This is a genomic window from Nocardiopsis tropica (assembly GCF_042660575.1).
In the GTDB taxonomy this organism is placed as follows: Bacteria; Actinomycetota; Actinomycetes; order Streptosporangiales; family Streptosporangiaceae; genus Nocardiopsis; species Nocardiopsis tropica.
The window spans coordinates 1-56,128 of record NZ_JBHSUF010000013.1; the positions used below are offsets into that span (position 1 = coordinate 1).

Sequence of the window (56,128 nt, forward strand, 5' to 3'; positions counted from 1 at the left end):
CCCTCAGGGTCCCCACCCCCCACGACCTCACCTACCTGCCCATGCGCTACGTCCCCTACAACGGCAGGGCCGTCGTCCCCCACTGGCTGCGCACCCCACCCGAGCGCCCCCGCATCGCCCTCACCCTCGGCACCAGCGCGGCCGAGTGGTACGGGGAGCACCAGCTCTCGCCCAAGGACGCGCTGGAGGGGCTGGCCGACCTGGACGCGGAGGTCGTCGCCACCCTGCCCGCCCACGAGCAGGACGCCCTCGGCCCCGTCCCCGCCAACACACGCCTGACCGAGTACGTGCCCCTGCACGCACTCGCCCCCACCTGCGCCGCGATGATCACCCACGGCGGACCCGGCACCGTCCTGACCGCCCTCACCGGCGGCACCCCCCAGCTCATGGCCCCCAACGTCAACATGTTCGACACCGTGCTGCTGTCGGGCCGGGTACGGGACCGGGGCGCCGCCCTCGTCCTGGAGCCCGACCGGGTCACCCCCGACGCCGTGGCCGCCGGGGTACGAGCGCTCCTGGACGACCCCCGCCACACCCGGGCCGCCGAGGCCCTGCGCCAGGAGATGGCCGCCATGCCCTCCCCCGCCGACCTCGCCCACACCCTCACCGACCGGCGCTGAACGGCGCCGACCCCGCACCGAACCCCGGGCCACGGGGCACCCCGCGGGTCGCGCGAGGCCGGACGGGGCCGGGGCTCCTCCGGCGTGCGGCGGGGCGCCCCCGAACCGCCGGCGGCGCCCCGCTCAGGTCGGCCCCAGGGCCCCCTCCCGCACCAGGTCGGCCAGGACGCGCGCCGTCTCGGCGGGGGAGGGCATGGCGGCCATCTCCTCGCGCAGCAGCCCCGCCGCCGCGGCGTGCCGGGGGTCCTCGACCAGGCGGCGCGCGGTGTCCCGCAGGCTCACGGCCCCGGCGTCCTCCGGCAGCACCACCAGCCCCGCCCCCTGGCGCTCCACCAGCCGCGACAGCAGGGGCGCGTCCAGCCGGGGCCCGGGCACGAGCAGTTGGGGCACCCCGTGGGACAGCCCCGAGCACAGGGTGCCGGGTCCGGAGTGCGTGATCATGGCCGCGCAGGTCGGCGCCAGGACGTGCAGGGGCGCGTAGCCCACCAGCCGCACGTTGTCGGGGAGCGGGCCGAGCCCGGCCTCCTCCTCCGGCGGCAGGGTCGCGACGATCTCCGCGTCCAGCTCCCCCAACCCCCGCAGGACCTCGCCCAGCGAGAACGTGTGCCCCCCGAACCACTCGGTCGTGCTGCTTCCCACGCTCAGCGCGATGCGGGGGCGTTCGGGCGGGGTGCGCAGCCAGTCGGGGACCACGGCCCTGCCGTTGTAGGGGACGTAGCGCAGGGGGAGGCGCCGGGCGCCGGTGGGCGCGGACAGGGTCAGGGAGTCGGGGAGGTAGTCCAGGGTGGCCTGTCCCCGGACGAGGTCCTCTGAGAACTCCACCCCGTAGCGGGCGGCGCGGTTCTCCAGCCAGGCGCGGACGGGGTCGTCGCGGTCGGCCTCGGGCTGCTCGCCCATGCGCTCCAGGTACTGCACCCGCATGGCGGCGAACAGGTCCAGGCTCCACAGGAACCGCACGTGGGGCGCACCGCACGCCTGCGCCGCGATCGCCCCCGCGAACGTGGTCGCCTCCCACACCACCAGGTCGGGCTTCCATGCGCGGCAGAACGACACCAGGTCGTCCAGCATCGGGTCGTTGACCATCCGCCACCACCAGGCCGCCGTGTCCCGCGCGCCCCACCGCAGCTCGTCCCACGACAGGTCGTCGTCCCAGGCCTCGCCGACGTCGAACAGCCCCGGGGCCTCTCCCTCACCCCACTGGGTCACCACCTCGAAGTGCTTCTTCAGGAGGTGGTCGCGTCCGACCGCGACCGCGGACAGCCCCGCCCGGGCCAGGAACCCCGTCAGTTCCGGCTGGCTGGCGACGCGGACCTCGTGTCCGGCGGCGCGCAGTGCCCACGCGAGGGACACCATGCCGATGAAGTGCGTCTTCTCCGCGTAGGAGGCGAGCAGTACACGCAAGGGGGCATCTCCGGACAGGAGTCGGAACCGCCGGAAGGCCGGTTCCGGGAGGGGCGGGCGGTGGGGTGCGGCGCGGCGGCGGGAGCAGGGGCTCCGGGCACGGCGGGACGCGGGTGTCGCGGGGTACGGTGCCCTTCGTCCGCGGGCGCCGGGGCGGCCTCTCCGCCGCCGGGCGCCGCCGGATCGCGAGCATAGCGGCGCGGGGTCCGCCCGGACGTGGAAGTCTTCTCCACGAGGCCCTTTCCGGATCCTTCCGGAGCGATAACGGCGGCATCCGGCGGCCGGCGCACCCGCACGAGTTCCGTTCGACCCCGAGTCCAGCTTTCTCTGCGAGACACCATGAAACAGGGGAGAGAATGCAGTACACACGCCTTGGCCGTACCGCGCTGGAGGTCAGCCGCCTCTGCCTGGGAACGCTGAATTTCGGCGTGAACACTCCGCGGGACGAGAGTTTCGCGATGATGGACAGCGCGCTCGAACACGGCGTCAACTTCTTCGACACCGCCAACCACTACGGGTGGCAGGTGCACAAGGGAATGACCGAGGAACTCATCGGCGAATGGTTCGACAAGGGCGAGGGGCGCCGCGACCGTTCCATTGTGGCGACCAAGGTCTTCAACCCCATGAGCGACTGGCCCAACGACCGCGGCCTCTCGGCCCGCCACATCATCGCCTCGTGCGAGGAGTCGCTGCGCAGGCTGCGCACGGACTGGATCGACCTCTTCCAGATGCACCACGTGGACCGCAACGCGCCGTGGGAGGAGGTCTGGCAGGCGATGGAGATCCTCGTCCACCAGGGCAAGGTGCGCTACGTGGGCTCCTCCAACTTCGCGGGCTGGCACCTGGCCTCCGCCCAGGAGGCCGCGAACCGGCGCAACTTCCTCGGCCTGGTCTCGGAGCAGTGCGCGTACAACCTGGTCACGCGCCACGTGGAGCTGGAGGTCCTGCCCGCGGCGGCGTCCTACGGCATCGGAATCCTGACCTGGTCGCCGCTGCACGGCGGCCTGCTGGGCGGCGCCATCCGCAAGCTCCGCGAGGGCACCGCCGTCAAGACGGCCAAGAGCCGGGCGATGGAGGTGCTGCGCGAGCGCGGGGACACGATCGCCGCCTACGAGGACCTCTGCGACTCCGTGGGCCGCGACCCGGCCGAGCTGTCGATCGCGTGGGTGCTCTCGCGCCCGGGGGTCAACTCGACCATCGTCGGACCGCGCACCCTGGGCCAGCTCGACGGTGCGATCCGGGCCCTGGAGACGGGGATCGACGCGGAGACCGCCGAACGGATCGACGCCCTGTTCCCCCCGGTGGGCAAGGGCGGTCCCGCGCCCGAGGCCTGGTCGTGGTGAGACCGGGGGCCCGGCGGGCCCCCGGTCCCCCTCACGCGGTCGTCCGCCGGCCGGTCCTCCGGACGCGGGCTCCGGGGCCCGCCCGCGTCCGGCGCCTCCCGCGTCTCAGGAGCCGGGCGGGGTGTCGGCGATCCGCACCACGGCACAGGAGAGCGTGACCCCCGAGCCCAGTCCGCCCAGGACCACGTGGTCCCCGGGGCGGACCCCGCCCTCGTCCAGCAGGTGGCGCAGCCCGATGAAGGGGTCGGCGGCCCCGATGTGGCCGATGGTCCGGCCGTGGCTCCACGTCGACTTCTCCATGGGGAGCTTGAGGACGTCCATCCAGCGGTGCTCCACCGCTCCCGGGCCCAGGTTGCTGAAGGTGGCGCGGGCGATGTCGCCGAAGCCCACCCCGGCCTCCGCGAGGGTGCGGCCGACCAGCAGCATCATCTTCTGCTGGAGGGTGAACCAGGCGAGGTCCACCTCCGGGTCCTCCTCCCCCTTCTCGGTGAGGGCGCGCCCCCGGGCGCGAAGGTCCAGTGCGGTGCCGGTCGTGGCCGCCGGGGGGAACTCGGGCTCCCCCGCCCGGTGCAGCTCCTCCAGCTCGGGGACGACCATCGAGCCCACCGAGAGCACCCGGGCCAGGCCGGGGGCCCGCCCCAGGAGGACCGCGCAGGCGCCGTCTCCCATCACGAAGGCTCCCGAGCGCCACCTGTCGACGTTCGGGGTGCTGAAGTTGTCGGCCGCGACGAGGAGGGCGGTGGCGCTCTCCGGGGCGCCGCGCAGGTGCGGCTCGGTCAGCTCCATCGCGGTGAACAGGGCATTGCACCCCTGGCGCAGCTCCCCCGCGATGACGTCGCCCCGGACGAGGTGGTGCTGGAGGTGGTACTGCGGGAACCAGACGTCGGGGCCCTGGTGCCAGATGTCCGTGTAGAGGAGGACGCGCGTGTCGTCGGGGTCGGCCCCCGCCTGGTCGTACGCCTCGCGGGCGCTGCGGAGCGCCATCTCCGGGGCGGGGAGCTCGCCCGCGACGGCGGCGCCGGCCATGTCGTGGACGGCCGCCTCCTCCGCCGTGGTGAGTCCCTCGGCCACGGCGGTCTCCACGCTCACCCGGGTCTCGGGGAGGTACACACCGAGGCCCCGGATCCATAGTTCTGGCGTCTGCAAGGCGAACCCTTCCCTGTGGGGTGCGACCTGGCGGTACGCCCCGTCTGTCATGCGAACCCCCCGTCCGTGACGCGGACGGGGCGGGTGGGGCCGGGCGGGCGGCGGACGGTCGGTCCGCCGCGCGGCCGGTCTCAGGCGTCCCGGTGCACCCACTCGCCGGACCTGGCCCGGGCCTCCTCCGCGAGGGCGTCGCGCACGGCCCGCACCTCGGCGGCGAGGGGGCGGTCCCGGTCCAGCGGCGGGGACAGCTCCGCGATCCGGGCCCACAGCCCCGTCTCCCCGGTCCTGCCGGTGAGCGCGGCGAGCTGGGCCAGGCCCACGCCGAGCGAGCCGACGACCAGCCACGCCAGGTCCAGGGCCTGGGCGAGGGAGTTCGCGCCGTTGAGCGCCATGGGCACGTGGTCCTGGTTCCCGTTGTTGCAGGGCAGGGCGGTGAGGGTGGCGGGGGTCACGAGTTGGCGGATCCGCGAGACGAACGAGGTGGCGCTGACCTGGACCCCGGCCAGGCCGCTCCCCGCCCCGGGCCGGGGGGTGAGCATCGGCGGGAGTCCGCCGTTGGTGTCCGAGCCGCAGAGCAGGGACAGCTGCCGGTCGGCCATGTAGGCCACCTGCTGGAGGGCCAGGCCGAGCTGGTCCGAGCACAGGCCCACGGGCATCGCGTGGAAGTTGCCGCCGTGCAGGACCTCTCCCTCGCTGCTGACGGGGTTGTCGGTGGTCCCCACCGCCTCGCGCAGCAGGATGCGCTCCGCGGCGGCGAGCTGGTCGAGCACCGCGCCGAGGATCTGCGGCGCGCACCTGAGGCTGTAGGGCTCCTGGAGGGGCCTGGCCTCGTCGCGCTCGGCTCCGGCGGGGATGCCGGACCTGATCCACGCGGCGGCGGCGGCCTGGCCGTTCTGTCCGCGGGCCTCCGCGATCCCCGCCGCGTACGCCTGGGGGTTGGCCCCCAGCAGGTCCACCATCCGGGCGGTCATCAGCGCCGACGCGCGGACCACGTCCTCGACCTGGCGGTGGTTGTCGACGGTGACGGCGAGGCTGACCCCGCTGCCGTTGACGAAGGACAGGGCCTCGCGTGCGTTCCACCGGACCGGGGACGCGCCCAGGCGGCCCAGGGCCTCGGCGGCGGGTCTGCGCGACCAGGCGCCGGAGTCCTCGCGCACCCAGGCCTCGCCCTGGCCCGCGAACGCCAGAGCCGCGCTGGCCAGGGGCTGGAGGTCCCCGCTCGCGCTCACCGTGCCCTCACGCGGGATGACGGGGGTGAAACCGCGGTTCCACAGCCCGACGAGCTCCTGCCAGAAGTCGACCGACACCGCGGAGTAGCCGCGGCGCATGCTCGTGAGCCGGAGGGCGACCACGAGTCGGCTGACCTCGGGCGACAGCGGCTCCCCCTGCGCGCTGCCGAGGTGGGCGATGAGCCCGTCCCCCTGCTCGCCCGCGGACTCCGAGGCGGGGAAGGCAACGAGCGGGCCGAAGCCGCGCGTGACCCCGTAGACGTCGGCGCCGTCGGCCAGGTGCTTGGCCATGGTCGTGGCGCTGGCCTGCATCCGCGAGAGGTCGTCGTCGGTCCAGCCGATGCTCGCGTCCCACGCGGCCCGGCGGACGACCTCGGCCAGGCTGGTCGGCGTTGGCGTCATCTGTCCACTCCTTCGGGGCGGGCGCGCGCGGACTGCACGCGCCGAAGTTTGCCTGTCTCGGAGCGGTCGATCCGCTCCACCGTCCGCACGCTGCGGGGACGGTACTCGATCCGGTCGAGTGCCCTCCGGAGCTCCTCCGCGTCGGGGGTCCCGGCCGACGCCGGGACGATCAGGAGGTCGAAGTGCTCCCCGGTCAGCGGGTCGAGCACCGGGACGCACGCCAGGTCCTCGCAGTCGAGGACGTCGACCAGCCTCTCCTCCATGAGGTCGAGGTCCAGGCGCCGCCCGTTGACGTTGACGAGCCGGGTCCGGCGTCCCGCGAACCCGAAGGTCCGGTCGCCGAGCCGGACCACGTGGTCGTCCATCCGGCACTCCGCGACCGGGGACCCCGTCCCGGGCCGCGCGATGCGGGGGCTGCGGACCACCAGGGGGGCCTCCGTCCCGGGGCGGTCCGGGCCGTGCCCGAACTCGACGTCGGAGAACAGGTGCCACGGCGGGTTGTGGGGGTTCCACTCGCGGTGGGCGACGCCGCCGGTCTCCGTGGATCCGAAGATCTCGGTCAGGCTCGCGCGGTCGCCCGCCGCGGAGAGCAGGTCGTTCGCGCTGCGCGGGACCACCGCCGTGCTGTGGACGAACGCGAGGCGTTCGGCCGCCTCGATCCAGTTCGTGCGGCCGAGGAGGATCCGGAAGGTCCAGGGGATCGCCATCACCGCCCAGCGGCGGTGGTCGGGGGGCGGCAGCTGGGCGAACTGGGGCACGTACCAGGCGGGCACGCCGAGGAGTGCGGGCACGAGCACGCTGGCGAGCATCCCGTAGAGGTGCCGCGGCGGCGCGAAGGACACGACCGCCTCGGGGCGGGCGTCCTCCAGCAGCGCGGCGAGCAGGCCCGCCTCCGACACGAGCTGCTCGCGGGTGCGGTGCCAGACGGTCGGACGGCCGGTACTTCCCGAGGTGGTGAACGCCGTCTCGGGGGGCAGCAGGCGGCCGAGGAGCTGTTCCGCCGGTTCGTCCAGCGCGTCCCAGCGCACCGTCCACGGCCGTTCCGAGAGTTCGGGCGCCGCGGGGAGCCGTGTGATGAGGTCGCCGGGGGAGAGCTCGTCAACCGACACGTGAGTCCTGATCCGATCGGGGGTCGGGTCCCGGGCGGGGGTCCGGGACGGGGGATACGGGTCCGCGCCGGCGTCGTCTGCTGTCCCGCCGGCGGGACGGGCGGGCCGGGCGCGGGGACGCCTCAGCCGCCGTCCTCCGCTTGGGAGAGGCGCTTCTTCAGCGGTTCCCACCACGCGCGGTTCTCCGTGTACCAGGCGACGGTGCGGGCCAACCCCTCCTCGAAGGAGACGGCGGGCCGGTAGCCCAGCCGCTCGGCGGCCTTGGTCCCGTCCACGGAGTAGCGGCGGTCGTGGCCCTTGCGGTCGGCGACGAAGCGGACCATCGAGGCGTCGTGCCCGAGCAGCTCCAGGAGCGCGTCGGTGACCTCCAGGTTCCGCTTCTCGACCGATCCGCCGATGTTGTAGACCTCGCCGGGCTCACCGTGCTCGGCCGCCAGGGCGAGGGCGTCGCAGTGGTCGTCCACGTGGACCCACTCGCGGACGTTGCCGCCGTCCCCGTAGACGGGCACCGGCGTCCCGTCCAGCAGGTTGGTCACGAAGAGCGGGATCATCTTCTCCGGGAACTGGAACGGCCCGTAGTTGTTGGCGCACCGGGTGACGCAGACCCGCATGCCGTAGGTCCGGTGGAAGGACCGCGCCAGGAGGTCGGAGGCGCTCTTGGAGGCCGAGTACGGGGAGTTGGGCTCCAGGGGGTCGGTCTCGACCCACGACCCCGAGCCGAGCGTCCCGTAGACCTCGTCCGTGGAGACCAGGACGAAGTTCTCCACGTTCTCGGCCAGGGCCGAGTCCAGCAGGTGGAAGGTGCCCATGACGTTGGTGCGGACGAAGCAGCCGGCGTCCGAGATCGAACGGTCCACGTGGGTCTCGGCGGCGCAGTGCACCACGAGGGACACCCCGCCCATGAGTTCGCGCACGAGCTGTTCGTCGCACACGTCACCCCGGACGAAGGTCAGGCGCGGGTCGTCGGCCACGGAGGCCAGGCTCTCCGTCGTGCCGGCGTAGGTCAGCTTGTCCAGGACCACGATCTCGGCGTCCGCGTACCGCGGATAGGAGCCGGCGAGGACACGTCTGACGAAATTGGAACCGATGAATCCGGCGCCACCGGTGACCAGGATCTTCATACACCCGCACCCTGCCACACCCCCGCCGCCCTGCGGGCGGCCTCCATGACGTACGCGCCATAGCGGGAATTGGGCATCTCTTCCCCGAGCCGATAGCACTCGTCCGCTCCGATGAAGCCCATGTGCAAGGCGATCTCCTCAAGACAGGCGACCCGGACACCGGTCCCCCGGGCCGTGGTGGAAACGTATCGGCTTCCCTCCAACAGGGATTCCTCGGTGCCGAGGTCGAGCCAGGTTATTTCGCTCCCCATGGTCACGAGTTCGGCCCGGCCCCTTTCCAGGTAGACGCGGTTGACATCGGTGATCTCCAGTTCGCCCCGCGCGGAGGGGACGATGCTCTCGGCGATGTCCACCACCTCCTGGTCGTAGAAGTAGAGGCCAGTGACCGCGCAGTCCGAGCGCGGGGCGGCCGGCTTCTCCTCCAGGCTCTCGAACCTGCCCATGTCCCCGAATCCCGCGACCGCGTACTGCCGGGGGTCGCTCACCCTGGATCCGAAGAGCGTGCACCCGGACGTCGAGGTCGCGGCCCGGTCGAGCAGTCCGCCGAAGCCCTCGCCGTGAAAGATGTTGTCCCCCAGGACGAGGGCGCTACGGCTCCCCCGGATGTGGTCCCGGCCGATGAGCAGCGCCTCGGCGATCCCCTTGGGCTCGGGCTGGGTCGCGTACCGGATCTCGATCCCCAGCGAACTCCCGGTGCCGAGCACCTGGCGGATGAGGGGAAGGCTCTCGGGATTGGTGATCAGGAGGATCTCGCGGATTCCAGCCGTCATCAGCACGGAGATCGGGTAGTAGAACATCGGCTTGTCGTAAACCGGGAAAAGGTGTTTGGAAATACTTCGGGCAGCGGGAAACAGGCGGCTGCCAGTGCCACCCGCCAACACAATACCTTTCATGGTGACTCCCAGAGAGGTCCGAACATCGATATTGCCGGGCAAGTACGGCGCGAACATACCGCTGCGCTACGCCCACCGGCCTGGATCCAGCACCGGTGCTAGGCTCCCAGAACCTCTTCCGAAGGGATCGACACAACCGTACCGCCACGCCGGCTCGGAAGAGGAGAACAGGTTCGGAGTGCAACACCCGCAATGAACATGCAGCGGGCCGGGCTTGTCAAGGAGCGGTGTCGGCTTTCACCGATCGGACCATCGAAATCCCGGAAGTGGGGAACACCTTGCGAATCGTCGTCGCGGCATACGCGGACAAGGCTTATTTCTTTGGCATGGTGCCGACGGCGTGGGCGCTGCGTGCCGCCGGACACGAGGTGCGGATCGCCACCCAGCCCTCCATGACCGAGGCGGCCGCCGAGACGGGCCTGACCGTGGTTCCGGTCGGGGGCGACCACACCCTCGCCGAGGTCGTGGCCCACGGGCGCGAGGAGCCGGGCGAGTCCATCTTCGACCTCTCCGAGGAGCGCCCGGAGCGGCTGGGCGAGGAGAGCCTGCGCGACGCCTACGAGGACCATGTCACCTGGTGGTGGAGACTCGTCAACGAGCCGATGGCGGAGGACCTCGTGGCGTTCTGCCGCGAGTGGAAGCCGGACCTGGTCCTGTGGGAGCCGAGCACCTACTCCGGGGCGATCGCCGCCGAGGCGTGCGGCGCGGCCCACGGGCGGTTCCTGTGGAGCGTCGACCTCTTCGCGCGCCTGCGCGGCCTCTACCGGGCGGCCGACCCCGACCCGGCCGTACCCGACGCGCTCACCGCCTGGCTCACCGAGGCCGCGGCCGCGTTCGGCGTGGACTTCTCCGAGGACCTCGTCCTGGGCCAGTTCTCCGTGCACCAGCTCCCCGAGGCGCTGCGGCTGCGGGAGCTGGAGACCGGGACGCACCTGAGCGTGCGCCCGGTGCCCTACGGCGGGAGCGCGGTCCTGCCGGCGTGGGCCCGCGAGGAGCCCGAGGGCCGGCGCGTGCTCGTCGACTGGGGTTCCTGGAGCAAGTCCCCGGAGGGCGCCGCCTCGTTCGTCGACGTGGTCGACGCGCTGATGGAGCTGGGGGCCGAGCCGGTCGTGCTCTCCCCGCGCTCCTGGGAGGACGCGCTGCCGGCGCTCCCGCCGGAGGTCCGGGTCGCCGACACGGCGGCCGCCCACCTGCTGATGGGGTCGTGCTCGCTGCTGGTGCACGGCGGGGGCTTCGACTCGTACTGCAACGCCCTGGTGGAGGGGCTCCCGCAGTTCGTCGTGCTCAACGCCGACCAGTTCGACGGGGGCCTGATCACGCGCGCGCTCCAGGACCGGGGCGCCCTGCGCTCGGTGTCCCTCGCCTCGGCCCTGTCCGAGGGGGTCGACCAGCACCTGGCCGCCGTCCTCGACGGTCCCGGGGTGAGGGAGGCGGCCGAGCGGATGCGTGACGAGACCCTGTCCGCCCCCGCCCCGGACCAGCTGGTCCCGGCCCTGGAGCGGATCGCCGCACTCCGGGGCGCCGGCGGGGCCTGAGGGGTCGGACCGGTCAGCGCCGGTCGGCGAGGCCGGTGAGGGTGTGGGCGAGGTCGGCGGGTGTGGGCATGGCGGCGATGTCGTGTCGCAGGGTGTGGGCGGCGCGGGTGAAGGACGGGTCGCGCAGGAGGGCGCCGACGCCGTCGGCGACGGCCTCGGGGGTGACGCGGTCGGGGGGCAGGAGCAGGGCGGCGCCCCGGTCCCGCACCAGGCCGGACAGCACCGGGATGTCGAACATCCGGGGGTGCGGCGCCAGGAGTTGCGGGATCCCGCTGCTCAGCGCGGTCAGGACGGTGCCGGGGCCGCCGTGGGTGACCATGGCGGCGCAGGTGGGGGCGAGTGCGTGCAGGGGCACGTACTCGACCAGACGCGTGTTGGCGGGGACGGCGCCGAGCTTGGCCTGCTCGTGGGCGGGCAGGGTCGCCACGACCTCCACGTCCAGGTCCGCCAGCCCCTCCAGGAGGGTGCCCACGTCGACCGTGTAGCCGCCCAGCCTCAGGCTCGCGCTCGTGCCGAGGCTGAGCCCGACGCGGGGGCGTTCCGGCGGGGTGCGCAGCCAGTCGGGGACCACGGCCCTGCCGTTGTAGGGCACATAGCGCACGGGCAGGTAGTCCAGGTGGGAGGGCGTGTCCACCCTCAGGGAGGCGGGGACCTGCTCGATGGTGGCCTGGCCGTGGACCAGCTCCTCGGAGAACTCCACCCCGTACCGGGCGGCGCGCGCCCCCAGCCAGGCGGCCAGGGGGTCCTCCCGGTCTGTCTCGGGCTGTTCGGCCATCCGCCCCAGGAACCGCGCCCGGACCCGGGCGAACAGGTCCACGCTCCACAGGTGCCGCACGTGCGCGGCGCCGCACAGCTCGGCGGCGAGGGGGGCCGCGTACGTCGACGGCTCCCACACGACGAGGTCGGGTCCCCACTCCCGGCAGAACGCCACCAGGTCGTCCAGCATGGGGTCGTTCACCATCCGCCACCACCAGGTGACCACCTTGCCGTAGCCCTCGCGCAGGTGGTCCCAGGTGAGGACCTCGTCCCGGTCCTCCGCCATGTCGAAGTCCAGATGCCGGTCGGCCAGCCCGTTCCGGCTGACCCTGGCGAAGTGGTGGTCCCTGCCGACGGGGACGAAGGGCAGTCCCGCCTCTGCGGCCACGGACCGCAGGTGCGGCTGGCTCGCCACCCTCACCTCGTGCCCGGCCGCCCTCAGTGCCCACGCCAGGGGCACCGTCCCCAGGAAGTGGGTCCTCTCCGCCTGCGTCGCGATCAGCACCCTCATCGCGGCCGCCGCCCCGCGCCCCCGTGCCGGACGGCGCTCACGCCGACCCGGTCCCCGCCGCCGCGCGTACGTAGACGGCGCCGGCCGCGTCCCACTCCTCCCGGTAGACGGCGAAGATCCGCACGGAGCGCAGCCTCTCCCCGTCGCGCAGGTACTCGGTCAGGGTGCCCTCCCGGGGCGTCGGCGTCCCCGTCGCGCGCAGGCCCGGGAGCCCGCTGTCGACCACCCAGAAGTAGACCTTGCGGATGTTCCACATCGAGAAGGCGTAGTTGACGGCCAGGGCGTGGGCGTCCGTCACGCCCTCCTCCCCGAGCAGTGCCGTGTCCAGGGCGAGGGCGCACTTCACGTAGCGCCCGTTCGGGTTGAGGGAGTGCAGGGAGGCGTACCCGCAGACCCGGCCGGACGCCGGGGCCTCCACGAAGAACTGGGCGGCCACGCCGTCGAACTGCCGGGGCCAGAGCGAGGTGAAGACGTCGCGGCTCGGCATCCCGGCCAGACCGAGCCCGGAGAGCTCGTCGTGGACCGCCTCCCCGAACCTCTCGCCGGTGGACGCGAGTCTGGCCGACCGCGTCTCCAGATGGGGGAAAACGATCTCGTGCACAACTTCTCCCGACACTTCTGGGCAGAGCAGAGAAAAGCGCTGTGAAGATTGGCATCTCCACAGCGCGTCAAAACAATCAGCTACAACCGAAGTAGCTGATGCCGCTGTTCAGCAGAACGGCCTCGTCGAGGACGGTGTCCATCTCCTGAAGAGACAGGACGTCGGTGTGAACCATGTCTGGGCTCCTTTCCTGTGCGCAGTCGGATACTGGCGGTTCAGAACCTAGGGCAATTCCTCCGGTGCGACAAGAAGCCCGCGACCCGGCTCCCGGCGGCCGTCCCCTCCCCCGGCCGGCCGCCGACGCGGGGAGCCTCCCGCACCCCGTTCCGCCGACGGCACACGTGCTGTCCCGCCGGCGGGACGCCGGGGCCGGCGCCCCGAGCCGCCCTCCGGGCCCCGACCTGGCTCGGCCCCGGATCCCGGCCGGACACGGGCGGGCGGGGATCCCCGGTCCCGGCCCGGCCGTCGGGCACGGCCCCTAGAGTGTCGCGCCATGCTCACACCGCACCTCGAGACCCCGCGCGTCAGATTCAGCCCCATCGCGCCGGAGAACGTCACGAAACTCTACGACCTCCTGACGGAACTGGGCCTGGAAAGCCTTCCCTCACGCGACGCCTTCTCCGAGTCCTACCACTCGGTGGCCAAGCGATTCGTCGACGTATTCGAGATCCAGCTCCGGCGCACGGGCGAGGTCCTCGGTTTCGGGTCGATCCGCGAGCACGACCCGGCCGGTCATGTGAAACTGGGGATCTTCATGCGCGCCGACCGCCTTCCCGTGGGCGTGGGCGCCGAATCCATGATGCTGCTCGTCAACCACGCCTTCGCGAATTGGGATTACCTCAGGAAAGTGTACGTTCTGACCACGGACGCGAGCCTGGGGCAATTCGGGTCGGCACTCCTGGCCACCCCCCGGGAGGCGTCACTCCCCCGACACGTCTACTTCCAGGGCCGACTGTGGGACCTGCACTTCTACTCGGTGTCCCGGGGCGCCTGGACCGCCAACGGCGCTCCCATCCTCGACAGGATCGCGCGCGGGCCCAGGTCCAGGGCCGCCGCCGGGGGCTCCCGGCCCGAGTGAGCCGCGCCCGCGCGGCCGAGCCCGTACCGCCACGCCTCCCGGAGGGAAGCCCATGCTCGACCTGTTCGAGATGTACACGCTCGCGGACCCGCTGTTCTTCGAGGAGCCGAGCCGCCTGGCGGACGGCTCCCGCCACGCCCTCGTGGTCCCGGCGGAGTTCTCCGTGAGCGCGCTGGAGCCCCCGACGGGCTGGAAGCGCACACGGAGCGGTCTCTGGCAGGTCGTCGCCCCCGAGGACCCCTCGCTGCCCGAGCAGGGGTGGAAGATCCACGTCTCGGCGACGGTGGACGGCGCGGACGCGACCTGCCGTGACGTGTGGGACTACTGCACCGGGCACGGGATCGCCTTCAAGTACCTCCTCGACAAGAACATCCTCGTCGCGGCCAACGCCAAGTACGCGGCCCGCGCGTCCAGCGGCAAGCTCCTGACCGTCTACCCGCGCGACGAGGAGGAGCTGGAGCGGACCCTGCACGGGCTCTCTGCCCTGGTCGGCGGGCGTCCCGGACCGTACGTCCTCAGCGACCTGCGGTGGGACCGGGGCCCCCTCTACGTCAGGTACGGCGCGTTCCGGGAGAGGTGGTGCCTCGACGCGCACGGCTCCCGGATCCCCGCGCTGCGCGCGCCGGACGGCTCCCTCGTCCCGGACCGCCGCGTCCCCTCGTTCTCGCCCCCGTCCTGGGCGGCGCTCCCCGACGTCCTCAGGCCCCACCTGGCCGCCCGGTCCTCCGAGGAGCGCCAGCCCTACGTCGTGGAGAAGGCCCTGCACTTCTCCAACGGGGGCGGCATCTACCTGGGCCGCCGGGAGGAGGACGGCCTCCGGGTCGTCCTGAAGGAGGCCCGTCCGCACGCGGGCCTGGACCGGGACCTGCGGGACGCGGTGGCGCGCCAGGAGCGCGAGGAGGAGAACCTGCGCCGCCTGGACGGCGTCCCGGGCGTCCCCCGGCTCCTCGGGAGCTTCACGCTGGGCGGCCACCGGTTCCTGGTGCAGGAGTACAAGGAGGGCCGCACCCTGGGCTCGTGGGGCGCCGTCCACCACCCCGGTGTGACCGACGCCCGGCCCGGCGCCGACAGCCTCGCGGCCTTCACGGAGCGGGCCCTTCGCATTCTGGGACGGCTGGAGGCGGTCCTCGCCGCCGTCCACGAACGCGGCCTCGTCTTCGGCGACCTGCACGCCAACAACGTCATCGTCGACTCCGAGGACAACGTCGCCCTCATCGACTACGAACTCGCCTTCGACGCGGACGACGACGGTCGACGGGCTCCGCTCGGCGCCCCCGGCTTCTCCGCGTCGGCCAGGACCGGCCCGGCCGTCGACGCCTACGCCCTCGCCGCGACGCGCCTGTCCGTCTTCCTCCCCTTCTCCCGGATCACCGCGCTCGCCCCGGAGAAGGCGGTCGCCCTGCTCGGCGTGCTCCGCGAGCTCTTCCCCGTGCCCGCGGCGTGGGCGGACGAGATCGAGCGCGAGCTGGTCCCGGACTCCCGTGCCCCGGCGCCGACCCCGGTGACCCCGCGGGCCGTCGCCGCGGGCATCCGGGCGTCCGCCACGCCGGAGCGCACCGACCGGCTGTTCCCCGGAGACCTCCAGCAGTTCGTGTCCGGCGGCTACGGCATGGCCCACGGCGCGGCCGGGGTCCTGTGGGCGCTGGACCGGGCCGGGCAGGGGCGCTCGCAGGAGCACGAGGCGTGGCTGTTGGCGGCGTCGCGCCGCCTGCGCTCCCCCCGGCAGGGCTTCTACGACGGGGTCGCGGGCCTGGCGTACGCGCTGGACCACCTGGGCCACCGCGAGGAGGCCGCCGACCTGCTGGACCGCAACGCCGGGGAGCCGGTCGGGGGCGTCTCCCTCTTCTCCGGGACGGCCGGGGTCTGCGCGAACCTCGTGCACTTCGCCGCGGGGGACGCAGGAAGCGAGTACGCGGTCCGCGCCGCCGAGCTGGGCGGCCGGCTCGCCGAGGCGGTCGCGTCGGCCTCCGGGGACGGCCCGGCCACCGGGCGGGCGGGGCTCATGCGCGGCTGGAGCGGCGTGGCCCTGGCCCTGCTCGCGCTGTACCGCACCACGGGCGACACCGCCTGGACCGACGCCGCGGTGCGGGCGCTGCACCTGGACCTGGACCAGTGCGTCACCTCCCCCGACGGCGCCCTGCTGGTCCGCGACCGCGGCGCGCGCGCCCTCCCCAACATCGACGCCGGGGGGCTCGGCGTCGCCCTCGTCGTCCAGGAACTCCTGGCGCACAGGGCCGACGAGCGCTGCGCGGAGAGCCTTCCCGCGCTGAGCCGGTCGTGCCACACCCTGCTGTACGCGCAGGCGGACCTGCTCCACGGCAAGGCCGGGCAGGTCGCGGCGCTCGCCCGGCTCGGCGGGGCGGAGGAGGACCTGCGCTCCCGGGTCCGCGAGCTGGAGTGGTACGCCCTGCCCTTCCGCGGCCACACCGCGTTCCACGGCGGACGGGTGCCGCGCCTGTCCATGGACCTCGCCACCGGCGGCGCCGGCGTCCTGCTGGCCCTGGCCGCGGCGTCCGGCGGGGGGAGCCCCTTCCTGCCGTTCTTCTCCGAGCCGCCCGCGACCGCGGGGAACGGGACCGGCTGAGGACCCGCGCCGGGACCGCGCGGTCCCGGCGCCGACGCGGGCGCACCGCGCCCCGGCACGTGCACACAAGGCGGGCCGTCGGGGACTCGGGGCGGTGGACGCCCCGGCCCCGGCGGCCACGGACGGAAAGGCCCATCCGATGTACGACAGCAGCTACGCGTCCGTGTACGACACCGTCATGATCCACCGCGGCAAGGACTACGACGCGGAGGCCGCGCTGATCGCCGGCCTGGTCCGCGAGCGCAGTCCCGCCGCGGACTCCCTGCTGGACACCGCGTGCGGCACGGGGCTGCACCTGCGCGCCTTCTCCGGGCACTTCGGCCGGGTCGCGGGGCTGGACGGGTCCGACGAGATGCTGGAGCTGGCCCGCGCCCGGGTGCCCGGCCTGCGGACGTGGCGCTCGGACCTGCGCGAGGTGGCGCTGGACACCCGGTTCGACGTCATCACGTGCATGTTCGCCGTTCCGCACCTGGAATCCGAGGAGGAGCTCGTCTCCGTCGTCCAGGGGCTCGTGCACCACCTGAACCCGGGCGGTGTCCTGGTGGTCGAGCCCTGGGTCGGGCCGGAGGGGTTCACACCGGGGCACGTCTCCCGCGACCTGGTCGAGGACGGCGGACGGACGGTCGTGCGCCTGTCCCACTCCACCCGCGTCACGGGCAGGCACGACCGGATGCGCATGGTCGTGCACTACGCGGTGGCCGACCCCGAGGAGGGCTTGAGCCACGCCACGGACGGGTGGGAGATGTCGCTGTTCACGCCGGAGCAGTACGCCGCGGCCTTCGAGAAGGCGGGCTGCACGGCCGAGCACCTGCGGATCGAGCCGTTCGCCCACGGCCTGTGGGTGGCCGTGCGCGCCGACGGCTGACCGGCGTCAGGCCTCCTCCGGCTCCTGCCGTGTCCGGCGCCACGGCAGGGCGGGGAACGCGCGGCCGCCCTCGACGGCCTTTCCGCGTGCGGTGGGGTGCGGGAGCAGCGCCGTGACGGCCGTCGCCACGACGGCCGTGGTCCCGCCCTCGTAGTCCGTTCCCCACAGGCTCCAGTGCACCGCGAAGGGGTCGTACCTGGGCAGGACCGACTCGGTCCTGCCGAAGGGGACGAACCGCAGACTGCCGTCCTCGCCGCTCGCGACGGAGGTCCACCGGACCTCGGCGATCTCCTCCAGGGCGAGCCGCTGGGGACCGGCCGCCCGCTTGGCGGACTCCGCCTTCCAGTTGGGCCGCAGGTAGACGTGGGCGCCGTCGAAGACGACCGAGGCGTCGCCCGCGTCGGCGCGGACCGGGGCCGCGGGGGCCTCGACCAGGTAGCGGTCGGGGTCGGTCGCGTCGCCCGGCGCCAGGGCGGCGATCTCCTCGGTGACGGTCTCGGCGAGGTACTCGGCGACGAGGGCCTTCTCCTTGCCCACGCGCAGCTGGTAGGGGTCGCCGCTGCGGCTCAGGTGCCCGCCCGTCGCCTCGGTGAAGGGGTCGGCGCCCGGACGCGGGTGGGCCCGGAGGGTCCCGCCCCTGCGCCGGGGCTCGAAGACGACGCCCGCCAGCGCGGGCAGCGGCAGCGACACCACGCCGAGGCCGCGGCGCAGGGGGTGGGCTCTGCGCCCGGGAGTGATCCACAGGGCCGCCCCGTCGAAGGACCACGACCCGTGACGCGCGCTTACCTCAGCCATACGGACATAGTAGGGGCGGGCACGGGACCCGGGCCGAGGCAGCGGCGGCGGGCGCACGGTCCGGGCTCAGCGCCCGGGGCCGCCGACCAGCGGTTCGGCCCCTCCGCGGCCCTCCTGGGCGGGGCTGTCGATCCCCCGCCCGGTGTGCGCCAGGAAGACGTCGTCCAGCGAGGGCGATCTGACCTGGACCGATGTGATCTCCGCGTCGACCTCGGAGAACACGCGGGGGACGAACCGCCGCCCCCCGGCCACCGTGAACCAGACCGTGTCGCCCTCGACCACCGGGGCGAGGCCGAGCCGTGTGCTCAGCTCCTCCCGGAGGGCCTCCGGGTCGCGGGCGACGATCTCCACGCGGTCCCGGCCGATCTGCGCCTTGAGCTCGGCGGGGCTGCCGACCGTCACGATCTCCCCGCCGTCGATGACGGCGATCCGCCCGCAGTTCTCGGCCTCCTCCAGGTAGTGCGTGGTCATCAGCACGGTGATGCCCTCGGACTCGTTGAGTTCCCGGACGCGGTCCCAGATCGCCTCCCGGGACCTCGGGTCCAGCCCGGCCGTCGGCTCGTCGAGGAACAGCAGGCGGGGGCGGTGGAGCAGGCCCCGTGCGATCTCCAGCCGCCGGCGCATGCCGCCCGAGTAGGTCCCGGCCAGCCTCTCCCGCTCCTCCCACAGGCCCACGTCCCGGAGCGCCCGGGTCACCCGCCCGTCGACCTCCTCGGACGGGACGCCGTAGATCTCGGCGTGGAACTTGAGGTTGTACCAACCCGTCAGGTACCGGTCGAGGGTCTGCTCCTGGAACACCAGGCCGATGCTGCGGCGCACGTCGGGACGCTCGCGCACGATGTCGAACCCGGCGATGGAACCCGTCCCCGACGTCGGGGTGATCAGGGTGGAGAGCATGCCGATCAGCGTGGACTTGCCCGCCCCGTTGGGGCCGAGGAGGCCGAACAGCTCCCCCGGGGCCACCTCCAGGTCGACCCCCTTGACCGCCTCGACCTCACCGAAGCTCTTGGCCAGGCCGCGCGCGCGTACCATCGCCTCCGGGCCGGAACCGTCCGTCGCCATAGTCGTTCACCGCTCCTCCGCTGGTGGAGCGCCCGGTCCGGGTCGGACCCGGGCGCGTTCTCCCTCCGACGCCTCCGGGCCCGGGCCGGGCCGCGCGGTCAGGCGGGGAGCCCCTCGCCCGCGCGGACCCGCACGAACTCCGCCCCGGTCCGCTCCCACGCCTCCCGGTAGACGGCAAAGACGTGGGCCGTGCGCAGTTCCGCGCCGTCGAGGACGTACTCGGGCAGGGAACCCTCCAGCCGGACCTCGGCCCCGGTCCGCCGCAGGGCCGCGAGGTCCTCGTCCGGGGTCCACAGGTAGAGCTTGCGCAGGTTCCACATCGAGAACGCGTAGTTGACGGTGAGCGCGTAGGCGTCGGTGGCCCCGTCCGGCCCCAGTTCCCGCTCGTCCGCGACGAGGGAGCCGCAGCCGTGGCGGGCCTGGGAGTTGAAGCCGTGCACGGAAGCGTAGCCCGCGACCCGCCCGGTCCCCGGGGCGTGCAGGAGGAACTGGGCTCCCACCTGGTCGTACCTGCCGGGCCAGAGGGCGGCGAAGACGTCGCGGCCGGGAAGGCCGTCCAACCCGTGGCCGACGAGTTCGTCGCGCACCGCCCCGCCCCGTCTGGTGCCGGTGGCGGCAAGCCTCACGCCGACCGTGTCGAGGTGGGGGAAGATCATCGCGTGCGGCCTCTCTCCCGGCCCGGTTCGTCGCGGACCGGCCGGGCGTGCGGGGGAACGCTGCGAAGAGGGCCCTCACAGCGTTCCCGGAGGAACGGCTACTGGGGCTGGGTGATCACGTCGCCGCTGCAGCCGACGAGGCTGAGGCCGCTGTTCAGCATCGCGCTCTCGTCGACGGCCACCTCGAAGGCCTGGAGATCGAGGACGTCGGAAAGTGCCATTTTTCCTCCTGAGAAAGAAAAATACGGGGGATACCTACGGGAGGGAAGATAGGAGAAACCACAGCCGACCACAAGAGACGAATCCGCCCGGCGCCCGGTGCGAAGTCCGGCCGTGCAGGAGCCGTCTCCGCACCGGGATCACGAGATGGGACGACCGGTTGAATCCCCGTCAAATACCGGTCAGCCGGTCAACTCGGCTGGACAATGACGTCGCCGCTGCAGCCGATGTAGCTGAGTCCGCTGTTGAGGAGGGCTTCGGCCTCCAGGCCGATGTCCATGCCCTGAAGCGAGAAGACGTCGGACAATGCCATGGCGTCCACCTTTCTTCGATGGTCCGATAGTGCCGACCCAGAACCTAGGCCGACAATGTCTTCGGCGACAAGGAGGGCATTCCCCCGCGCACGTCCCGCCGGCGGGACAGGAATACACGTCGGAACCCGGTACCGTTTAGAACCCCGTCCGCGCCCCTTTGGCGCGGACGGGAGGCGCCCCGGGGGCGCGGCCCGCACCGACCCCCGTGCGCATCGGATCCTTCCGTGCCAGGATGTCGCCCCCACGGGCTCCCAGCCCCGCGGCAGGCGGAAAGGACGCAACGGTCGGCGATGACATCCCCCCACCTCGAAACCCCTCGTGTCCGCTTTCGTCCCATCGACGAGGAGAACGTCCTCGATCTGTACCAGCTCCTCCTGAAGCTCGGCATAGAGACCCTGCCGTCCCGGGACAACTTCGAGTCTTCGTTCAGGGCCGTGGACGATTCGGAGGTCGCCGTACTTCAGATCGAGACGAAACAGGACGGCGAGGTCCGGGGATTCGCCTCGATCCGGGAACACAGTCCGGCGGGGCACGCGAAGGTCGGCATCTTCATGGATCCCCACGGAATTCCGGTGGGCGTCGGAGCGGAATCCATGATGCTCCTGGTCAACTATGCCTTCACCCGCTGGGAGGATCTCAGAAAAGTATACGCCCTGACGACGGACGCGAGCCTGATGCATTTCGGATCAGCCCTTTTCGCGACACCCAGGGAGGCCACCCTCCCCGGTCACGTGTATTTTCGGGGCCGGCTGTGGGACCTCCACTACTATTCCGTCTCCCGGGAGTCCTGGGCGGGCACGGGGGCCAAACTCCTCACGAGGATGGCGGGCGGCCGTCCACGGCGGGAGGGCGCCGGCTCCGTGGAGAGGGGGTCCGCGCCGGTGTGGACGGAATGACGGACGTGAGGCCGGCGGCCGAACCCGGCGCCGACGGGAACGCCCCGGGTCCGCCAGGGTGGGGTCCGCGGGGCATCCGGCCGGAAGGCTCCCCGGGCGCCGCCCGCTCCCGCGGACGGACGGGGGGAGGGTGCCCCCCGACTCCCGAGCAACCCCCTGACGAGAAGGACACCGGATGACGGCCACGCGGCGCCAGCCCGCCCCCACCTCCCCCTTCGGGCTCGGTCACGACCTGCGCACGATCAGGGTGGTGCTCAAGCGCGACCTCTTCCGCTTCGTCCACGACGTCAGCCGGGGCGTGGCGATGCTCCTGCAATCGGTGATGTGGCTGTTCGTGATCGGTGTGGGCTTCGGCTCGCTCATCCCCCGCGGCGAGGACGACCTGCCGCTGACCGCCGTCATGTTCCCGGGCGTGATCGTCATGACGGTCATCGGCACGGCGGTGTCCTCGGCCGCGACCATCGTCACCGACCGCGAGGTCGGCTTCCTGCGCGGCATGCTCGTCGCGCCGGCCAAGCGCTCCGCGCTCATCCTGGGCAAGGTCCTGTCCGGCGCGGTCCTCGCCACCCTCCAGGCCTGCCTGATCCTCTCGGTCGCGGGGCTGGCGGGGGTCCCCTACGCGCCGGGGCTGATGCTCACCCTGTTCGGGCTCACCTTCATGGTCGGGCTGACGGCCTCCGCGATGGGCGTCTTCATCGCCGTCTCGGTCAAGGGCAGCGAGGCGTTCATGGGCATGGCCCAGCTCGTCATCTCGCCCCTGGTCCTGTTGTCGGGCGCCATGTTCCCCATCGGGAACCTCCCCTCCTGGCTGGCCGCGATCACCCTGGTCAACCCGATCACCTACGTCGTCGACCCCATGCGCCAGGCGGTCTTCGCCCACCTCGACACCTCCCCCGCGACCGAGGCGCTGTTCAACCCCGGGATCACGTGGTTCGGCTGGCAGATCCCCTGGGCGGCCGAGGTCGGACTCGTCGCCGGGGCCGGCGTGCTCCTGGTGTGGCTGACCGTGGTCCGCTTCAACCGGTCGGAGTAGGCGGCGCCGCGGGCGGGGGCGCCCGGCGGAGCGGCCAGGGGCCCTCGACCACGCGGCGGGCCGGCGCCAGGCGTCCGGCGGGTGTGAGACGGGCGTCGGCGCGGGTGATGGGGGGCGACGAGGGCCCTCGTCGCCCGGGACGGGCAGGGTCGTCGTCACCGCCCCCCGCGGTCAGGACGCCTAGAGGGCCGCGGCCTCCTCGGCCAGGCGGGTGACGCGGCCCCAGTCGCCCGCCGACACCAGGTCGGCGGGGGTCAGCCAGCTGCCTCCCACACAGCCCACGTTGGACAGGGCCAGGTAGGAGGGGGCCGACGCCGCGGTGATCCCCCCGGTCGGGCAGAAGCGCACCTGGGGCAGGGGGCCCGTCAGCGACTTCAGGAACGCCGCGCCGCCCGCGGCCTCGGCGGGGAAGAACTTCAGCGCCGAGAGACCGCGCTCCAGGAGCGCCATCGCCTCGGACACGGTGCCCACCCCCGGGAGGAAGGGCAGGCCGGTGTCGGCCATGGCCGAGGCGAGGTCGGCCGTGCACCCGGGGCTGACCAGGAACCGCGCGCCCGCCTCGGCCGCCGCCCGCGCCTGTCCGGGAGAGACCACGGTGCCCGCGCCCACGACGGCTTCGGGCACCTCGGCCGCGATGCGCCCGATGGCCTCCAGCGCGGCCGGGGTCCGCAGTGTCACCTCGATACCGGGCAGGCCGCCGGCGACCAGGGCGCGGGCCAGCGGCACGGCGGTCTCCGCGTCCGAGACCACCACCACCGGCATCACCGGGGCGAGGTCGAGGATGTCCGCGCCCGAACGGGGGCTCGTCGTCATGTGCGTCTCCGTCTGTGTGGTGGTGCGTGGTCCGGTGCGGGCGCACCGGCGGCCGCCCGCTCCGGCGCGGGCGGCCCGGGGCGGGGCGGGCGCGCCGCGGACCGGTGGGCCGGTCCTTCCGCGCGCCCGCCGTCCGCAGCGTGGGTCGGGGGTCAGAAGACCCCGGCGCCGGCCTCCGCCGGTCCGACCACGCCGCGCAGTGCGGCGAACAGCTCCCGGCCGGTGCCGGTCGAGGAGTCGGCGCTGGGCTGTGCGGGCTCGCGTCCGGAGAGGTCGGCCAGCACCTCCAGTGTGCCCGCGGTGGCGTCCAGCCTGATCGGGTCGCCGTCGCGCACGTACGCGAGGGCGCCGCACGCGACCGCCTCGGGGGAGACGTGGATGGCCGCGGGCACCTTGCCGGAGGCCCCGGACATGCGCCCGTCGGTCACCAGGGCGACCTTCTGGCCCCGGTCCTGGAGCACCGCCAGCGGCGGGGTGAGCTTGTGCAGCTCGGGCATGCCGTTGGCCCGCGGCCCCTGGAAGCGCACCACGGCGACGAAGTCGCCGGTGAGCTCGCCCGCGGCGAAGGCGTCCTGGAGTTCGGCCTGGTCGGCGAAGACCCGGGCGGGGGCCTCGACGACGCGGCGCTCCGGTGCGACCGCGGAGGTCTTGATGACGGCGCGGCCCAGGTTGCCCGAGAGCATGCGCAGGCCGCCGTCCGGCGCGAAGGGGTCCTCCACCCCGCGCAGCACGGTGGTGTCGCCGCTCTCCTTGGGCCCGTCACCCCAGGTCAGGGTGGCCCCTTCGAGACGGGGGGTCTGCCGGTAGCGGCCCAGCCCCCCGCCCATGACGGTCTGCACGTCCTCGTGGAGCAGGCCGGCGTCCAGGAGGGTGCCGATCAGGTAGGCCATGCCGCCCGCCTCGTGGAACTGGTTGACGTCGGCGGCGCCGTTGGGGTACATGCGGGTGAGCAGCGGCACCACCTCGGACAGGTCCGCGAAGTCGTCCCAGGTCAGCTCGATCCCGGCGGCACGGGCGATGGCCACCAGGTGCAGGGTGTGGTTGCTGGATCCGCCGGTGGCCAGCAGGGCGACCACCGCGTTCACCAGGGCCCGCTCGTCGACCTGCACGCCGACCGGGTTGTGGGAGTCCCCGAGGGCGGTCTGCCCGAGCACGCGGCGCCCGACCTCGGCGGTGAGGGCCTCGCGCATGGGGGTGCCCGGCTGCTCGAAGCTCGCCCCGGCCAGGTGCAGGCCCATGACCTCCATGAGCATCTGGTTGGAGTTCGCGGTGCCGTAGAAGGTGCAGGTGCCGGGCGAGTGGTAGGCGGCGGACTCGGCCTGGAGGAGTTCGCGGCGGTCCGCCTTGCCCTCGGCGAACTTCTGCCGCACCCGCGCCTTGTCCTTGTTGGGCAGGCCGGAGGGCATGGGGCCCGCGGGCACGAACGCCACCGGGAGGTGGCCGAAGGAGAGCGCCCCGATCAGCAGGCCCGGCACGATCTTGTCGCACACCCCGAGCATGAGGGCGCCGTCGAACATGTCGTGGGACAGCGCGACGGCGGTGGCCATCGCGATGACGTCCCTGCTGAACAGGGACAGCTCCATGCCGGCACGGCCCTGGGTGATGCCGTCGCACATGGCGGGCACCCCGCCCGCGAACTGGGCGACGCCGCCCGCCTCGGCCACGGCCGCCTTGATGAGGGCCGGGTAGGACTCCAGCGGCTGGTGCGCGGAGAGCATGTCGTTGTAGGAGGAGACGATGGCCAGGTTGGGCTTGACGTCGCCGGCCAGGGCGAGCTTGTCGGAGACACCGCAGGCGGCGAACCCGTGGGCGAGGTTGGCGCAGCCCAGTGCGGTGCGGGCGGGCCCCCGGCCCGTCGCCTCGTCGATCCTGGCCAGGTACGCGGACCGGGTCCCGGCGCTGCGCTCGGCCAGGCGGCGGGTGACGTCGGCGACGACGGGGTGGACTCCGGGTCCGTACCCGGTCGTCCCATGGGTGTGCGCGGTCATCGGGGTTGCTCCTCTTCGTGCCACGTGCGGCCGGTGCGGCCGATGAGCCGGTGCGCGCCCTCGGGGCCCGCGCTTCCGGCCGGATAGGTCTCGGGGGTGGTGTCCGTGCTGTTCCAGGCCTGGATGATGGGATCCACCCAGCGCCACGCGGCCTCGACCTCGTCGCGGCGCATGAAGAGGGTGGAGTCCCCCGTCAGCACGTCCATCAGCAGCCGCTCGTAGGCCTCGGGCGAGCGGGTGGAGAAGGTGTCGGCGAAGCTGAGCTCCAGCGGCACGGGCCGGAGCCTCAGCGCGCCCGCGCCGGGCGTCTTGGCCAGCATGGTGAGGTGTATGCCCTCGTCCGGCTGGAGGCGGATGACGAGGCTGCCCGCGCCGGGGACCGTGTCGGTGCCGGGGAAGATCGTGTGCGGCACCTCCCGGAAGCGGATCACGATCTCCGAGCGGGCGTGGCCCACGCGCTTGCCGGTGCGCAGGTAGAAGGGCACGCCGGCCCAGCGCCAGTTCGCGATCTCGGCGCGCAGCGCCACGAAGGTCTCGGTGTCGCTGACCGCCGGCCCGCCCGCCTCGTCGAGGTAGCCGTGGACCTCGACCCCCTGGACGGTTCCGCGCCCGTACTGCCCCCGGGCGGTGTCCTCGGCGACCCGGTCGCCGGTGACGGGCCGCAGCGACTGGAGGACCTTGAGCTTCTCGTCGCGAACGGCCTCGCGGTCGTAGCTGGCCGGGGGCTCCATGGCGGTGAGGCAGAGCAGTTGCAGGAGGTGGTTCTGCACCATGTCTCGCATGGCGCCGGAGGTGTCGTAGTAGCCGCGCCTCCCGCCGACCCCGACGGTCTCGGTGGCGGTGATCTGCACGTGGTCGATCCAGCGGGAGTTCCACAGGGGTTCGAGGAAGACGTTGGCGAACCGCAGCACGAGCAGGTTCTGCACGGTCTCCTTGCCCAGGTAGTGGTCGATCCGGTAGATCCGCTGCTCGTCGAAGACGGCGCCCACGGCGTCGTTGACGGCGCGGGAGGAGGCGAGGTCGCGTCCCAGGGGCTTCTCCATGACCACGCGGGACCCGGGGGTGGCCAGACCGGCGCCGTCCAGCCCGCGGCAGATGTCGCCGGAGATCATGGGCGGGACGGCGAGGTAGAAGACCCGGTCGCGGCCCGGGTCGAGGGCCGCGGCGAGGGCGGCCCATCCGGAGGGGTCTCCGCCGACGTCCACGGTGACGTGGGAGAGGCGGTCGAGGAAGCGGCGGAGCACGTCCGGCTCGACCACCTGGACGGCGGGGTGGCCGCGGACCGCCGAGGAGGTCTTGTCCCGCAGGTCGGCGTCGGTGAGGCCGTCGCGCGAGACGGCGATGACGCGCGTTCCCCCGTCCAGGTGGCCGTCGCGGTCCAACAGGTAGAGGGAGGGGAGGAGTTTACGCATGGACAGGTCGCCGGTGCCCCCGAAGACCACCAGGTCGGTGGGGCGGGGCGCGGACTGCTGCGACATCTTCGGGCTGCTCCTGCGGGGAGGGAGAACGGAGAGGGGTGCTGCGACGGGGGGCGGTGCGGGAGGAGGAACGGCCCTCGGGGTCCGGGGACGTTCGCCACTTTCGACCTTACGCCCGACTATGGTAAAAAACCAAGCACACTTGAGAACACTTCTTTACATAACCTCCCAGTCTTCGAGGCTTAACCCCATGGTTGAATGAGATATGGCCAGAACCCCCGGACGCCTTTCCTCTGCTGCCACCAGCGGCCACATCCTGGAGCTGATCCGCTCCGGCGCCGCGACCAGCCGGTCCGAGATCGCCCGGGTCACGGGCCTGTCCCGCCCCTCCGTGGCCCTGCGCGTCACCGAGCTGATCGGGAGCGGCCTCGTCACGGAGGGGACCGGAGCCGTCTCCAGCGGCGGCCGGCCCCCCACCCTCCTGGAGTTCAACGCCGGCAGCGGTCTCATCCTCACCAGTGCCCTCGGCATGGCCCGCAGCCAGGCGGCCGTGTGCGACCTCAACGGGGACGTCCTCGTCCGGACGCCCGGCTCCCCCGACATGGAGAAGGGGCCCGACGCGACCCTCCCCTGGCTGCTCGACGTGTGGTCCGAGCAGCTCGCCTCCCTCGGCCGCGGGCCCGCCGACGTGCGGGGCGTCGGCATCGGCCTGCCCGGCACGGTCGAGTTCCACGCGGGGCGCGCCGACGACCGGCCCTTCCTGGGCAAGTGGGCGGGGGTGGCGCTGGCCCCGCTGGTCGCCGAGCGCTTCCCGGTCCCGGTGACGGTCGACAACGACGTCAACGTGATGGCCCTGGGCGAGCACATCGCCGGCGGGCACGGCCACCCCGACGACATGGTCTTCGTGAAGGCCTCCACCGGGATCGGCGCCGGGCTGCTGTCGGGAGGGCGCCTGCTGCGCGGCTCCCTGGGCGCCGCCGGGGAGATCGGCCACATCCCCGTGCGCGACGGCGGGGGCCTGCCCTGCCGCTGCGGCAACACCGACTGCCTGGAGGCGGTCGCCGGCGGTCGGCGGCTCCTGGAGCTCGCGGCGGAGCGGGGGCGGCGGGCCGACACCCTCAAGGACCTGGTGGCCCTGGCCGTCGGCGGCGACCCCGTGGCCGTGACCCTCGTCAGGGAGGCCGGACGGCGGCTCGGCGAGGCGCTCGCCGGCGCCGTGAACCTGCTCAACCCCGAGGTGATCGTGCTGGGCGGGGACCTGTCGGAGGCCTACGACCACCTGGTCGCGGGCGTGCGCGAAGTGGTGTTCCAGCAGTGCACGGCCCTGGCCACCCGGCAGTTGCGGGTCGTGGCCAGCTCCCTGTGGGACGACGCCGGCGTGCGCGGCTGCGCGGCGATGGTCACCGAGGAGATCCTGTCTCCGGAGTCGGTGAACAAGCTCCTGGCCGGGTGACGCCGACCCCCGGCGCCTCGTCCACAGGCTGTGGACAGAGGGTGTCGCCCCTCACCCGACGGGGCATCCCGAAGGAGGGACCCCGGGGTCCCGCACCGCCCGCCCCCATCCCGCCCGGCCCCACCCATCCCTGCGATCCCCGGTATGACCTGCGACGACGCTCTCGGCGACGGGCGTCCGCCCCGCGTTCGCACTTGACAATCACCCCCGATGTGGCGAATAGTCGCCCAGCACCGGTCCCCGCCCCCGCACATCCCCAGTCACCGCCCCGTGACCGCACCCCGTGCGGACCCCCGCCCGGAAAGGTCCTTCCCGTGCTTCTCGAGAACCCGCTCGCGTTGATCCTGCTGGGAGCCGGAATCAGCCTGGCCACCAGTGTCGTCGTGACCGGCCTCCAGGCCCGCCACATCAGGCGCAACGACATCCGCACCTCCTCCCGCTCCTCCGCCCGGAGCCTGACCAGCGCGTTCATCGCTGAGCGCGACTCCGACGGCCGCCAGGAGGGCTTCGTCGCCGAGGCCGAGCTGACGGTCATGTCGATGACCGACCGCAAGACCCGCGAACGGCTGCGCGACGTCATCCGCCTGCTCCGCGAGCGCAACCTCCCCGAGATCGAGGAGCTCAGCGGGGTCAAGGCCGAACGCGCCAGACAGCTGCTGTGCGACCACGCCCTGGAGGTGCTGGGCGCGCACCTGCGCTCCGAGCGGCTCCCGGAGGTCCCCGACCCCGTGCGCAGGATGCTGACCGTCGAGGAGGAGGCGCTGAGCATCCACTCCGGCGAGACGCCGCGCCCCGTCGAGCCCATCGCCAAGAGCGCCGTGACCGCGCGGCCCCGGCACACGGACGCCAAGCCGGCGGCACGGAAGACCGCCAAGGCGACCCCCGCCAAGCCCGCGGCCAAGTCCGCCGCGAAGCCCGCCGCCAAGGGCGGCCGATCCGCCGACGCCGCGGACGGTCCTGAGAAGGAAAGCACCTTCTGGGACGACTGACCGGAAGAAGCCGGATCGTTGCGTGTGATCCCACCGTGAGGCTCTGATCCTCCGTGCACACGGCGGGTCAGAAGTGATTCTTGCGGGCACAGATGAGAAAGTCGGGCGCAAGGCGCCAGCAGGCCATCACCCGACGAAGGAATTGTGCTGCGCAATTGTGGTCAGTAGCCCCGCTCGCGGACAACCCGAGCGCGCAAACGAAGAGAACTTCACCTAGGATCTCTGCCACACGCGGGTTTCCGTGTCGTCGGCCGCGTCCCTCCCACGGTCCGGCCGATGCCCCGTGGGCCGCACCCGGACGCCCGGGCTGCCCCGGGCCGCTCGACCACCCGCCCCAGTGTCCCGCGCGACCTCCGCCCTCCCCCAGACACGGACTCGTGGCCTTTCGGTCCCCTGTCCGACCGTTGGCACGTCCCGCTGTCCGAACTCACCGAGATTGCAACGATGCCCGCTGACGAGAACTCCTCCGCCGGTCCCGGCGCGGACAAGACCCCAGACGAGACACCCGAGAAGACACCCGGCTCGGACCCCGGCCCCGGAGCGGAGCCCTCCGCGGCCGGGCGGCCCGGAGCGGACGGGACCGAGGAGGCCGGCGACGACGGGGTGAACGCGCCGGCGTCCGCCGACCCGGCCCCGGGCGACCCGGGGGGCGACGAGCGCTCCGGCGACGAGGGCGTCCCCGGGGCTGCCGCCGCCGAGGCGGGCGCGGAGGCGTCGGAGGGGCCCGGCGGAGCCGGTGCCCCCGCCGCCCCGGACGGCGACGGCGCCCCCGACGGTGACAGTGACCCCGACGGCGGAGGCGCCGGAGGGGACGGCGCGGAGACCGCGCCCTCCCCTCCCCCCGGCCCGCGCGGGCGCCGCCGGGGCCGCCGGATCGCCGTGTGGACCGCGGCCGTCCTCGCCGTCCTCCTGGTGGCCGGGGTCGCCTCGGCCTACGGCTACTACCACTTCCTGCGCTCGGGCATGGTCCGGCACGACCTGGACACGGCGCTCAAGGAGGAGGAGCGGCCCGACAAGATCAGCGACGCCGTCAACATCCTCTTCATGGGTTCCGACGGCTACGAGGAGGGCTCCACCGCGTACAGCCAGGAGTTCGAGGGCGAGCGCTCGGACTCGATCATGCTGGCCCACATCTCCCCCGAGAACCGGGTCTCCGTGATCAGCTTCCCCCGGGACTCACTGGTCGAACTCCCCCAGTGCGACGCCTACGGCAACACCGAGGGCACGTACGGCTACTTCGGGATGGTCAACGCGGCCATGTACCACGGCGGCCCGCCGTGCGTGGTCCGCACCATCGAGTCGCTGACCGACATCCGCATCGACCACTTCGTGCACCTGAGCTTCATGAGCTTCCGGGACGTCGTCGACGCCATCGGCGGCGTCGACATCTGCATCCCCGAGCCGATGAGCGACCGCCGGTCCCGGCTCGACCTCGACGCGGGGCAGCAGACGCTCAACGGCGACCAGGCCCTGTCCTTCGTCCGCGCCCGCTACGAGATCGGCGACGGCGGCGACATCGGCCGCATCGACCGGCAGCAGATGTTCCTCGCCGCCCTGGCCGACCAGGTGACCAGCAGCGACGTCATGACCAGCCCGACCAAGCTCAACGGCATCCTCCAGGCGGTGGCACAGCACAGCGCCACGGACCAGGAGCTCACACTCGACCGGATGCTCTCGATCGCCGTCACCATGGCCGACGCGGACCTGTCCGACATCGAGTTCCACACCGTGCCCTGGTACCAGGCGCCCTTCGACGCCAACCGGGTCATGTGGCACGAGCAGGAGTCCGCGGAGCTGTTCGCCGCGGTGCGGGAGGACCGGCCCCTGCCCGCCCTGCTCGCGGCCGACGACGCGCCCGCGCCGCAGGAACCGCCGGGCGCCTCCCCCACCCCCGTGGACGCGGCCTCGGCGAGCGACGCCCCGGACGCCGCCGAGTCGGCCCGGCCCGGCGGGGGGCGTGACGCCACGTCCAACCCGTGCGCCGACGGCCTGGGCTTCGGCACCGGCGAGGAAGAGGAGTAGGAACCCGTCCGGGACCGCCTCCGCGTGGGGACGGACCGGACGGACGCAAGGAAGCGGCCCCCGGGCCGGTGGGACGCACGGTCCGCACCGGCCCGGGGGCCGCTCCGCTTTCGGGTCGGGGACCGCTCCGCCGCGGGGCGGTTCCGCGCCCCGGGCACGGTCCCCTCCGTCCCCGGACGGCCCGGGGAGCTCCCGCTGGGTCCCGCTCCCGGACGGGGCGTGGCCCCGGACGACGAGCGTCCGGGGCCACGGTCGGCACCTCGTGCGGCGGGGACACGCCCTGTCCCGCCGGTACGCGCCGAGGAACCCCCACAGTCCCCTCGGCGCCTCGGTCGGCGGGACGGTCCCGCGCGCCGCCCGAGGCCCCGTGCGCCCGCCACGACCGGCGGGCGCACGTTCCGGAAGAGGTCAGACGGCGCCGGAGGGCAGCAGGCCGGTCACCTGGCCGGCGTCGAAGGTCGGCTGCCCCAGCTCGGGCAGGCCCCGCACCCCGACCAGGTCGTTGCCCAGCGCGTCCTCGCGGACCAGGCCGGTCACGGCGTCGGTCGTCTCGGGGGCGGCGAGGGGCAGCACCTCGCCGGGGGCGGGCAGTTCGGGCAGGCCCAGGTCCCCCGCGGACAGCGCGGTCTGCGGCAGGGTGGAGGCCGCCAGGTCGGCGGTGCCCGCCAGGTCGACGGGCAGGGCCTCGGCCGCGCCGCCGGTCGCCTCCGTCCCGGCCATGGGCAGCACCACGTCGTCGGACAGGACCAGGTCGGTGATCAGGTCGGCCTTGCCGCCGGTCAGGTCGGTGTTCTCACCGCTGAAGGGGCCGGTCGGGGAGTCCGCGGCGGCCATGGGGAGGGTCGCCCCCCGGCCCGGGAGGGGGGTGTCGAGGCCGTGCAGACCGCTCCCGACCTCGTGGACGCCCTGCTCCGCGGTCGCACCGACCTCGGAGACGGCCGCGCCGACCGTCTCCGCCGGCCCCCGGACGGGCAGCGTCGAGGCCCCGTGGCTCTGCGGCAGGGTGCCGCCGCCCAGGCCCAGCCCCTCCAGGACGCCGAGGCCTCCGACCAGGTCGGCCACCGGGTCCGAGCCCTGGCTCAGCGGCAGGGACCCGGTCGCGGCGCCCAGGTCGAGCGGGCCGACGTTCGCGGAGTTCTTCTCGTCCCCCTCCAGGGGCGCCGAGACGTTGTCACCGACGACGTGTCCGACCACGTCCCGGGGGGCGGCCTGCTGCTGGACGTCGGGCTGGGCGGAGATCTTCCCGGGCTGGACCTTGACCAGGTCGCCCAGGGGGGTCGAGACGCCCTCGGTCAGCTGTGCGGGCACCCGGCTGCCCAGGTCGCCGAGCTGGAGCCCGTCCGTGACGCCGCCGAGGGTGTCCGCCCCGGCGACTCCGGCCCCGAGGGCGACGAAGCCGGCGGTGCCGGCGGCCACCAGCAGGGTCTTGGCGGTGGTGCGGGCGGTGGTGAACATGTGTGAGTCCTTCCGAGGTGGTGCGCGGTTGTCAGGGGGGACGGCGGGGCGGGTGTCGTGTCCCGCCGTCCGTGGCTCCGCTCCCCCGCGGGGGAGGGGCGCCGTGCGGTTCGAGCTCTCCGGCCGGGGAGCCCGGCGCGCCTGGAGGGCGCGCGGCGCTCTGCCGGTCGTCAGTCGTGGGTCTGGCTGGCCGACGGCTGACGTGAACCCCGCTGTCGGGAAGCGTGGCTCACGTCAACCCCCAGAGAGTTCCGGGTTCGTCGCTCACCGTGATGGCGTGGGAGCGGCCCGGGGCTGGGAAGGGCGTGCCGAGAGGAAGGTCGCCGGACGTGCCGGACGTGGGGCCGCGCCGCTAGTCGGGCGAGAAGGTCGGCTCGTCGGCGGACTCGGCGGGCGCCGAGCGCAGGACGTGCCGGGCGGCCTGGAACAGGCCGGGGGACGGGGCCGGGGCCCCGTGCGCGGTCAGGTAGCCCGCGACGAGTGCGCCGCCGGCTGTGCCCGCCCCACCGGGGACGGAGGGCGCGGCGGCAGTGGCGGAGGCCGACGGGGCGTCGTGCCCGACGGGTGCGGCGGGCGTCCCGTCGGCACGGTCGGCGTCCTGTCCCGTCCCGGGGAGCGGGTGGGCGGACGGGGGCGGCGGGTGGGCCTCGTACACCGGGGGCACGGCGTCGTCCTCGACGGCTTCGGCCGTCCCGCCGGGGGCTCCGCCGTCGGACCCGGCTCCGGGCCGCTGCCCGTCCGCCGGGGGCGTCGGCACGGCCTCCTCCTGGAGGCGCCGCTCCACGGGCTCCGTGACCCCGTCGACGGTGTCGCGGACCTGCCGGGCGACGTCGGCTCCCCCGTCCTGCGCCCCGGGGGCGACCGCCGCGGAGGCGTCGGACACCACCTGCGCGGTGCCCTCCCCGAGCGCGGCGACGGTTCCGGCCAGCGGCGCGCGGAGCGCGGTCGGCGCGATCGGGACGTACTCCCCGGTATGCGCCTCGGCGGTGGTTCCGGCCTGGTAGACCAGGGTGGTGGCCAGGGAGTGCTCGTCCGCCCGCGCCGCGTCGGACGCCGCCGTCCAGGTGGCGACCATGAGGCCGCAGAGGAGTGCGGCGAGCAGCAGCGCGCGCCGGACCGGCGCGGGAAGCACGGCGGTACGGGCGCCGGAGGCGCTCGTGGAGCCGTGGATTCCAGTCACCGGGGTTCCTTCCACCGTGGGACTCGGGGGCCGACGCGCGAGGGCGGGCCGGTGCCGGGAGCGGTGCCGGGGGCGGCACGGTCCGGGCCGTCGTACGCGAGGTCGGCAAGACCTTCGTGCGTCGACTGACCGCGACGTTAGCATGAATTACACGACCGGAGCCCCGAATCCACAGGAATTCCCACCCTCCCGAACAGGCTTCTGAGCAGCCAGATGTGGCAAACCGGGGAAAAACCAACGACAATTCACACATAACGCCCGAGGAAAAGCGCGCATTGCCAACAGAGACCGTCCGACCGGCTCTGCGGAGGTTGACGAACACATGACCGAGAGCCCCCAGAGCCACCCCCTGTCCGCCCGGGGCCTGGACGACCTGCTGACCGAGGTGCACTCCCTGGACTCCCGCCTGTCCGCCCAGGGGCGGGTGCGCTCGCTGCTCCAGGCGGTCCTCTCCATCGGCGGCGACCTGGACCTGGCCACCGTCCTGCGCAGGCTCACCGAGGCCGCGGCGCAGCTCGCCGGGGCCCGGTACGCCGGCCTCGGCGTGGTCGACGAGGAGGGCGGGTTCAGCGAGTTCATCCCGGTCGGCATCAGCAAGGAGCAGGCCGAGCGGATCAACCGGTTCCCGCACGGCCGCGGGGTCCTGGCCGCCCCTCTGCACCGGCGCGCCGCGCTGCGCCTCGCGGACCTGCGGGACCATCCCGAGTTCGGCGGATTCCCCGAGGGGCACCCGCAGATGGCGAGCTTCCTCGGCGTGCCCATCCAGGTGCGGGACGAGGTGTTCGGCAACCTGTACCTCACCGAGAAGGCCAACGGCGGGGAGTTCGACGAGGAGGACGAGGCGATGGTCTCCGCCCTGGCCACGGCTGCCGGGGTCGCCATCGAGAACGCGCGCCTCTACGAGGAGGCGCGGCTGCGCGAGCGGTGGCTGGAGGCCTCCACGGAGATCACCACGCGCCTGCTCTCGGGGGCCGACACCGAGGAGGTCCTCGCCCACCTGGCCGCCCAGGCCCGGGAGATCGGCGGGGCGGACACGGCCGTGGTGATGCTGCCCGACCCGCGCGCCCGCGGCCACCTGTTCGCGGAGATCGCGGACGGCCCCATCGCGCAGGAGATCCTGGGGACGCCCGTCGAGATCCACGACTCCGCGTGCGGGGCGGTCTACGAGACGGGGGAGGCGAGGGCCGTCCCGGACCTGCGCCAGGCGAACTGCCCGATGCTCACCCACCGCGGCTACGGCCCGGGCCTGCTGGTGCCGCTGGGGACCCCCGGCCACACGCGCGGGGTGCTGCTGCTGGGCAAGCTGTCCGACCGGGCCCCGTTCACCGCGACCATACGCCGCATGCTGCACTCGTTCTCGGTCCAGGCCGGGGTCGCCCTCGAACTCGCCGAGGCGCGGAGGGACACCGAGCGCCTGGTGGTGCTGGAGGAGCGCGACCGGATCGCCAAGGACCTGCACGACGTGGTGATCCAGCGCCTGTTCGCGTCGGCGATGACGCTGATGAGCACGATGCGGCTGATCGCCTCCCCCGAGGTGGAGGAGCGGGTGCGGCGCACCGTCGACGAGCTCGACGGCACCATCCGGGAGATCCGTTCGACGATCTTCGCGCTGCAGAACCCGCCGAGCCGCCGCGACACCTCGTTGCGCGGGCGCATCCTGAGACTGGCGGAGAACACCGCCCACAGCCTGGGGTGCCACCCGGGGGTGAGCCTGGACGGGCCGATCGACGCGTCCGTGCCGGACGACGTGGGGGAGCACCTGCTGGCGGTGCTCGGCGAGGGGCTGACCAACGTGGCGAGGCACGCGGGGGCCACGGAGGTCCACGTCTCGGTGGCGGTCGAGGAGGACCCGGCCGCCGGCGGGTCCGCCGCGCTCACCCTGACGGTGACCGACAACGGCGTCGGCCTGCCCCCGGAGGGGCGGCGGAGCGGGCTGCGCAACCTGGACCAGAGGGCCCGGGCACTGGGCGGCGGGTTCACGGCCGAGCGCGGTGAGACCGGTGGGACCGTGCTGGTGTGGAAGGTGCCGGTCCCCGGCGGCGCGCTGCCCCCGGAAGAGTTCTGACCCGTCCCGGGGCCCGGGGGCGCCGCCCCGGTCCGGGGCGGAACGGGCCGCCGCGGGGCCGCCCTAGTAGCGCCGGCCCCTCAGCTCGGCGACGAGGACGGCGGCCTGGGTGCGGCGCTTCAGGTCCAGCTTGGAGAGCAGGGCGGACACGTAGTTCTTGACGGTCTTCTCGGCGAGGTACAGGCGCTCGCCGATCTGCCGGTTGGTCATGCCCTCGCCGATGAGGTCGAGGATCTGCCGCTCCTGCGGGGTGAGCTCGGCCAGGGGGTCCGGCTCCGCCTGGGCCCCGCGCAGCCGTTCGAGCATCGCGCCGGTGCTGCCGGAGTCCAGCAGCGAGCCGCCCGAGGCGACGGTGCGCACGGCCCCGACCAGGTCCGCGCCGTGGATCTGCTTGAGGACGTATCCCGCCGCCCCGGCCATGACCGCGTCGTACAGGGCGTCCTCGTCCGCGAACGAGGTCAGCATCAGACAGGCGATCTCCGGGTGGTCCGACCGGATCTCGCGGCAGACCTGCACGCCCGATCCGCCGGGGAGCCGCACGTCGAGGACCGCGACGTCGGGGACGACGACCGGGATGCGGGCCAGCGCCTGCTCGGCGGTTCCGGCCTCGCCGACGACGGACATGTCCTCCTCGGTCTCCAGGAGGGCGGCGACGCCGCGGCGGACCACCTCGTGGTCGTCCACCAGGAACACCCTGATCCGCTTCCGAGCACCCTCGGTTCCACCGCCCGTCATCGACCCATCCCCATCCCTGCGCCACCGTTCGTCGGACACCGCTCCGAGGAAGACGGTAATACCTGAGGGGACCCTCGCGCGGGCCCTTAGGCACTGAACTCCCCGGGCAAAGGTCCCGGAAAGGGATATTTCATCCTGCTCGTGGAGCAAAGCACCTGTTCAAGGCCGGTGCGCCTGCGGCCGCGGAGATTCGGCGACATGTTGGCCGCCGCGTCCCCGCGGCCCGCTCCCGGGACCGTTCCGGGCGCGCGCTCACGGCCTCCGGCCGGCCCAGGGCCGGGCGAGCTCGAACGCGCGGCAGGCGGCCAGCACGCGGGCGTCGGCGTGGCGGGGTCCGACCACCTGGAGCCCCACCGGCAGCCCTGCCCCCGTGAACCCGCACGGCACGCTCGCTGCGGGCTGCTGCGTCATGTTGAACGGGTAGCTGAACCCCGCCCAGGACGTCCACCGCTCCCCCGCCAGGTGCGGCGGCGACTCCAGGCCGGCCTCGAACGCCGCGATCGGCGTGGCCGGCGTGATCAGGAGGTCGTAGGAGGTGTGGAAGCGCCCCATCCGCGCGCCCATCTCCATGCGCAGCGCCATCGCGGTGAGGTAGTCCTGCGCCGAGTAGGTCAGGCCCTCCTCGATGATGCCGCGCAGCCCCGGGTCGAGGAGGTCGCGCTGCCGTTCGGTGAGCTTCTCCGTGGCCTTCGCGGCCCCCGAGTACCAGAGCACGTGGAACTCGTCCCGGGACCCGGGGAGGCCGGGGTCGGCCTCCTCCACCCGGGCGCCCAGCGACTCGAACACCGCGGCGGCGCCGGCGACCGCCCGCGCCACCTCGGGGTCCACGTCCAGTCCGCCCAGGGTGGGGCTGTACGCGATCCTCATGCCCCGCACCAGCTCCCCGGGGTCGGTGCTGCGGCGCACGTCGCCCAGGCCGGGCTCCGGGGTCGGCATCGCCATCCAGTCGCGCGCGTCGAAGCCGGACACGACCTCCAGCATCAGCGCCGTGTCGCCCACCGTGCGGGCCATCGGGCCCGTGTGGGCGAGCGACCCGAACGGGCTGGCCGGGTAGTGGGGGACCAGCCCCCAGGTGGGCTTGATGCCGCAGATCCCGCTGAAGCTCGCCGGGATGCGGATCGAACCGCCCCCGTCCGTTCCGGTGGCCAGCGGCCCCATCCCCGCCGCGACGGCGGCGGCGGAACCGCCGCTGGAGCCGCCCGGGGTGGTGGACAGGTCCCACGGGTTGCGGGTGACCCCGGTGAGGGGGCTGTCGGTGACGCCCTTCCAGGCGAGTTCGGGGGTGGTCGTCTTGCCGACGAACACGGCCCCGTTCTCACGCAGGCGCGCGACCACCGGGGAGTCCTCCTCCCACGGCCCGTCCTGGGGACTGGTGACCGACCCCTTGAGCGTGGGCCAGCCCCGGGTGAGGTGGATGTCCTTGACCGACGTGGGCACGCCGTCCAGCGCCCCGTCCGGCCGTCCGCGGCGCCACCGCTCCGCGGACGCGGCGGCGGCCTCGCGCGCCTCCTCCGGCCTGACGAGGCAGAACGCGTTGAGGGCCGGGTTGTCCCGCTCGATGCGCTCCAGGACGGCGTCGACGGCCTCCACCGGGGAGAGCTCTCCAGCGGCGTAGGCCGCGAGGAGCTGTTCGGCGGACAGGTCGGCCGGGGACGGGGAGCCGCCGCGCGCGGCGGCCGGCCCGGGGGCGCGCGAGGCCCCTCCCCCCGGGGCCCCGGATTCCGCTCCAGCGTCGTCGGTCTCGGCCCGGTCGGAACGGATCGTCACTTCAGCCTCCCAAGTCACACCACATGCGGGTCAGCCGGGCACGTAGCCACGGCTCTTGTCGACGACGTTGAGCAGCTCTCGTCCGTCGAGGTAGCGGTCGAGGTTGTCGAGGAACAGGTCCATGAGGTCGTCGCGCCAGCCGACGACGTCACCGGACATGTGCGGCGAGACGACCGAGCCGGGCAGTCCCCAGAGCGGGGAGACCGCCTTGAGCGGTTCGCGCCGGAACACGTCCAGCGCGGCTCCGGCGATGACCCCGGCGTCGAGGGCCGCGGCGAGGTCGGACTCCACCACGATGGGGCCGCGCGCCACGTTGAGCAGTCGGGCCGAGGGCTTCATCAGCTCCAGGAAGCGCCGGTCGACCAGGTCCCGGGTGGCATCGGTGAGCGGCGCCGCGATCACCACGTAGTCGGCGCGGGGCAGCTCGCCCAGCAGGGTGGGGCCGCCGTCCGCGCCGCTCTCGGCCAGGCTGGACTCGACGACGGCGCCGAAGTCGGGATCGCCCTCGCGGGCGCGGCTGCCGGAGGCGCGCACCTCCATGCCGACCGTCGAGAGCTTGCGGGCGATACGGCGGCCGATCGGGCCGGTGCCGACCACGAGGGCGCGGCTGCCCGACACGCGCTCGGTCTCGCGGTGCTCCCAGCGGTGCTCGCGCTGGAGGTCCCAGGTCCGGTGGAAGTCCTTGGCGAAGGCGATCACCTGGCCGAGCACGTACTCGGCGATGTGCTCGTCGAAGATCCCGCGCGAGTTCGTGACCACGACGCCGCTGTCGACCAGGCCGGGGAACATCAGGTTGTCCACGCCGGTGGTCGCGGCGTGGACCCACTCCAGGGAGTCGGCCCCGGCCCAGGCGGAGGCGAGTGCCTCCGTGAACAGGTCCCACACGAGCAGCGCCCGCGTTCCGGGCAGCTTGGCCGGGAGCTCCTCGGCGGTGGCGTAGTCGACCCCCTCCAGGCGCGGGTCGCCGTCCACCCGTGCGTGTCCGGGCGGCAGGACGCCCCCGTGCAGGACGAGGAGCCTCGGTCGGTGGGGCGTGGAAGGGACGGAACTGTTCACGGGCGTGCGCTCTCCGGTCGGCGGCGATGGTTCAGAGAGGTCTTCTGCGGTGGGGAGGATCGCCCTGCACGGGAAACGCTAGGGAGCCGACATAGGATTGTCAACAATCCACAAAGCGGTCGTTCCCACCGGATACCGGCCTCTCTCACATCACATCCGACCAGGCGTGCCCCATCCGCACCAGTCGGGTCTATTGCCGCGCCGGTCTTGTTGATCGTAAGATTGTCGACAATCAACAGTCCTGTTGTCCGGAGTGTTCCAGCCGGTCCCCGGCCGAAGGTCCGGGCAGACGCCGAAGGGACTCACCCATTGCCCAGGTACATGACCGTCACCCTGCCCGCCCGCGGGGTCTCCTGCGTGGCCGAGCTCCTCGACGAGGACGCGCCGCGCACCTGTGAGGCCGTGTGGAACGCCCTCCCCCAGGGAGACGCCGTCCAGCACGCCAAGTACGCGCGCAACGAGGTCTACACGATGGTGCCGAGGTTCGCCGAGGTCGAGCCCGGCCAGGAGAACCCCACCGTCACCCCGATCCCCGGCGACATCGTCTACTTCTCCTTCGACGGCGGCATGCTCGACCGCGCGTTCAAGGAGGACAAGGGGATCGGCGACCTGCCCGGCGTCATCGACCTCGCCCTGTTCTACGGCCGCAACAACCTCCTGCTCAACGGCGACGTCGGCTGGGTGCCCGGCAACGTGTTCGCCACCGTCGTCGAGAACCTGCCCGCCATGGCCGAGGCCTGCAACGACGTCTGGCGCTCCGGAAGCGTCGGCGAACGGCTCCTGTACGAACGACTGGAGCGCTGAGCGCCCCGCGGGGCCGCACGGCCCCCCGTCCCGGCGCGACCCGCGCCTCCGAGAAGACACGACAACACATCCCGGGAGGTGAGTGACCGATGCGTACCGAGGGGAACCACACGAGCGGCACCGGCGCGGAGCACGGCGTCGTCGAACTGGCCGCGACCACGCGGACGCCATGGCAGTCGGGGGTCGGCGTCATCGCGCCCTACGACTTCGCGCTCGACCGCGAACTGTGGCGCTGGACGCCGGACGACGTCTCACTGCACGTCACACGGCTGCCGTACGTCCACGTGCCCGTGACGGTCGACCAGGCCGCGGCCCTGTCCCGCGAGGAGAACGTCGACCCGGCCGTCAGGGCCCTGCTCGCCCCCGAACCGCTGGCCATCGGCTACGCCTGCGCCTCCGGGAGCTTCGTGCACGGGGCCGAGGGGCAGCGGCGCCTCCACCGGACCATGGTGGACGCCGGGGCGCCCGCCGCCGTCACCACCTCCGGGGCCCTCATCCAGGCCCTCGACGCGCTCGGGGCCGACCGGATCGCCGTCGTCACGCCCTACGTGGACAGCGTGACCGACCGGCTCCTGGCCTACCTCGCCGAGCACTCGGTCGGGGTGACCTCCAGCGTCGGCCTCGGCCTGCTCAGCCACATCTGGAGGGTCACCTACGAGGAGGTGTCCCAGGCGGTGCACGCGGTGGACCGCCCCGACGCCCAGGCGGTCTTCATCAGCTGCACCAACGTGCTCACCTACGACATCATCGCGCCGCTCGAACGCGAGCTCGGCAAACCGGTGATCGCCGCCAACCAGGTGACCATGTGGGCGGTGATGAAGGCCGCGAACCGGCAGGCCGTGGCCCGGGGACAGAGCCTGATCGACGTGGCCGCGCCGAGCGCGGCATGACACGCCCGGGCCGACCGCACAGGAAGGAGAGCCCATGACACGCGTCGGATTCCTCTATCCCGGATTCAGCGCCGAGGACGACTACAAGGCCTTCGAGGAGCTGCTCGGAGGGGACGTCGAGCTGCCGCTGGTGCACACCCTCATGCGAGAGGACGCGCACCGCGTGGACGCCCTGCTCGACGTCGGCGGCGAGGACGTGCTCGCCGAGGGCGCCCGCGAACTGGCCGCGATGGAGGTGGACTCCGCGGTGTGGGCGTGCACGAGCGGGAGCTTCGTCTTCGGCTGGGAGGGCGCCGGGAAGCAGGTCGAGGGGGTGCGCCGGGCCGCCGGGGTGCCGTCCTCGAGCACGTCCTTCGCGTTCGTGCACGCCCTGAGCCAGCTGCGGATCTCCAGGGTGGCGATCGCCGCCACCTACCCCGACGACGTCGCCCAGCGGTTCGTGGAGTTCCTCACGGAGGCCGGGGTGACGGTGCTCTCCCTGGCCAGCCACGGCATCGCGACCGCCGCGGAGGTCGGCCGGCTGGGCCCGGACGACGCCGTGGACTTCGTCATCTCCAACGACCACACGCGGGCCGACGCCGTCCTGGTGCCGGACACCGCCCTGCACAGCGCCCACCTCATCGAGCCCATGGAGGCGCTGCTCGGCAAGACCGTGCTCACCGCCAACCAGGTGAGCGTGTGGGAGGGGCTCCGGCTCGCCGGGGCGGACACCGTGCGGCCGAGCGGGCCCGGAACCCTGTTCCGGGTGGGCGCCGGTGCGGTCAGGAGCGCCCTGCCGGCCCGTTAGCCTCGACCTCGTCGCCCGACAACATCCCCTGTGTCCCGTTTCTCGAGAGGAGGGCGGACCATGCCCGCCCCTGGCCGACTCAGCCCCGTCCCACGTCGCTCCACCGCCGAACTGATCGCCGACCAGCTCCGGTCCGCGATCATGTACGGCTCCCTCGCCCCGGGGGACCAGCTCGGCGAGGCGGAGCTGGCCGGGCAGCTGGGCGTGAGCCGCGGCCCCCTGCGCGAGGCGATGCAGCGCCTCGTCCAGGAGGGGCTGCTGCGCAGCGAACGGCACAGGGGCCTGTTCGTGCGGGAGCTCACCCAGGCCGACGTCCGCGACGTCTACGTGGCCAGGCTGGCGGTCGAGAGGACCGCGTGCGAGCTGATCATGCGGGGCAACCGGGGTGAGGCGGTCGCCCGCCTCACCCCGGCCGTGGAACGGCTCGCCCTGGCCGCCGCGGGGGGCGACCGGAACGCGATGAGCGACGCGGACCAGGCGTTCCACCAGACCCTCGTGAGCTGTGCGGGCAACAGCCGCCTGGAGCGCATGTCGCAGACCCTGCTGGTGGAGACCCGCATGTGCCTGACGGTGATGCAGCACGTCTACCCCGAGCCGGGCGAACTCCTGGAGGAGCACCACCGCATCCTCGACGCCATCGCCGACGGCGCCGAGGACCGGCTGCTCGCGCTGATCGAGTCGCACATGGTGGACACGGTCCAGCGCATCCACGACGGTTTCCCGTCGCCGCCGGAGGCCGCGCCGGGGGCCGGGGGCTAGGCCGGGGTCTGCGGGCCCCGGTCCCGGGACGCGGACCCCCGCGCCCGGTCCGGTCGACGGACCGCCGCGGGGGGAGCCCCGCGCCCCCGCGTGGGACGCGGGACCCCGCCCGGTCAGATCCCGCCGATGCCCACGTACTTGGTGTCCAGGAACTCGTCGATGCCCACGCGGCCGCCCTCGCGGCCCAGGCCGGAGTGCTTCACCCCGCCGAAGGGCGCCGCCGGGTTGGAGACCACTCCCTGGTTGAGGCCGACCATGCCGGTCTCCAACGCCTCGCTGACCCGCAGCGCCCGGTTGAGGTCCCGGGTGTAGAGGTAGCTGACCAGGCCGAACTCGGTGTCGTTGGCCGCCCGGACCGCCTCCTCCTCGGTCTCGAAGGTGAGCACCGGGGCCACCGGTCCGAAGATCTCCGTCGTGGACAGCTCGCTGGCGAAGGGGACGTTCGCGAGCACGGTCGGCCGGTAGAAGTGCCCGGGGCCGTCGCCGGGGCCGCCGCCGACCAGCACGCTCGCACCGCGTCCGACCGCGTCGTCCACCAGGCGCTGCACCTTGTCGCGGGCCTTGTCGTCGATGAGCGGGCCCACCTCGACGCCCTCGTCCAGCCCCCGCCCCATGCGCAGCGCGCCCATGCGGGCGCTGAGGCGCTCCGAGAACTCCTCGGCGATCCCCGACTGCGCGTAGATGCGGTTGGCGGCCGTGCACGCCTCGCCGATGTTGCGCATCTTGGCGAGCATCGCCCCGTCGACGGCCGCGTCCAGGTCGGCGTCGTCGAAGACGAGGAAGGGCGCGTTGCCGCCCAGCTCCATGGACGTGCGCAGGACCTGTCCGGCGCTCTGCTCCAGGAGCTTCCTGCCCACGGCGGTCGAACCCGTGAAGGAGAGCTTGCGAATGCGTCCGTCGCCCAGCAGGGGCTCGGTGACCGCTCCGGGGTCCGTGGTGGGCAGGACGCTGAGAACCCCCTCCGGCAGCCCGGCCTCGGTCAGGACGCCCGCGAGGGCGAGGGCCGACAGGGGGGTCTGGTGGGCGGGCTTGAGGACCATCGTGCACCCGGCCGCGATAGCGGGCCCGATCTTGCGCGTGCCCATCGCCATGGGGAAGTTCCACGGGGTGATGAGCATGCAGGGCCCGACGGGCTGCCGCATGACGAGGAAGCGCGACTTGCCGTCCGGCGACGTGGAGAACCCTCCCTCGATGCGGACGGCCTCCTCCGCGAACCAGCGGAAGAACTCCGCCGCGTAGGCGATCTCCCCCTTGGCCTCGGCCAGCGGCTTGCCCATCTCCAGGGTCATCAGGACGGCGAGGTCCTCCTGGCGCTCCATGAGGAGCCCGTACGCCCGGTACAGGATCTCGCTGCGCTCCCTGGGAGCCGTCCGCGCCCAGGAGGGCTGGGCCCGGTGCGCCGCGTCGAGCGCGGCGAGGGCGTCCTCCTTCCCGGCGTCCGCGACCGCGCAGAGCACCTCGCGGGTCGAGGGGTCCTCCACCTCGAAGGTGGCCCCGGAGTCCGCGTCGCGCCACTCCCCTCCGACGAAGAGCCTCTTGTCCACCTGCGCGACGACCCGTGCTTCCTGGTCCGACATGTTCACTACTCCCCGGTCGACGGGCCCACCCGTTTCGGTCGGCCTGTGGTCAGAACTGCCCGACGTGCGCCCACTGGACACCGCCACTGCACGGATGTTTCCATAGCAGTGTCGATTGTCAACAATCCTACGGAACCCGAACCACGGAATCGAGGCCACGCATGGCGGAGCTCTCCCCGGTCCTCAAGCAGGCGACACCCGTAGTCGCGGCGCGAGGAGAGGGTGTCTACATCTACGACGAGGACGACCGCCGCTATCTCGACTTCACCGCGGGCATCGGTGTGACCAGCACCGGGCACTGCCACCCCCGGGTCGTCGCCGCCGCGCAGGAGCAGGTGGCGACCCTCATCCACGGCCAGTACACCACCGTGATGCACCGCCCCCTGCTGCGACTCACCGAGCGCCTCGGCGAGGTCCTGCCCGAGGGCGTCGACCGCCTGTTCTACGTGAACTCCGGCAGCGAGGCCGTGGAGGCCGCGCTCCGGCTGGCCCGCCAGGCGACCGGCCGGCAGAACGCCGTCGTCTTCCAGGGCTCGTTCCACGGCCGCACCATGGGGGCCGCCTCCCTGACCACGTCCGGGGTCAAGATCCGCGCCGGCATCGGCCCGCTGGTGCCCGGCGTGGTCGTGTCCCCCTTCCCGTACGCCTACCGGCTGGGCCAGTCCGAGTCCGACGCGGTCGCCCACGCCCTGCGCGAGCTGGACTACCTGTTCACGACGGTGACCTCCCCGCAGGACACGGCGGCGGTGTTCATCGAGCCCGTGCTCGGCGAAGGCGGCTACGTGCCCGTACCGGACGCGTTCCTGCAGGGGCTGCGTGAGCGCGCCGACAAGCACGGGTTCCTGCTGGTCGCCGACGAGGTGCAGACCGGGTTCGGCCGGACCGGGACGTTCTGGGGCCACGAGCCCTCGGGCATCCGCCCCGACATCGTCATCACCGCCAAGGGGCTGGCCAGCGGGTTCCCGCTGTCGGCCATCGCGGCGCCCGCCCAGATCATGGAGAAGGCGTGGCCCGGCTCCCAGGGCGGCACCTACGGGGGCAACGCGGTGTCCTGCGCGGCCGCCCTCGCCACCCTGGACGTGATCCAGGAGGAGGGCCTGGTGGAGAACTCCGCCCGCATGGGCGAGAGGCTGCGCCAGGGCCTGGAGAAGGTGGCCGGGGCCAACGAGGTGATCGGCGACGTGCGCGGCCGGGGCCTGATGCTCGCCAACGAGTTCACCGCCCCGGACGGCTCGCCCGACGCCGCGACGGCGCTGCGCGCCCAGCAGGCGGCCTCGCGCAACGGGCTCCTGCTGCTCACCTGCGGCCCGGCGGGCAACGTCGTGCGGATGATCCCGCCGCTGATCGTCGACGGCGACCAGGTCGACACGGCCGTCTCCCTGTGGGCGGCCTCCGTCGAGGAGGCCGTCTCCTCCTGACCGGCCGCCCCGGGGCCGGGCGGTACGCCGCCCGGCCCCGGGCGTCGACGCGGCCCGGGCCCCTCACACCGGGGCGGCCACCGCACCCGCCAGCAGGTGGAGGCCCGCGCCCAGCGGGACGAGCGCGGCGAGCACCGCCAGCGATCGCAGCCGGTCCGCCCGGCCGCCCGGTAGGAGGAGGGGAGCCGCCAACCCGAGCAGCACGTGCGCCCAGACCGTGCCGGGCGCGGACGGGAGGTCCGCCCGGTGGAGGAGCTCGAAGGCGCCCGCGGCCCCCGGTGCGGCGCCGAGCAGGGCCCCCGCGCCCGCCCGCCACCAGCCCGAGCTGCCGCACCACCAGGCCCCGGCGACGCCGAGGAGCGGTCCGTGGACCAGCCCGACCGCTCCCCACACCAGGGGCGCGTGGAGGACCTGGCCGCCGCACAGCAGGATCGCGGCGCCGACGTGGCAGCCGACCACCGCGCCCGCCTGGGTGAGGCCGCCCGCGAGGGCGCACGTCCACCAGCGGTGCCCGCAGCCGACCGCGCCCACCGCGAAGGCGGCCGCCGCCCACACGGCGCACACCGTCCCGGGGTTCGCGATCCACCCCGGCGCACCGGGCAGCAGGAGCCGGGCGGACATGGTGGCCACACCGAGGATCAGCCCGCCCGTCAGGGAGAGGACGAGAAGCGCCCACACGGGCACGGGCCGGGCGACCGGCACGTGGATTTTCGACCCGGCGAAGGCTTCCATGTACATATGCGTACTATCGGGGCGTGGCACGCTCCCGGTTCCGGGCCGAGGCCCTGAACGCGCGGGCGCCGAGGAGGTCCGGGACGGACCGACCCACCCGGCGTCGGAGGCCGACCGCTCCCCGGAGCCCCCGAGGCGTGACCGACGGACGCCCCCGGGCCTCGGCGGCGTCCCGGGCGCCCCCTCCCGCCGAAAAGGAAAGAGCCACGCAAGGGACGGCCGCCACGGCGGGCGAGACCCGGCCTCTCCCGAAACGCTCTCCCACCAGGGAATACCCCCCGGCCACGCGCCCGTCGGAAAACGTTCACCCGGAAAAAACGAAGGCCGCGCGGCCGCCCTATGACATGGGCCACACGGCAACGTCATTACCAGTGACGACACGGAAACCCTCCGAAAGGGTCGCCGCACCGGGTTGACGCGGCGGATTCACGATCGACAGATTGGGCCCGTCTCCACGGCTCCGACCACCCGCCCCGGGCCGCCCCCGGCCCGGCCCCTCCGCACCCATCAGAGGAGTCCCCCGTGCCCGTCCCCCTCCGCTTCGGCGGCATCGCCCTGGCCTGCGCCGTCACCCTCCCCCTCGCGGCCTGCGCGACGGGCTCCCCCACTCTGGTGGAGACCGTCTCCGACCAGACGTCCACGGCGTCCGCCCCGTGCGGCCTGTTCTTCGACGACTTCGACTACGGCGACCACACCGACCCGGCCCTGCGCGCACAGGGCTGGAACGTGCGCAGCTGGGACGGCGGCCCCGGCGTGCCCGGCGCCTCCTGGGACGCCGACAACGTCTCCTTCGCCCAGGAGGACGGCAACTCCGTCCTGCGCCTGACCTCGACCACGGACGGCACCCCCGCGGGCACGAGCCAGGCCGAGCTGACCTTCGGCGAGGAGAAGTTCCACGAGGGCACCTACGCCGCCATGGTCAAGTTCGCCGACGCCCCGGTCTCCGGCCAGGACGGCGACACCGTGCTCCAGACCTTCTACACGATCACCCCGCTGGCCTACGACAACGACCCGGACTACAGCGAGCTCGACTTCGAGTACCTGCCCAACTCGGGATGGGGCGCCCCCGCGGAGGCCATGTACCTGACCTCGTACCACACCTACCAGCGCGATCCCTGGGTGGCGGACAACGTCAGCGACGTGGTGAACCGGTCCTTCGAGGGCTGGCGCGACCTGGTGATCCAGGTGGAGGACGGCGTGGTCCGCTACTACGTGGACACGCACCTGGTGGCCGAGCACAGCGGCAAGTACTACCCGTCGTCGCCGATGTCGATCAACTTCAACCAGTGGTTCATCGACATGACCGGCCACGTCGGCGGCCCGAGCACCTATGTGCAGGACGTCGACTGGGTGTACCACCAGCAGGGCGAGTCCGTGGCCCCCGAGGAGGTCAACCGGCGCGTGGGCGAACAGCGCAACGCCGGCGTCTCCCGCGTCGACGGGGTCGTCCTCGGCGGAGGGTGCTGACCACCGGCGCCCGACCCTTCCGTTCCGGCGGCCCCGGCGCGCCTCGCGCCGGGGCCGCCGGCCCCTCGCGGGGCGACCGGGGACACGGACCGGCATGACGGGTCACACACGCACACAACGGTTCGAGGCCCTCCGGCACCGTGATAGAGTCGGAGACGTCGCCAGGGAGGCCAGGCCAACCGGGCGACACACAACTGAACAACCTGCACTCGTAGCTCAATGGATAGAGCATCTGACTACGGATCAGAAGGTTGGGGGTTCGAGTCCTCCCGAGTGCACCACCTTGAGACAGTGGAGAAGAGCGCCCGACCTGCTAACCACAGGCCGGGCGCTCTCTTTTGTGCGCCCACGTCGAAGAGCCCCGTCGGGGACGCGTTGCACATGCAGTGCACATGACCGGGACCGTCTTCCGCCCGACCTCGGGGCCCTCGCCGTGCGGGGCCGCGCCGGCGGGCACGCCCTAGTCGTCGACCTGGCCGTCGGTGAACCGTCCGACCGGTTCCAGGTTCAGGCCGCGCAGGGCCCTGGAGATGTCGGACAGGGCCTTGGCGTTCGCCAGGGAGGCGAAGAACCGGGCACTCTCCAGGTCTCCCCTCTCCTCGGCCGCGACCGCCTTGTCCACGAAGTGGTCGATCCTGGTGTCCGTGAACCCCATCGCTACCCCCGGTGTCCTCGTCGAACGCACAGTCATGCCAGCTTAGGGCGCGGACGGTGCACGTCTCCGGCAACGCGCCCGGCGACATCGCGCCCGGCCGCCGGGCGGTCCCCCGGCCCGGACGCGACGAGGGCCCGGGGGCGGTGACCGCCCCCGGGCCCTGGTGGAACAGGCGCCTCAGCCCCGTCGGGAGGACACCTCACCGGCGTCCTTCTCCGGGGTGGGGCCCGCGTCTGCGGCGGCGTCGCCGTCCTCGGCCCCCCGCTCGTGCGGGTGGCGCTTCTCCAGGGCGGCGCCCTCCACGTCGATGTCGGGCAGGATCCGGTCGAGCCACCTGGGCAGCCACCACGCGCCGTTCCCCGCCAGGTGCATGAGCGCGGGGATCAGCGCCATGCGCACGACGAAGGCGTCGATGAGCACGCCGAAGGCGAGCGCGAACCCGATCGAGCTGATCATGACGCTGTGGGAGAAGACGAACCCGCCGAACACCGAGATCATGATGATCGCCGCGGCGGTGACCACGGCGCGGCCGGCGTGGAACCCGCGCACCACGGCCACCCGGGCGGGGTCGCCGTGCACGTAGGCCTCGCGCATGCCCGTACCGATGAAGAGCATGTAGTCCATCGCCAGGCCGAACAGGATGCCGGCCAGGAGCGTGGGCAGGAAGTTCAGCACCGGCCCGGTGTTCTCGATCCCGAAGAGGCCTCCCAGCCATCCCCACTGGTAGACGGCCACCACCCCGCCCAGCGAGGCGAAGAAGGACAGCACGAACCCGAGCGTGGCCACGACCGGCACGAAGACCGACCGGAACACCAGCAGCAGGATCACCAGGGACAGGCCCACGACCACGGTGAGGTAGGTCGGCAGCGACTCACTCAGGGTCTCCGAGATGTCGATGTTTCCGCTGGCCATGCCCGCGACGCCCAGCGGCCCGGCGCCGTCGATCGGCTCCATGTCGCGGAGGGTGTGCACGAGTTCCTCGGTGGTCTCGCTGGACGGGCCGTCCTCGGGCACGACCTGGAAGATGGCCAGGGAGTGGTCGTCGGAGATCCCGATGGGCGCCACCGCCGAGACGTCGTCGTGGGAGTAGAGCTCCGCCGCGACCTGTGCCTGCTCGTCCAGGGCGTTCTGCTCGGCGGCCTCGTCGGTCGGTCCGCCGGTGAGTTCGGCGACGACCAGGAGCGTGCCGTTCTGCCCCGCTCCGAAGTTCTCCTCCACGGCGGTGTAGGCCCGGTACTGGGTGGAGTCGGTGGGCTCCGCGGAGCCGTCCGGCATGCCCAGTCGCAGGCCCAGAGCGGGCAGGGCGATGATGACCAGGGCGATCACGGCGACGGCGGCCTGGAGCACGGCCCGGCCGGTCGACATCGGCCGGATGCTCTCGGACCCGCCCGTGTTGCCGCCCCCTGCGGACGCGGCGGCGTTCTCCGCGAGGCGTCCGCGCTCGCGGCGCGACAGGATGCGCATGCCGATCAGCGACAGCAGCGCCGGGACGAGCGTGATCGCGATGAACACGGCGACGGCGATGGAGATCGCGCCCACACTGCCCATGAGGCCGAGGAAACCGATCCCGGTCAGGTTCAGGCCCAGCAGCGCGACGAGCACGGTCGTTCCCGCGAAGACCACCGCGTTGCCCGCGGTCCCGTTGGCCAGGCCGATGGACTCGCCGACCTCGGCGCCCTGCTTGAGCTGGCGGCGGTGGCGGTTGACGATGAACAGCGCGTAGTCGATGCCGACGGCCAGACCGAGCATCAGGCCGAGGATCGGCGTCACCGACGCCATCTCCAGCACCCCGGACAGCGACATCGCGATCAGGGTGGCCACACCGACGCCGATCAGCGCCGTCAGGATCGGCAGGCCGGCGCCCACCAGGGTTCCCAGCATGACCACCAGCACCACGGCGGCCACGATCACGCCGATCACCTCGGCGGTGCTGACCAGGCTGGGCATCGCCATGGCCATGTCGTTGCCGAAGTCGACGGTGGTGCCGGGCACCGGGTCGCTCTCGAAGACCGCCATGACGGCGTCGCGGGTCTCCTGGGAGATCTCCGTCTGGCTGTCGGTGAAGGCGATGTTGACCAGGGCGGTGCTGCCGTCCTCGGAGACCGTGCGGATCCCGGAGGCCATCTCCAGCATGGCCTCGCCCCGTTCGAGCTCCTCCAGGCCCGTCTCGATCTCCTCGAGGTTCTGGTCGATCACGGCCTGTTCGGCGTCGAGCCCGGCCTCGGCCTGGTCGAGCATCCCGGCGGCCTCGGCCTGGGCGCGGCCCGCGTCGAGCTCCGCCTGGCCGGCTTCGAGGTCCTGGAGCCCGGACTCGAGCTCCTCGCGGCCGTCCTCCAGCTCCTGCTGCTGGTCGGCCCGCTGGTCCTCTGTGGCGAACGGGTCCACCGTCGTCTCGACGCCGGAGACCTCGGCGGCCTCCTCCGCGCGGTCGGCGATCGCGTCCTGCTGTTCCTCCGTGAAGGCCGAGCCGTCCTCGGTCTGGTAGACGACGGTGCCCGCGCCGCCGCCCATACCGGAGAACTCCTGCGACAGGAGCTGCTCCACCTCGTCGGTGGGCGTCCCCGGGATGGAGAAGCTGTCCTCCAGCTCCCCGGAGAAGAGGAAGAAGGCGGTACCGGCCGCCACGAGCAGCGCCAGCCAGATCGCTATGGCGGTCTTGGCGCGGTGTGCGCACGCGCGCCCGAGTCTGTAGAGAAATTCAGCCATGGTTGTTGTCTGCCAAACGGAGATGGGTGGTGGGAGCGCGTCGTGCGCTCAGGAGGAGGCGGGGCCGACCGAGCCGTACCCGTCCCGGTTGACGGCGATCATGCGGTCCAGCAGTTCGGACCAGACCCGGCGGGAGGACGCGGTGACGACTCCCCCGGTGGTCTGCTCCCAGCGCTGGACCGTGACCGCGCCGCCGCTGATGAGCGCGCCGCACATGAGGTCGACCACGAGCGGGTCGACACGCGGGTGACGGCGCGTCATGATCGCCGCCAGGCGGGCGCTCACGTCGTTCATCGCCCGCTCGAACAGCGCCGCACGGCTCGGGGCCGGTTCGTGCCCCTCCTGTTTGAGGAACTGCTTGAGCCGGGTGATCGGGGTGAGCAGGTCGGTGCTGCGTATCGCCGCGGCGAACTCGTCGAACATGCTCCCCGGGCGGTCGGCGTCCGCCGCGGTGAGGTTGGCCTCGATGCTGTCGACGATCGCCTCCAGCATCTGGCCGAACACCTCGAGGACGATGTCGTCCAGGGACCTGAAGTGGTTGAACACGGTCCGGCGGGAGACGTCGGCCCGTTCCGCGAGCTGGTCGACGGTGAAGCCGGTCCCCCCGCTCTCGGTCATCAGCGCGGCGGCGGCCTCGACGATGGCGCGACGGTGGCGCGACTTGAGAGCCGCACGCCGGTCACGTGAGGGTTGTCGGTGCTGGTCGTTCACGGTTTCACGCTAGACACCAGAGTGCACTAAGTGCAACGAAGCACTGGGTGCACCTAGTCACACTCGGGGCGCGGCCGACCCCGCCCCGGAGGCCGCCGTGTGCGGCGGACCCGCACCGGCCCGCCCCGCCGGCTCCCCCGCGGCGTCGTACGGGGAGCGCCGCGGCGTCCCGCCACCCTTCGGGCCGACCTTTCGCGGTCGAGCCGCGCCGCGGGACGGAGAACCCCTCCCGGTGTCCGTCCCGCGCGTCCCGGGCCCGTTCCCGCAGCGCCCCGGAAAGAGCTAGTCGTCGCCGGACGAGCCGCAGCCGTGCTCACCGAAACCGGGGATGCTGCCCTGGCTCCGCTCCCAGGCGAGCTGGTCGCCCTGGCGTTCGACGGCCTTGCGCTCCTCGGGCGTCAGGTCGTCGGGAATGGGGTCGCGGTCCTTGCGAGCCATGGTGGCCTTCCTGTTCCTTCTCCGTGTCGTGGTCCGGCACCGGACACGGCCGGTACTCCGCGGCGGCGCCTCATCCACCTGACGGAGCCGGGACGGAGGTCTGACGCGGAGAACGCCATGTCATTGAGTGACCTATGTCTCACTCTCCGCATTGACCACTGTACGGGAAAGGGGCCGTCCCTGACGGCCCGCCAGCCGGCAGCGGGAACCGGGGGACGCCCGGCCTCCTCAGGGCGGACCCCGCCGGGGACCGGGGAGGCCGGGCCGCTGCGGCCCGCGGCCCGACCGCGCACGAAACCCCGGCCGCACCGGCGAGCCTGTGGCATCCTGCGGCCATGATCGGACGACTGCGCACCATCGCCATCGACTGCCCGGACCCGGCCGCGCTCGCCGGGTTCTACTCCGAGCTCCTGGGGCTGCCCGTCACCTACGAGGGCGCGGACGGCTCCTGGGTGGAGATCGGCGACGGTGAAGGACCGCACCTCGCCTTCCAGCTCGCCCCGGACCACCGGCCGCCGGCGTGGCCGGACCCGGAGCGGCCCCAGCAGATGCACTTCGACATCCGGGTGGACGACATCGACGCGGCGGAGGACCGGGTGGTCGCCCTCGGAGCCACACCGCTGGCGCGTACGCACGACGCCCCCGGCGTCCCGTTCCGCGTCTACGCGGACCCGGCCGGGCACCCGTTCTGCCTGGAGTTCACCGAGTAGCCGCCCCCGGCAGGCCGTTCGGGCCCGGACCCGGCCCGACGCCGGGTCCGGGCCCGGCGTCAGGCCGGGTCCACCCGGTAGAGCGTGGTCGACCCGGACACCTCGTTGGCCACGGCCAGGAGGGGCACCCCCGGGACGGGCGAGTCGTCGCCCGCGATGAACGCCAGGCCCTCGGCGCCGAGGTCTCCGGCCTCCCGGGTCCCTGGCTCGGCGGAGAAGTCCCGGTTGTTGAGGTACTGCACGTGGAAGGCGGCGTTCGGGTCGGTGACGTCGTACACCATGACCCCGCCTACGCGTTCCAGGCCGATGAACGCGTACGTGCGGCCGGACACCTCGCCCAGCACGACGCCCTCCGGCTCGGGGCCCTTGTCGTCGCTGCGGCTCTCGAAGCTGTTCTCCGTGTGGTTGGAGTTGAAGAAGTCCGGCTCGGCCTCCGCGGTGATCCGCTCGAAGTCGGCACCGGAGTCGAAGAGCTGCTCCCCGTCCGCCGTCCAGATCGAGAAGGACCGGCCGCCGAACGCGTACACGTCCTCGTAGCAGGAGCCGTCCTCGCGCAGGCCGTCGGCCGCGGTGACCGTCAGCCGCCCGAGGGCGGCGTCGTCGGCCAGCCCCTCCGGCGAAGTGACGCCCAGGTCGTTGCCGTCGACGAAGTCGCGCAGGCGCGGGGAGTCCTCGCACAGCGGGGTCTCCTCGACCAGGTCGGCCAGCCTGGCCTCCTCCGAGTAGCCGTCCCGGTCCCGGGAGTCCCCCTCGTTGGCGGTGACCAGCAGGGTCCGGCCCTGCCACCGGTAGCTGTCGAAGCCGTCGGGCTGGTACATGCCGTACACCGGCCAGTTCTCGATGCGGACCGCCCCGTCGCGGTCGGACGCGTCCAGTCCGTTGCCGGGCTCCAGGTGGTCCTTGACCCCGAAGGGCACGATGTCGGTGAACTCCGCGGTGCGCAGGTCCAGGACGGCGAACGCGTTGGCCTCCTGGAGGACCACGTGCGCGCTGTAGGCGGTGTCCGCGACGATGTACTCGGGTTCGAGGTTGCGCGCCACCCGGCCGGGGGTTCCCGGCTCGCCGGTGGACAGGTCCGGCCCGAACACCCGCACGTCGGGGTGGAGCTCCCTGTCCCCGTCCCAGGCGCGGAAGTCGGCCGTGCGCACGTCGTCCTGGGTGAGGGCGGCCGGCCTGCGGTTCACTCTGATCACGCTGACGGAGCCCTCCGGGTCGACGGTGTGGGCGTCGTCGGGCTCGCCCTCGTTGGCGACCAGGAGGTGTCGGCCGTCGGGGGTGAAGGTCGCCATGTCCGGCAGGGCGCCGACCCGGACCGCGTTCAGCGCCCCGCCCCCGGTGTCGAAGAAGACCACCCAGCCGTCGTCGGTGCGGTCCGCGGCCTCGACGGCCACGGCCACGACGCCATCGTGGACCGCCACGGAGTTGGCGACCGCCCCCTCCCCGACCACCGACCCGTCCGCGGCCGCCACCCCGGCGACTCTCAGGTCGAGGAGCTTGGCGGGTGCGGACGGGTCCGAGATGTCGAGGACCTCGACCGTGGCGGCCGCGGCGTTGACCACGAACAACCGCTGGGAGCGCGGGTCGTGGGCGACGATCTCCGCGGCCGCCGCGTCGAAGGAGCCCGTGCGGTAGGTACCGACCGCGGACAGTGCGACGCCCCCGGAATCCGTTCCGGCGGAGTGCCGTTCATCGGCGTGTACGGGGGCGGCCGTCCCGGTGAGGGCGACGGTGAGAGCCGCTGTGGCCGCCATGGTCTTGCTCATGGGTCGTTCCTGGGGGTGAGGGGGAAGGGGGCGCGGACACTCCCGCGCCGCAGCCAACCAGCTCGGAACGAGGGACAGCCGAACGGGTGGTGGCGCGAGGGTGAAGGGACCGCGCGCTCGGGGGACCAGTATCCCTGTGCGGGGTGCCGCTGTGGCCCTGTTCGGAGAACTCCTCCGAGGTCCTCGCCGGGGCCGGTCCGCGGTTCCGCCGCCGGTCCCGAGCGGCGGTGCCGGACACGGGGACGACGGTGCGGCGGCCGAGACGTCGGGCCGCTTCGAGCTCGGCGAGGGACTTGCCGGAACCCGGCGGGAGGGCGGACCAGGCGTGCCGGAGCCCCTCCGCACGGTGGGCGCCGACGGCGTCCGGGGCGGTGCGCCTACAGGGGTGGAACTCGCCGGACCGGCGGGCCGCCGCGAGCGGCGTGGATGTTTCGGACACGCGCGCACAGCAGACGGGGCGGCCGTCTCCGGAGGGGGACGGGCCCCCGGGGGATCAGTACCCGGCGGAGCGGAGCCGCTGCCAGGCGGTGACCCAGCGCCGGCGCTCACCGTCGTCGGTACCCGCGCAGGCGGTGACGAAGGCCATGAGGAACACGTATCTGGGCAGCTCGGTGCCTTCGAGGGCCTGCTGGAAGGTGGAGCTCTTGACCGCTCCCCCGCACAGGTACTCGAGTTCGAGGTAGGACCAGTCGCCCGCCCAGACGAGGTAGCGGCGCATGGTCAGCAGGAACTCGGCGGGGTTCTCGGCGTCCAGGGGGTTGGGGCGCTGTTCGTAGCCGACCAGCGCCTGCACGGGGAGGCGGCGCTCGACGGTTGCGCTGGGGGTGGACAGGACGCTGTCCAGCCATGTGGTGCGGCCGAGGGCGATGTTGGGACCGGTGGGCTCAAGGATGTTTGTGGGACTCACATCGTCTCCTTTTCACCGGTCGAAATCGACGTCATGTAGTTCTTCCGTGCGTGGTACGCCCGAGTGGCGCAAACGCGAACAAGGGGGCTGAGAGAACACCGAAGGCCGGTCTCGGGATGTTGTGGAGGGAACTCCGACGGTTCGGTTACCAGGAAATCTACCGGATGAACACGACACGCGAAAGCGCCTGGTGCCCGGGTTCCGGAGAGGCGTGGGTCTCCCTGGCCTGTGACGTGGACGCCCCGTCGCGCCCCACTGTGGAATTTTTGTGCGCAACACAGCAAATGTCATCTGACGCCCCGAGGGAAACGTCCGCAATGATGGGAAATGGTGGGAGCGGCGCGACCTGGGAAAGCATGGAAATGATCTTGCTTCCCCGAAAAGCAGGTTAACCGAATCACCAGTTTTAGCGGGACCGAAACTAGCCCTCCGGAGCCCACGCCAGGACGGTGGCGTCGTCGCTCGCCTTGCCCCGCGGGAACTCCGACCGCTCCGGATCGGCTCTTTCCAGTACGCGGACCCGGTCCACCAGGGAACGGGGTCCCTTGTCCGATACCAGGGCGAGAATCTGTCCCCAATTCAGGTCGCCGAAGGTCTCGGCCACCCGGCCCGCCCCGTCGGTCATCGCCGCGAAGGGGCGTGCGGGCAGGGTTCCGGTGATCGCCTCCTCGGCGGCACGCGTGTCCGCCCCCGC

The 56,128-nt window shown here is 73.0% G+C and carries 50 protein-coding genes and 1 tRNA gene (1 of these 51 cut by a window edge); 20 read left to right on the plus strand and 31 right to left on the minus strand.

The annotated features are described in order from the left end of the window. Positions 1-620, plus strand: a 620-nt coding sequence (locus ACFQBR_RS20945; RefSeq protein ID WP_378554176.1) for a nucleotide disphospho-sugar-binding domain-containing protein, incomplete at its 5' end; no start/stop codon positions are given. Between the two features lie 123 nt (positions 621-743). Here the strand turns inward: ACFQBR_RS20945 and ACFQBR_RS20950 are convergent. Then, positions 744-2,021, minus strand: coding sequence for an activator-dependent family glycosyltransferase (locus ACFQBR_RS20950; RefSeq protein ID WP_344181792.1), 1,278 nt, complete (start codon positions 2,019-2,021; stop codon positions 744-746). Positions 2,022-2,377: 356 nt separating this feature from the next. Here ACFQBR_RS20950 and ACFQBR_RS20955 point away from each other — a divergent pair, with 356 nt between their 5' ends. Continuing rightward, a complete protein-coding gene (locus tag ACFQBR_RS20955) occupies positions 2,378-3,364 on the plus strand; it encodes an aldo/keto reductase (RefSeq protein ID WP_267947217.1) in 987 nt (328 codons plus the stop codon). 105 nt (positions 3,365-3,469) lie between these two features. Here the strand turns inward: ACFQBR_RS20955 and ACFQBR_RS20960 are convergent, their stop codons facing one another. The 5 genes from ACFQBR_RS20960 to rfbA all read right to left on the minus strand — a co-directional run bounded on the left by ACFQBR_RS20960 (position 3,470) and on the right by rfbA (position 9,264). Further along, positions 3,470-4,510, minus strand: coding sequence for a ketoacyl-ACP synthase III family protein (locus ACFQBR_RS20960; RefSeq protein WP_344181790.1), 1,041 nt, complete (start codon positions 4,508-4,510; stop codon positions 3,470-3,472). 131 nt (positions 4,511-4,641) lie between these two features. Then, entirely contained in the window at positions 4,642-6,141 is a 1,500-nt protein-coding gene (locus ACFQBR_RS20965) for an aromatic amino acid ammonia-lyase (protein ID WP_344181788.1), read from the minus strand. Beyond that, the gene (locus ACFQBR_RS20970; protein WP_344181786.1) at positions 6,138-7,250 is read right to left on the minus strand and encodes a class I adenylate-forming enzyme family protein; all 1,113 of its coding nucleotides are present in this window, start codon (positions 7,248-7,250) and stop codon (positions 6,138-6,140) included. Before ACFQBR_RS20970 ends, ACFQBR_RS20965 begins: the two co-directional genes overlap by 4 nt. 122 nt (positions 7,251-7,372) lie before the next feature. Then, positions 7,373-8,371, minus strand: a complete 999-nt coding sequence (gene rfbB, locus ACFQBR_RS20975) for a dTDP-glucose 4,6-dehydratase (RefSeq protein WP_267947221.1) — start codon at positions 8,369-8,371, stop codon at positions 7,373-7,375. After that, on the minus strand, positions 8,368-9,264 hold the full coding sequence (rfbA, locus tag ACFQBR_RS20980) for a glucose-1-phosphate thymidylyltransferase RfbA (RefSeq protein ID WP_344181783.1): 897 nt from the start codon (positions 9,262-9,264) through the stop codon (positions 8,368-8,370). Before rfbA ends, rfbB begins: the two co-directional genes overlap by 4 nt. Positions 9,265-9,542: 278 nt before the next feature. Between rfbA and ACFQBR_RS20985 the strand changes: the two genes are divergently transcribed. Next, positions 9,543-10,799, plus strand: coding sequence for a nucleotide disphospho-sugar-binding domain-containing protein (locus ACFQBR_RS20985; RefSeq protein ID WP_378554181.1), 1,257 nt, complete (start codon positions 9,543-9,545; stop codon positions 10,797-10,799). A gap of 13 nt (positions 10,800-10,812) precedes the next feature. Here ACFQBR_RS20985 and ACFQBR_RS20990 read toward each other — a convergent pair whose 3' ends face one another. The 3 genes from ACFQBR_RS20990 to ACFQBR_RS21000 all read right to left on the minus strand — a co-directional run bounded on the left by ACFQBR_RS20990 (position 10,813) and on the right by ACFQBR_RS21000 (position 12,842). After that, positions 10,813-12,066 carry an activator-dependent family glycosyltransferase gene (locus ACFQBR_RS20990; RefSeq protein WP_378554183.1) on the minus strand — a complete coding sequence of 418 codons (1,254 nt, stop codon included), beginning with the start codon at positions 12,064-12,066 and terminating at the stop codon, positions 10,813-10,815. Between the two features lie 37 nt (positions 12,067-12,103). Beyond that, on the minus strand, positions 12,104-12,667 hold the full coding sequence (locus ACFQBR_RS20995; RefSeq protein WP_344181777.1) for a GNAT family N-acetyltransferase: 564 nt from the start codon (positions 12,665-12,667) through the stop codon (positions 12,104-12,106). Positions 12,668-12,743: 76 nt separating this feature from the next. After that, positions 12,744-12,842, minus strand: a complete 99-nt coding sequence (locus ACFQBR_RS21000; protein WP_267947225.1) for a SapB/AmfS family lantipeptide — start codon at positions 12,840-12,842, stop codon at positions 12,744-12,746. Between the two features lie 318 nt (positions 12,843-13,160). Here ACFQBR_RS21000 and ACFQBR_RS21005 point away from each other — a divergent pair, with 318 nt between their 5' ends. The 3 genes from ACFQBR_RS21005 to ACFQBR_RS21015 all read left to right on the plus strand — a co-directional run bounded on the left by ACFQBR_RS21005 (position 13,161) and on the right by ACFQBR_RS21015 (position 17,194). Then, positions 13,161-13,745, plus strand: a complete 585-nt coding sequence (locus ACFQBR_RS21005; RefSeq protein ID WP_344181775.1) for a GNAT family N-acetyltransferase — start codon at positions 13,161-13,163, stop codon at positions 13,743-13,745. Positions 13,746-13,797: 52 nt separating this feature from the next. Continuing rightward, complete coding sequence (gene lanKC / locus ACFQBR_RS21010) at positions 13,798-16,329, plus strand: class III lanthionine synthetase LanKC (protein ID WP_344181772.1); 2,532 nt, start codon at positions 13,798-13,800, stop codon at positions 16,327-16,329. A gap of 139 nt (positions 16,330-16,468) precedes the next feature. Next, entirely contained in the window at positions 16,469-17,194 is a 726-nt protein-coding gene (locus ACFQBR_RS21015; RefSeq protein WP_344181770.1) for a class I SAM-dependent DNA methyltransferase, read from the plus strand. 6 nt (positions 17,195-17,200) lie between these two features. On the opposite strand, the gene ACFQBR_RS21020 is transcribed toward ACFQBR_RS21015, so the two are convergent. The 5 genes from ACFQBR_RS21020 to ACFQBR_RS21040 form a co-directional block, all read right to left on the minus strand. Beyond that, a complete protein-coding gene (locus tag ACFQBR_RS21020) occupies positions 17,201-17,989 on the minus strand; it encodes a DUF4429 domain-containing protein (RefSeq protein WP_267947229.1) in 789 nt (262 codons plus the stop codon). Between the two features lie 66 nt (positions 17,990-18,055). Beyond that, entirely contained in the window at positions 18,056-19,051 is a 996-nt protein-coding gene (locus ACFQBR_RS21025; protein WP_344181768.1) for an ATP-binding cassette domain-containing protein, read from the minus strand. A gap of 98 nt (positions 19,052-19,149) precedes the next feature. Next, the gene (locus ACFQBR_RS21030; protein ID WP_267947231.1) at positions 19,150-19,707 is read right to left on the minus strand and encodes a GNAT family protein; all 558 of its coding nucleotides are present in this window, start codon (positions 19,705-19,707) and stop codon (positions 19,150-19,152) included. Between the two features lie 98 nt (positions 19,708-19,805). Then, positions 19,806-19,928, minus strand: coding sequence for a SapB/AmfS family lantipeptide (locus ACFQBR_RS21035; protein WP_267947232.1), 123 nt, complete (start codon positions 19,926-19,928; stop codon positions 19,806-19,808). A gap of 188 nt (positions 19,929-20,116) precedes the next feature. Next, positions 20,117-20,239, minus strand: coding sequence for a SapB/AmfS family lantipeptide (locus ACFQBR_RS21040; protein ID WP_267947233.1), 123 nt, complete (start codon positions 20,237-20,239; stop codon positions 20,117-20,119). A gap of 291 nt (positions 20,240-20,530) precedes the next feature. On the opposite strand from ACFQBR_RS21040, the gene ACFQBR_RS21045 reads away from it, so the two are divergent. After that, positions 20,531-21,136, plus strand: a complete 606-nt coding sequence (locus tag ACFQBR_RS21045) for a GNAT family N-acetyltransferase (protein WP_344181765.1) — start codon at positions 20,531-20,533, stop codon at positions 21,134-21,136. A gap of 175 nt (positions 21,137-21,311) precedes the next feature. After that, on the plus strand, positions 21,312-22,169 hold the full coding sequence (locus ACFQBR_RS21050; RefSeq protein ID WP_267947235.1) for an ABC transporter permease: 858 nt from the start codon (positions 21,312-21,314) through the stop codon (positions 22,167-22,169). Between the two features lie 180 nt (positions 22,170-22,349). On the opposite strand, the gene eda is transcribed toward ACFQBR_RS21050, so the two are convergent. The 3 genes from eda to zwf all read right to left on the minus strand — a co-directional run bounded on the left by eda (position 22,350) and on the right by zwf (position 26,448). Beyond that, complete coding sequence (gene eda, locus ACFQBR_RS21055; RefSeq protein WP_267947236.1) at positions 22,350-22,982, minus strand: bifunctional 4-hydroxy-2-oxoglutarate aldolase/2-dehydro-3-deoxy-phosphogluconate aldolase; 633 nt, start codon at positions 22,980-22,982, stop codon at positions 22,350-22,352. A 152-nt stretch (positions 22,983-23,134) separates the two neighbouring features. Next, the gene (edd, locus tag ACFQBR_RS21060) at positions 23,135-24,970 is read right to left on the minus strand and encodes a phosphogluconate dehydratase (RefSeq protein ID WP_344181762.1); all 1,836 of its coding nucleotides are present in this window, start codon (positions 24,968-24,970) and stop codon (positions 23,135-23,137) included. Next, positions 24,967-26,448: a glucose-6-phosphate dehydrogenase gene (gene zwf, locus ACFQBR_RS21065; protein ID WP_344181760.1), complete on the minus strand. Its 1,482-nt coding sequence runs from the start codon at positions 26,446-26,448 to the stop codon at positions 24,967-24,969. Before zwf ends, edd begins: the two co-directional genes overlap by 4 nt. 205 nt (positions 26,449-26,653) lie before the next feature. Between zwf and ACFQBR_RS21070 the strand changes: the two genes are divergently transcribed. The 3 genes from ACFQBR_RS21070 to ACFQBR_RS21080 all read left to right on the plus strand — a co-directional run bounded on the left by ACFQBR_RS21070 (position 26,654) and on the right by ACFQBR_RS21080 (position 30,852). Further along, complete coding sequence (locus ACFQBR_RS21070) at positions 26,654-27,841, plus strand: ROK family transcriptional regulator (protein ID WP_267947239.1); 1,188 nt, start codon at positions 26,654-26,656, stop codon at positions 27,839-27,841. Positions 27,842-28,155: 314 nt separating this feature from the next. Then, positions 28,156-28,830, plus strand: coding sequence for a hypothetical protein (locus ACFQBR_RS21075; RefSeq protein WP_344181757.1), 675 nt, complete (start codon positions 28,156-28,158; stop codon positions 28,828-28,830). Between the two features lie 444 nt (positions 28,831-29,274). Beyond that, a complete protein-coding gene (locus ACFQBR_RS21080; protein WP_378554192.1) occupies positions 29,275-30,852 on the plus strand; it encodes an LCP family protein in 1,578 nt (525 codons plus the stop codon). A gap of 408 nt (positions 30,853-31,260) precedes the next feature. On the opposite strand, the gene ACFQBR_RS21085 is transcribed toward ACFQBR_RS21080, so the two are convergent. Together ACFQBR_RS21085 and ACFQBR_RS21090 are read right to left on the minus strand one after the other, a co-directional pair. Further along, complete coding sequence (locus ACFQBR_RS21085; protein ID WP_344180184.1) at positions 31,261-32,307, minus strand: hypothetical protein; 1,047 nt, start codon at positions 32,305-32,307, stop codon at positions 31,261-31,263. Between the two features lie 352 nt (positions 32,308-32,659). Further along, positions 32,660-33,487, minus strand: coding sequence for a hypothetical protein (locus tag ACFQBR_RS21090; RefSeq protein WP_344180186.1), 828 nt, complete (start codon positions 33,485-33,487; stop codon positions 32,660-32,662). Between the two features lie 322 nt (positions 33,488-33,809). Between ACFQBR_RS21090 and ACFQBR_RS21095 the strand changes: the two genes are divergently transcribed. After that, complete coding sequence (locus tag ACFQBR_RS21095; protein ID WP_344180188.1) at positions 33,810-35,552, plus strand: sensor histidine kinase; 1,743 nt, start codon at positions 33,810-33,812, stop codon at positions 35,550-35,552. A gap of 63 nt (positions 35,553-35,615) precedes the next feature. Here the strand turns inward: ACFQBR_RS21095 and ACFQBR_RS21100 are convergent, their stop codons facing one another. The 3 genes from ACFQBR_RS21100 to ACFQBR_RS21110 all read right to left on the minus strand — a co-directional run bounded on the left by ACFQBR_RS21100 (position 35,616) and on the right by ACFQBR_RS21110 (position 39,110). Next, entirely contained in the window at positions 35,616-36,287 is a 672-nt protein-coding gene (locus tag ACFQBR_RS21100; RefSeq protein ID WP_267947245.1) for a response regulator, read from the minus strand. 252 nt (positions 36,288-36,539) lie between these two features. Next, on the minus strand, positions 36,540-38,054 hold the full coding sequence (locus tag ACFQBR_RS21105; protein ID WP_344180190.1) for an amidase: 1,515 nt from the start codon (positions 38,052-38,054) through the stop codon (positions 36,540-36,542). A 30-nt stretch (positions 38,055-38,084) separates the two neighbouring features. Further along, positions 38,085-39,110, minus strand: coding sequence for a D-2-hydroxyacid dehydrogenase (locus ACFQBR_RS21110; protein ID WP_344180192.1), 1,026 nt, complete (start codon positions 39,108-39,110; stop codon positions 38,085-38,087). A 321-nt stretch (positions 39,111-39,431) separates the two neighbouring features. Between ACFQBR_RS21110 and ACFQBR_RS21115 the strand changes: the two genes are divergently transcribed. From ACFQBR_RS21115 to ACFQBR_RS21130, 4 genes are all read left to right on the plus strand, one after another. After that, complete coding sequence (locus tag ACFQBR_RS21115; protein WP_267950573.1) at positions 39,432-39,914, plus strand: DUF3830 family protein; 483 nt, start codon at positions 39,432-39,434, stop codon at positions 39,912-39,914. A gap of 89 nt (positions 39,915-40,003) precedes the next feature. Next, complete coding sequence (locus ACFQBR_RS21120) at positions 40,004-40,804, plus strand: maleate cis-trans isomerase family protein (RefSeq protein ID WP_344180194.1); 801 nt, start codon at positions 40,004-40,006, stop codon at positions 40,802-40,804. A 34-nt stretch (positions 40,805-40,838) separates the two neighbouring features. Continuing rightward, on the plus strand, positions 40,839-41,591 hold the full coding sequence (locus tag ACFQBR_RS21125; RefSeq protein ID WP_267947249.1) for a maleate cis-trans isomerase family protein: 753 nt from the start codon (positions 40,839-40,841) through the stop codon (positions 41,589-41,591). A 60-nt stretch (positions 41,592-41,651) separates the two neighbouring features. Then, positions 41,652-42,350 carry a GntR family transcriptional regulator gene (locus tag ACFQBR_RS21130; RefSeq protein ID WP_344180196.1) on the plus strand — a complete coding sequence of 233 codons (699 nt, stop codon included), beginning with the start codon at positions 41,652-41,654 and terminating at the stop codon, positions 42,348-42,350. 113 nt (positions 42,351-42,463) lie between these two features. Here the strand turns inward: ACFQBR_RS21130 and ACFQBR_RS21135 are convergent, their stop codons facing one another. After that, positions 42,464-43,927 (minus strand): NAD-dependent succinate-semialdehyde dehydrogenase, encoded by a 1,464-nt coding sequence (locus tag ACFQBR_RS21135; protein ID WP_344180200.1) that lies wholly within the window; start codon positions 43,925-43,927, stop codon positions 42,464-42,466. Positions 43,928-44,088: 161 nt separating this feature from the next. Between ACFQBR_RS21135 and ACFQBR_RS21140 the strand changes: the two genes are divergently transcribed. Continuing rightward, the gene (locus ACFQBR_RS21140; RefSeq protein ID WP_352982238.1) at positions 44,089-45,345 is read left to right on the plus strand and encodes an aspartate aminotransferase family protein; all 1,257 of its coding nucleotides are present in this window, start codon (positions 44,089-44,091) and stop codon (positions 45,343-45,345) included. Between the two features lie 63 nt (positions 45,346-45,408). Here the strand turns inward: ACFQBR_RS21140 and ACFQBR_RS21145 are convergent, their stop codons facing one another. Further along, entirely contained in the window at positions 45,409-46,077 is a 669-nt protein-coding gene (locus ACFQBR_RS21145; RefSeq protein WP_378554198.1) for a DUF6518 family protein, read from the minus strand. 522 nt (positions 46,078-46,599) lie between these two features. On the opposite strand from ACFQBR_RS21145, the gene ACFQBR_RS21150 reads away from it, so the two are divergent. Beyond that, positions 46,600-47,544, plus strand: coding sequence for a glycoside hydrolase family 16 protein (locus tag ACFQBR_RS21150; protein WP_344180206.1), 945 nt, complete (start codon positions 46,600-46,602; stop codon positions 47,542-47,544). Positions 47,545-47,749: 205 nt separating this feature from the next. Continuing rightward, positions 47,750-47,825: transfer RNA gene (locus tag ACFQBR_RS21155), tRNA-Arg, on the plus strand. A gap of 179 nt (positions 47,826-48,004) precedes the next feature. Here the strand turns inward: ACFQBR_RS21155 and ACFQBR_RS21160 are convergent. The 4 genes from ACFQBR_RS21160 to ACFQBR_RS21175 all read right to left on the minus strand — a co-directional run bounded on the left by ACFQBR_RS21160 (position 48,005) and on the right by ACFQBR_RS21175 (position 52,054). Beyond that, a complete protein-coding gene (locus ACFQBR_RS21160) occupies positions 48,005-48,199 on the minus strand; it encodes a hypothetical protein (RefSeq protein ID WP_267947255.1) in 195 nt (64 codons plus the stop codon). Positions 48,200-48,376: 177 nt separating this feature from the next. After that, positions 48,377-50,905: an MMPL family transporter gene (locus tag ACFQBR_RS21165; protein ID WP_344180208.1), complete on the minus strand. Its 2,529-nt coding sequence runs from the start codon at positions 50,903-50,905 to the stop codon at positions 48,377-48,379. Positions 50,906-50,953: 48 nt separating this feature from the next. Further along, a complete protein-coding gene (locus ACFQBR_RS21170; RefSeq protein ID WP_267947257.1) occupies positions 50,954-51,616 on the minus strand; it encodes a TetR/AcrR family transcriptional regulator in 663 nt (220 codons plus the stop codon). Between the two features lie 282 nt (positions 51,617-51,898). Continuing rightward, positions 51,899-52,054 (minus strand): hypothetical protein, encoded by a 156-nt coding sequence (locus ACFQBR_RS21175; RefSeq protein WP_267947258.1) that lies wholly within the window; start codon positions 52,052-52,054, stop codon positions 51,899-51,901. A 335-nt stretch (positions 52,055-52,389) separates the two neighbouring features. Here ACFQBR_RS21175 and ACFQBR_RS21180 point away from each other — a divergent pair, with 335 nt between their 5' ends. Then, positions 52,390-52,764, plus strand: coding sequence for a VOC family protein (locus tag ACFQBR_RS21180; RefSeq protein WP_267947259.1), 375 nt, complete (start codon positions 52,390-52,392; stop codon positions 52,762-52,764). A 59-nt stretch (positions 52,765-52,823) separates the two neighbouring features. On the opposite strand, the gene ACFQBR_RS21185 is transcribed toward ACFQBR_RS21180, so the two are convergent. The 3 genes from ACFQBR_RS21185 to ACFQBR_RS21195 all read right to left on the minus strand — a co-directional run. Next, on the minus strand, positions 52,824-54,527 hold the full coding sequence (locus ACFQBR_RS21185; protein ID WP_344180210.1) for a choice-of-anchor I family protein: 1,704 nt from the start codon (positions 54,525-54,527) through the stop codon (positions 52,824-52,826). A 493-nt stretch (positions 54,528-55,020) separates the two neighbouring features. Next, positions 55,021-55,434, minus strand: a complete 414-nt coding sequence (locus ACFQBR_RS21190; protein WP_267947261.1) for a hypothetical protein — start codon at positions 55,432-55,434, stop codon at positions 55,021-55,023. A gap of 421 nt (positions 55,435-55,855) precedes the next feature. Then, positions 55,856-56,128: the final stretch of a hypothetical protein gene (locus ACFQBR_RS21195; RefSeq protein ID WP_344180212.1), read on the minus strand. It continues 483 nt past the right edge of the window; only the last 273 of its 756 coding nucleotides appear in the window; its start codon lies off the right edge, out of view; the stop codon is at positions 55,856-55,858.

Excerpts from the sequence above, each read along its gene's own strand:
- ACFQBR_RS20955 (WP_267947217.1), top strand. The coding sequence starts at position 2,378 with ATGCAGTACACACGCCTTGGCCGTACCGCGCTGGAGGTCAGCCGCCTC.
- ACFQBR_RS20965 (WP_344181788.1), bottom strand. The coding sequence starts at position 6,141 with ATGACGCCAACGCCGACCAGCCTGGCCGAGGTCGTCCGCCGGGCCGCG.
- rfbB (WP_267947221.1), bottom strand. The coding sequence starts at position 8,371 with ATGAAGATCCTGGTCACCGGTGGCGCCGGATTCATCGGTTCCAATTTC.
- rfbA (WP_344181783.1), bottom strand. The coding sequence starts at position 9,264 with ATGAAAGGTATTGTGTTGGCGGGTGGCACTGGCAGCCGCCTGTTTCCC.
- ACFQBR_RS20990 (WP_378554183.1), bottom strand. The coding sequence starts at position 12,066 with ATGAGGGTGCTGATCGCGACGCAGGCGGAGAGGACCCACTTCCTGGGG.
- ACFQBR_RS21000 (WP_267947225.1), bottom strand. The coding sequence starts at position 12,842 with ATGGTTCACACCGACGTCCTGTCTCTTCAGGAGATGGACACCGTCCTC.
- ACFQBR_RS21005 (WP_344181775.1), top strand. The coding sequence starts at position 13,161 with ATGCTCACACCGCACCTCGAGACCCCGCGCGTCAGATTCAGCCCCATC.
- lanKC (WP_344181772.1), top strand. The coding sequence starts at position 13,798 with ATGCTCGACCTGTTCGAGATGTACACGCTCGCGGACCCGCTGTTCTTC.
- ACFQBR_RS21015 (WP_344181770.1), top strand. The coding sequence starts at position 16,469 with ATGTACGACAGCAGCTACGCGTCCGTGTACGACACCGTCATGATCCAC.
- ACFQBR_RS21020 (WP_267947229.1), bottom strand. The coding sequence starts at position 17,989 with ATGGCTGAGGTAAGCGCGCGTCACGGGTCGTGGTCCTTCGACGGGGCG.
- ACFQBR_RS21025 (WP_344181768.1), bottom strand. The coding sequence starts at position 19,051 with ATGGCGACGGACGGTTCCGGCCCGGAGGCGATGGTACGCGCGCGCGGC.
- ACFQBR_RS21030 (WP_267947231.1), bottom strand. The coding sequence starts at position 19,707 with ATGATCTTCCCCCACCTCGACACGGTCGGCGTGAGGCTTGCCGCCACC.
- ACFQBR_RS21035 (WP_267947232.1), bottom strand. The coding sequence starts at position 19,928 with ATGGCACTTTCCGACGTCCTCGATCTCCAGGCCTTCGAGGTGGCCGTC.
- ACFQBR_RS21040 (WP_267947233.1), bottom strand. The coding sequence starts at position 20,239 with ATGGCATTGTCCGACGTCTTCTCGCTTCAGGGCATGGACATCGGCCTG.
- ACFQBR_RS21045 (WP_344181765.1), top strand. The coding sequence starts at position 20,531 with ATGACATCCCCCCACCTCGAAACCCCTCGTGTCCGCTTTCGTCCCATC.
- ACFQBR_RS21050 (WP_267947235.1), top strand. The coding sequence starts at position 21,312 with ATGACGGCCACGCGGCGCCAGCCCGCCCCCACCTCCCCCTTCGGGCTC.
- eda (WP_267947236.1), bottom strand. The coding sequence starts at position 22,982 with ATGACGACGAGCCCCCGTTCGGGCGCGGACATCCTCGACCTCGCCCCG.
- edd (WP_344181762.1), bottom strand. The coding sequence starts at position 24,970 with ATGACCGCGCACACCCATGGGACGACCGGGTACGGACCCGGAGTCCAC.
- zwf (WP_344181760.1), bottom strand. The coding sequence starts at position 26,448 with ATGTCGCAGCAGTCCGCGCCCCGCCCCACCGACCTGGTGGTCTTCGGG.
- ACFQBR_RS21070 (WP_267947239.1), top strand. The coding sequence starts at position 26,654 with ATGGCCAGAACCCCCGGACGCCTTTCCTCTGCTGCCACCAGCGGCCAC.
- ACFQBR_RS21080 (WP_378554192.1), top strand. The coding sequence starts at position 29,275 with ATGCCCGCTGACGAGAACTCCTCCGCCGGTCCCGGCGCGGACAAGACC.
- ACFQBR_RS21085 (WP_344180184.1), bottom strand. The coding sequence starts at position 32,307 with ATGTTCACCACCGCCCGCACCACCGCCAAGACCCTGCTGGTGGCCGCC.
- ACFQBR_RS21095 (WP_344180188.1), top strand. The coding sequence starts at position 33,810 with ATGACCGAGAGCCCCCAGAGCCACCCCCTGTCCGCCCGGGGCCTGGAC.
- ACFQBR_RS21100 (WP_267947245.1), bottom strand. The coding sequence starts at position 36,287 with ATGACGGGCGGTGGAACCGAGGGTGCTCGGAAGCGGATCAGGGTGTTC.
- ACFQBR_RS21115 (WP_267950573.1), top strand. The coding sequence starts at position 39,432 with ATGACCGTCACCCTGCCCGCCCGCGGGGTCTCCTGCGTGGCCGAGCTC.
- ACFQBR_RS21120 (WP_344180194.1), top strand. The coding sequence starts at position 40,004 with ATGCGTACCGAGGGGAACCACACGAGCGGCACCGGCGCGGAGCACGGC.
- ACFQBR_RS21125 (WP_267947249.1), top strand. The coding sequence starts at position 40,839 with ATGACACGCGTCGGATTCCTCTATCCCGGATTCAGCGCCGAGGACGAC.
- ACFQBR_RS21130 (WP_344180196.1), top strand. The coding sequence starts at position 41,652 with ATGCCCGCCCCTGGCCGACTCAGCCCCGTCCCACGTCGCTCCACCGCC.
- ACFQBR_RS21135 (WP_344180200.1), bottom strand. The coding sequence starts at position 43,927 with ATGTCGGACCAGGAAGCACGGGTCGTCGCGCAGGTGGACAAGAGGCTC.
- ACFQBR_RS21140 (WP_352982238.1), top strand. The coding sequence starts at position 44,089 with ATGGCGGAGCTCTCCCCGGTCCTCAAGCAGGCGACACCCGTAGTCGCG.
- ACFQBR_RS21145 (WP_378554198.1), bottom strand. The coding sequence starts at position 46,077 with ATGGAAGCCTTCGCCGGGTCGAAAATCCACGTGCCGGTCGCCCGGCCC.
- ACFQBR_RS21160 (WP_267947255.1), bottom strand. The coding sequence starts at position 48,199 with ATGGGGTTCACGGACACCAGGATCGACCACTTCGTGGACAAGGCGGTC.
- ACFQBR_RS21165 (WP_344180208.1), bottom strand. The coding sequence starts at position 50,905 with ATGGCTGAATTTCTCTACAGACTCGGGCGCGCGTGCGCACACCGCGCC.
- ACFQBR_RS21175 (WP_267947258.1), bottom strand. The coding sequence starts at position 52,054 with ATGGCTCGCAAGGACCGCGACCCCATTCCCGACGACCTGACGCCCGAG.
- ACFQBR_RS21180 (WP_267947259.1), top strand. The coding sequence starts at position 52,390 with ATGATCGGACGACTGCGCACCATCGCCATCGACTGCCCGGACCCGGCC.
- ACFQBR_RS21185 (WP_344180210.1), bottom strand. The coding sequence starts at position 54,527 with ATGAGCAAGACCATGGCGGCCACAGCGGCTCTCACCGTCGCCCTCACC.